This window comes from Streptomyces sp. NPDC003327 (assembly GCF_053589515.1).
In genome coordinates, this window is sequence record NZ_JBSFSA010000002.1 from 226,500 (window position 1) to 284,170 (window position 57,671).

General features: G+C 72.5%; 48 protein-coding genes (2 of these 48 cut by a window edge). 16 read left to right on the top strand and 32 right to left on the bottom strand.

Annotation, left to right across the window (positions count from 1 at the left end; all coding sequences use genetic code 11):
* On the bottom strand, positions 1–17 hold the 5' end (the start) of the coding sequence (locus ACWDVG_RS02635; RefSeq protein WP_451695643.1) for an ABC transporter ATP-binding protein. 955 nt of this gene lie to the left of the window's left edge; 17 of the gene's 972 nt are visible here — the first part of the coding sequence; its start codon is at positions 15–17; its stop codon lies off the left edge, out of view.
* Positions 18–37: 20 nt separating this feature from the next.
* Positions 38–1,420, bottom strand: a complete 1,383-nt coding sequence (locus tag ACWDVG_RS02640) for an NYN domain-containing protein (protein WP_451695440.1) — start codon at positions 1,418–1,420, stop codon at positions 38–40.
* A 231-nt stretch (positions 1,421–1,651) separates the two neighbouring features.
* Here ACWDVG_RS02640 and ACWDVG_RS02645 point away from each other — a divergent pair, with 231 nt between their 5' ends.
* The gene (locus tag ACWDVG_RS02645) at positions 1,652–1,822 is read left to right on the top strand and encodes a hypothetical protein (protein ID WP_451695442.1); all 171 of its coding nucleotides are present in this window, start codon (positions 1,652–1,654) and stop codon (positions 1,820–1,822) included.
* 77 nt (positions 1,823–1,899) lie between these two features.
* On the opposite strand, the gene dnaE is transcribed toward ACWDVG_RS02645, so the two are convergent.
* Entirely contained in the window at positions 1,900–5,439 is a 3,540-nt protein-coding gene (gene dnaE / locus ACWDVG_RS02650) for a DNA polymerase III subunit alpha (RefSeq protein WP_451695444.1), read from the bottom strand.
* Between the two features lie 157 nt (positions 5,440–5,596).
* On the opposite strand from dnaE, the gene ACWDVG_RS02655 reads away from it, so the two are divergent.
* The 3 genes from ACWDVG_RS02655 (at position 5,597) to ACWDVG_RS02665 (ending at position 8,561) form a co-directional block, all read left to right on the top strand.
* Positions 5,597–6,922 carry a DUF2252 domain-containing protein gene (locus ACWDVG_RS02655; RefSeq protein ID WP_451695446.1) on the top strand — a complete coding sequence of 442 codons (1,326 nt, stop codon included), beginning with the start codon at positions 5,597–5,599 and terminating at the stop codon, positions 6,920–6,922.
* Positions 6,923–7,003: 81 nt separating this feature from the next.
* The gene (locus tag ACWDVG_RS02660; protein WP_451695448.1) at positions 7,004–7,693 is read left to right on the top strand and encodes a hypothetical protein; all 690 of its coding nucleotides are present in this window, start codon (positions 7,004–7,006) and stop codon (positions 7,691–7,693) included.
* A 52-nt stretch (positions 7,694–7,745) separates the two neighbouring features.
* Positions 7,746–8,561: a thioredoxin domain-containing protein gene (locus ACWDVG_RS02665; protein WP_451695450.1), complete on the top strand. Its 816-nt coding sequence runs from the start codon at positions 7,746–7,748 to the stop codon at positions 8,559–8,561.
* A gap of 60 nt (positions 8,562–8,621) precedes the next feature.
* Here the strand turns inward: ACWDVG_RS02665 and ACWDVG_RS02670 are convergent, their stop codons facing one another.
* A complete protein-coding gene (locus ACWDVG_RS02670) occupies positions 8,622–10,130 on the bottom strand; it encodes an outer membrane protein assembly factor BamB family protein (RefSeq protein WP_451695452.1) in 1,509 nt (502 codons plus the stop codon).
* Between the two features lie 234 nt (positions 10,131–10,364).
* Here ACWDVG_RS02670 and ACWDVG_RS02675 point away from each other — a divergent pair, with 234 nt between their 5' ends.
* On the top strand, positions 10,365–12,014 hold the full coding sequence (locus ACWDVG_RS02675; protein ID WP_451695454.1) for an alkaline phosphatase D family protein: 1,650 nt from the start codon (positions 10,365–10,367) through the stop codon (positions 12,012–12,014).
* A 328-nt stretch (positions 12,015–12,342) separates the two neighbouring features.
* The gene (locus ACWDVG_RS02680) at positions 12,343–13,305 is read left to right on the top strand and encodes a zinc metalloprotease (protein WP_451695455.1); all 963 of its coding nucleotides are present in this window, start codon (positions 12,343–12,345) and stop codon (positions 13,303–13,305) included.
* An 89-nt stretch (positions 13,306–13,394) separates the two neighbouring features.
* On the opposite strand, the gene ACWDVG_RS02685 is transcribed toward ACWDVG_RS02680, so the two are convergent.
* From ACWDVG_RS02685 to ACWDVG_RS02710, 6 genes are all read right to left on the bottom strand, one after another.
* Complete coding sequence (locus ACWDVG_RS02685) at positions 13,395–13,979, bottom strand: dienelactone hydrolase family protein (protein ID WP_451695457.1); 585 nt, start codon at positions 13,977–13,979, stop codon at positions 13,395–13,397.
* Positions 13,980–14,023: 44 nt separating this feature from the next.
* Positions 14,024–15,610, bottom strand: a complete 1,587-nt coding sequence (locus tag ACWDVG_RS02690) for a Na+/H+ antiporter (RefSeq protein ID WP_451695459.1) — start codon at positions 15,608–15,610, stop codon at positions 14,024–14,026.
* A gap of 148 nt (positions 15,611–15,758) precedes the next feature.
* On the bottom strand, positions 15,759–16,226 hold the full coding sequence (locus ACWDVG_RS02695) for a GNAT family N-acetyltransferase (protein WP_451695460.1): 468 nt from the start codon (positions 16,224–16,226) through the stop codon (positions 15,759–15,761).
* On the bottom strand, positions 16,223–17,164 hold the full coding sequence (locus ACWDVG_RS02700) for an RluA family pseudouridine synthase (protein ID WP_451695461.1): 942 nt from the start codon (positions 17,162–17,164) through the stop codon (positions 16,223–16,225). Before ACWDVG_RS02700 ends, ACWDVG_RS02695 begins: the two co-directional genes overlap by 4 nt.
* A gap of 52 nt (positions 17,165–17,216) precedes the next feature.
* On the bottom strand, positions 17,217–17,846 hold the full coding sequence (gene lspA / locus ACWDVG_RS02705) for a signal peptidase II (RefSeq protein WP_451695463.1): 630 nt from the start codon (positions 17,844–17,846) through the stop codon (positions 17,217–17,219).
* Between the two features lie 67 nt (positions 17,847–17,913).
* The gene (locus ACWDVG_RS02710; RefSeq protein WP_451695465.1) at positions 17,914–18,693 is read right to left on the bottom strand and encodes a TraR/DksA family transcriptional regulator; all 780 of its coding nucleotides are present in this window, start codon (positions 18,691–18,693) and stop codon (positions 17,914–17,916) included.
* Positions 18,694–19,247: 554 nt separating this feature from the next.
* On the opposite strand from ACWDVG_RS02710, the gene ileS reads away from it, so the two are divergent.
* Positions 19,248–22,379: an isoleucine--tRNA ligase gene (gene ileS / locus ACWDVG_RS02715; RefSeq protein ID WP_451695467.1), complete on the top strand. Its 3,132-nt coding sequence runs from the start codon at positions 19,248–19,250 to the stop codon at positions 22,377–22,379.
* A 187-nt stretch (positions 22,380–22,566) separates the two neighbouring features.
* Here the strand turns inward: ileS and ACWDVG_RS02720 are convergent, their stop codons facing one another.
* The 16 genes from ACWDVG_RS02720 to rsmH form a co-directional block, all read right to left on the bottom strand.
* Positions 22,567–23,637, bottom strand: a complete 1,071-nt coding sequence (locus ACWDVG_RS02720) for a DivIVA domain-containing protein (protein ID WP_451695469.1) — start codon at positions 23,635–23,637, stop codon at positions 22,567–22,569.
* A 67-nt stretch (positions 23,638–23,704) separates the two neighbouring features.
* Positions 23,705–23,995 carry a YggT family protein gene (locus ACWDVG_RS02725; protein WP_451695471.1) on the bottom strand — a complete coding sequence of 97 codons (291 nt, stop codon included), beginning with the start codon at positions 23,993–23,995 and terminating at the stop codon, positions 23,705–23,707.
* 79 nt (positions 23,996–24,074) lie between these two features.
* Positions 24,075–24,695 (bottom strand): cell division protein SepF, encoded by a 621-nt coding sequence (locus tag ACWDVG_RS02730; protein ID WP_451695472.1) that lies wholly within the window; start codon positions 24,693–24,695, stop codon positions 24,075–24,077.
* Between the two features lie 123 nt (positions 24,696–24,818).
* Positions 24,819–25,538, bottom strand: coding sequence for a YggS family pyridoxal phosphate-dependent enzyme (locus ACWDVG_RS02735; RefSeq protein ID WP_451695473.1), 720 nt, complete (start codon positions 25,536–25,538; stop codon positions 24,819–24,821).
* Positions 25,535–26,275: a peptidoglycan editing factor PgeF gene (gene pgeF / locus ACWDVG_RS02740; RefSeq protein WP_451695475.1), complete on the bottom strand. Its 741-nt coding sequence runs from the start codon at positions 26,273–26,275 to the stop codon at positions 25,535–25,537. The genes ACWDVG_RS02735 and pgeF overlap by 4 nt, the downstream gene beginning before the upstream one ends.
* Positions 26,272–27,486: a cell division protein FtsZ gene (gene ftsZ, locus ACWDVG_RS02745; RefSeq protein WP_451695477.1), complete on the bottom strand. Its 1,215-nt coding sequence runs from the start codon at positions 27,484–27,486 to the stop codon at positions 26,272–26,274. The genes pgeF and ftsZ overlap by 4 nt, the downstream gene beginning before the upstream one ends.
* Positions 27,487–27,763: 277 nt before the next feature.
* A complete protein-coding gene (locus ACWDVG_RS02750) occupies positions 27,764–28,570 on the bottom strand; it encodes a cell division protein FtsQ/DivIB (protein ID WP_451695479.1) in 807 nt (268 codons plus the stop codon).
* Between the two features lie 36 nt (positions 28,571–28,606).
* Positions 28,607–29,701 carry an undecaprenyldiphospho-muramoylpentapeptide beta-N-acetylglucosaminyltransferase gene (gene murG, locus ACWDVG_RS02755; protein ID WP_451695480.1) on the bottom strand — a complete coding sequence of 365 codons (1,095 nt, stop codon included), beginning with the start codon at positions 29,699–29,701 and terminating at the stop codon, positions 28,607–28,609.
* A gap of 6 nt (positions 29,702–29,707) precedes the next feature.
* Entirely contained in the window at positions 29,708–31,048 is a 1,341-nt protein-coding gene (gene ftsW / locus ACWDVG_RS02760) for a putative lipid II flippase FtsW (RefSeq protein ID WP_451695481.1), read from the bottom strand.
* A gap of 55 nt (positions 31,049–31,103) precedes the next feature.
* Entirely contained in the window at positions 31,104–32,543 is a 1,440-nt protein-coding gene (gene murD, locus ACWDVG_RS02765; protein ID WP_451695483.1) for a UDP-N-acetylmuramoyl-L-alanine--D-glutamate ligase, read from the bottom strand.
* Positions 32,525–33,595 (bottom strand): phospho-N-acetylmuramoyl-pentapeptide-transferase, encoded by a 1,071-nt coding sequence (gene mraY / locus ACWDVG_RS02770; protein WP_451695485.1) that lies wholly within the window; start codon positions 33,593–33,595, stop codon positions 32,525–32,527. Before mraY ends, murD begins: the two co-directional genes overlap by 19 nt.
* Positions 33,592–35,016 carry a UDP-N-acetylmuramoyl-tripeptide--D-alanyl-D-alanine ligase gene (locus ACWDVG_RS02775; protein WP_451695487.1) on the bottom strand — a complete coding sequence of 475 codons (1,425 nt, stop codon included), beginning with the start codon at positions 35,014–35,016 and terminating at the stop codon, positions 33,592–33,594. The genes mraY and ACWDVG_RS02775 overlap by 4 nt, the downstream gene beginning before the upstream one ends.
* Positions 35,017–35,020: 4 nt before the next feature.
* The gene (locus ACWDVG_RS02780; protein WP_451695488.1) at positions 35,021–36,712 is read right to left on the bottom strand and encodes a UDP-N-acetylmuramoyl-L-alanyl-D-glutamate--2,6-diaminopimelate ligase; all 1,692 of its coding nucleotides are present in this window, start codon (positions 36,710–36,712) and stop codon (positions 35,021–35,023) included.
* 16 nt (positions 36,713–36,728) lie between these two features.
* Positions 36,729–38,723 carry a peptidoglycan D,D-transpeptidase FtsI family protein gene (locus ACWDVG_RS02785; RefSeq protein WP_451695490.1) on the bottom strand — a complete coding sequence of 665 codons (1,995 nt, stop codon included), beginning with the start codon at positions 38,721–38,723 and terminating at the stop codon, positions 36,729–36,731.
* Positions 38,724–38,730: 7 nt separating this feature from the next.
* Positions 38,731–39,363, bottom strand: a complete 633-nt coding sequence (locus ACWDVG_RS02790; RefSeq protein WP_451695492.1) for an FtsB family cell division protein — start codon at positions 39,361–39,363, stop codon at positions 38,731–38,733.
* Positions 39,360–40,316, bottom strand: coding sequence for a 16S rRNA (cytosine(1402)-N(4))-methyltransferase RsmH (gene rsmH / locus ACWDVG_RS02795; RefSeq protein ID WP_451695493.1), 957 nt, complete (start codon positions 40,314–40,316; stop codon positions 39,360–39,362). The genes ACWDVG_RS02790 and rsmH overlap by 4 nt, the downstream gene beginning before the upstream one ends.
* A 326-nt stretch (positions 40,317–40,642) precedes the next feature.
* Here rsmH and ACWDVG_RS02800 point away from each other — a divergent pair, with 326 nt between their 5' ends.
* From ACWDVG_RS02800 to ACWDVG_RS02815, 4 genes are all read left to right on the top strand, one after another.
* A complete protein-coding gene (locus tag ACWDVG_RS02800) occupies positions 40,643–41,185 on the top strand; it encodes a beta-class carbonic anhydrase (protein ID WP_451695495.1) in 543 nt (180 codons plus the stop codon).
* A gap of 212 nt (positions 41,186–41,397) precedes the next feature.
* On the top strand, positions 41,398–42,429 hold the full coding sequence (locus ACWDVG_RS02805) for an AAA family ATPase (RefSeq protein ID WP_451695497.1): 1,032 nt from the start codon (positions 41,398–41,400) through the stop codon (positions 42,427–42,429).
* Positions 42,429–43,772 carry a DUF58 domain-containing protein gene (locus ACWDVG_RS02810; RefSeq protein ID WP_451695498.1) on the top strand — a complete coding sequence of 448 codons (1,344 nt, stop codon included), beginning with the start codon at positions 42,429–42,431 and terminating at the stop codon, positions 43,770–43,772. The genes ACWDVG_RS02805 and ACWDVG_RS02810 overlap by 1 nt, the downstream gene beginning before the upstream one ends.
* Before the next feature lie 61 nt (positions 43,773–43,833).
* A complete protein-coding gene (locus tag ACWDVG_RS02815; protein WP_451695500.1) occupies positions 43,834–46,194 on the top strand; it encodes a transglutaminase family protein in 2,361 nt (786 codons plus the stop codon).
* Between the two features lie 581 nt (positions 46,195–46,775).
* On the opposite strand, the gene ACWDVG_RS02820 is transcribed toward ACWDVG_RS02815, so the two are convergent.
* The 3 genes from ACWDVG_RS02820 to ACWDVG_RS02830 form a co-directional block, all read right to left on the bottom strand.
* On the bottom strand, positions 46,776–47,183 hold the full coding sequence (locus ACWDVG_RS02820; RefSeq protein ID WP_451695501.1) for a DUF3040 domain-containing protein: 408 nt from the start codon (positions 47,181–47,183) through the stop codon (positions 46,776–46,778).
* Positions 47,184–47,456: 273 nt separating this feature from the next.
* Positions 47,457–48,224, bottom strand: a complete 768-nt coding sequence (locus ACWDVG_RS02825; protein WP_451695503.1) for a class I SAM-dependent methyltransferase — start codon at positions 48,222–48,224, stop codon at positions 47,457–47,459.
* Between the two features lie 88 nt (positions 48,225–48,312).
* Positions 48,313–48,873, bottom strand: a complete 561-nt coding sequence (locus ACWDVG_RS02830; RefSeq protein WP_451695505.1) for an SAV_6107 family HEPN domain-containing protein — start codon at positions 48,871–48,873, stop codon at positions 48,313–48,315.
* Positions 48,874–49,073: 200 nt separating this feature from the next.
* Here ACWDVG_RS02830 and ACWDVG_RS02835 point away from each other — a divergent pair, with 200 nt between their 5' ends.
* From ACWDVG_RS02835 to ACWDVG_RS02855, 5 genes are all read left to right on the top strand, one after another.
* The gene (locus tag ACWDVG_RS02835; protein WP_451695507.1) at positions 49,074–49,973 is read left to right on the top strand and encodes an ATP-binding cassette domain-containing protein; all 900 of its coding nucleotides are present in this window, start codon (positions 49,074–49,076) and stop codon (positions 49,971–49,973) included.
* Complete coding sequence (locus ACWDVG_RS02840) at positions 49,945–52,104, top strand: YhgE/Pip family protein (protein WP_451695509.1); 2,160 nt, start codon at positions 49,945–49,947, stop codon at positions 52,102–52,104. Before ACWDVG_RS02835 ends, ACWDVG_RS02840 begins: the two co-directional genes overlap by 29 nt.
* Before the next feature lie 19 nt (positions 52,105–52,123).
* Positions 52,124–52,732: a TetR/AcrR family transcriptional regulator gene (locus tag ACWDVG_RS02845; RefSeq protein WP_451695511.1), complete on the top strand. Its 609-nt coding sequence runs from the start codon at positions 52,124–52,126 to the stop codon at positions 52,730–52,732.
* Between the two features lie 397 nt (positions 52,733–53,129).
* A complete protein-coding gene (locus ACWDVG_RS02850) occupies positions 53,130–53,840 on the top strand; it encodes a DUF4126 domain-containing protein (protein ID WP_451695512.1) in 711 nt (236 codons plus the stop codon).
* Positions 53,841–53,883: 43 nt separating this feature from the next.
* Complete coding sequence (locus ACWDVG_RS02855) at positions 53,884–55,323, top strand: phytoene desaturase family protein (RefSeq protein ID WP_451695514.1); 1,440 nt, start codon at positions 53,884–53,886, stop codon at positions 55,321–55,323.
* 53 nt (positions 55,324–55,376) lie between these two features.
* Here the strand turns inward: ACWDVG_RS02855 and ACWDVG_RS02860 are convergent, their stop codons facing one another.
* The 3 genes from ACWDVG_RS02860 to thiE all read right to left on the bottom strand — a co-directional run.
* A complete protein-coding gene (locus tag ACWDVG_RS02860) occupies positions 55,377–56,255 on the bottom strand; it encodes a hypothetical protein (RefSeq protein ID WP_451695515.1) in 879 nt (292 codons plus the stop codon).
* 54 nt (positions 56,256–56,309) lie between these two features.
* Positions 56,310–57,227, bottom strand: a complete 918-nt coding sequence (metF, locus tag ACWDVG_RS02865) for a methylenetetrahydrofolate reductase [NAD(P)H] (protein WP_451695517.1) — start codon at positions 57,225–57,227, stop codon at positions 56,310–56,312.
* A gap of 170 nt (positions 57,228–57,397) precedes the next feature.
* On the bottom strand, positions 57,398–57,671 hold the 3' portion of the coding sequence (gene thiE, locus ACWDVG_RS02870; protein ID WP_451695519.1) for a thiamine phosphate synthase. Its footprint extends 380 nt past the window's final position; 274 of the gene's 654 nt are visible here — the last part of the coding sequence; its start codon lies off the right edge, out of view — the gene reads right to left on this strand; it ends in the stop codon at positions 57,398–57,400.

Consider the following 57,671-nt stretch of genomic DNA (forward strand, 5'->3'; position numbering starts at 1 on the left):
TCCCGCACCACGCACACCGTACTCACGGGGCAAGAGCCTACGGGGTCGCCGGGCCCGCTCCGGGCGCGGGGGCGTGTTCGGCGGCGGCCCGGACGTCGATCTCGCGCCAGAAACCGGCACGGATGGCGTACCGGTCGTGCTCGTCGATCTGGTCGTCCTTGTGCGCGAGCAGGCCGAAGCGGGCGGCGTAGCGGAGGAGTTCGCCGTCGATGCGGTGCGGGATGCGCGGGTAGAGCGTGGAGAGCTTCTGGACGTGGCTCTGTTCGGGGAGCCGCTCCATCCAGCGCCTGGCGAAGACCTGGCCGACCTCGAAGGGGTCGCCGCCGACGGTGGTGATGTCCTCTTCGCGGTCGGCCCAGCGCTGCTCGGCGCTGGTGAGCTGGGCGAGGGTGGGCAGCGAGGCCGTCTCGGGCGGTTCGCCGAGCGAGGGCGCGGAACGTTCCACCCAGCCGCGGTCGGAGGACCAGCGGAGCGCGCTGGTGCCCTGCGGCAGGGGGGCGGGGGCGGCGGGTCCGGCGGGGCCGCGCAGCCCGGCGAGGTCCTTCGGCGTGGGGACGCCCTTGCCCGCGGCGGGGGCGGCGCCGTGACCGTTGTGGCCGCCGTGGCTGTCGTGACCGCTGTGACCTCCGTGACCGTTGTGGCCGCCGTGGCCGCCGTGGCCGTTGTGCGAGGGGGCGCGGTTCTCCGCGGGGGCCGGTGCCCCGTCCCGTACGGCCTCCCGCGCACCCGGAGCGGACGCGGCGGCGGACGCCTCGGCGGCCCGCTCGGCGGAGGCGGCGAGCGCGGCCTCGGGCAGCGGCGCCGAGAGGATGGCGGCGATCTCGGGGCGCGGGGCGGGCGGCGGGGCACAGAGACCGGTGAGGTCCTTGGCGCGGACGGCGCGGGTGATCCACGCCCGGTCGAGGACGCGGCGTTCGTCGGCCTCGGCGACGAGGTCCTCGGACTGGTTGTAGTCGCCGTCGGCGGCCTGGACGGCCCACAGGTGGACGGCGACGCCGTGCTCCTTGGCGGACATGAGGCCGGGCAGCAGGTCGCCGTCCCCGGTGACGAGCACGATGTCGGAGCAGGCCCCGTTCCTGGCGAGCTCCGTGAGCTCGGTGTGCATGGCGGCGTCGACGCCCTTCTGGGCCCACCGTCCGTCGCTGCGGGTCAGGGCGCCCAGCCGGACGGTGACCCGGGGCATGACGCGCAGGCGGCGGTGCTCGGGCTGGGGCACCCGGTCGGGCGCGCCGTCGAACCAGTAGATCCGCAGGAGGGGCAGCGCCGTCTCGGCCTCGGCCCGTTCGCGCAGCTGCCGGATGAGCCCGGCGTGGTCGACGCTGATCCGTGAGCGGGCCGGTTCCCCGGCGAGGAGACTGGCGGCGGCGCCCAGCAGGTATCCGGCGTCCACCAGGACGACGCAGCGGTCCACGTGTTCCACCCACTTTCGGCCCAGGGGGGTCGGCTCGGGATCGGACGTTGCTTCGGGTATTCCTTCGAGTCTGCCCGACGGCCGGGGGCTTGACCGCAGGAACTGGATCATCGGCGTGGCGGAGCTCACGTCCGGGCGGGCCCTCACGCTCCGCAATGATCCAAAATGCGGCGTTTTCTCCCGTATGTGAGTCTGACAGCGGCCCTGGCCCCTAGGTCCCTTCGAGGAGGCATCATCCCCATGGCCAAGAACCGCAACCAGAACCGCAGTCAGAAGCAGTCGCCGGCCGAGCGCGGTGCCCAGCAGGCGCAGCAGTCCTCGCTGGAGTCCCAGGCCGAGCAGCGCGCCAGCCAGGTCACCCCCGGTGACATGGCGCGCAAGGGCCGTCAGAAGCGCTTCGGCCACAACTGACGCCGCTGCACGGCAAAGGGGCGCGCCCGTGACGACGGGCGCGCCCCTTGCGCGTGCGGGCGGGGTACGGGGCCGGGTCAGCCGGCCAGGCAGGACGGGCCGAGCAGCACCTTCAGGTCGCCGAAGAGCGCCGGGTCGGGCTGGACCCGGTGCCGGTCGAGCCGGAGCACGGTCGTGGAGCGCGGGCCCTGGAGCTTGATCCGCACCTCGGTGTTGCCCTTGTGGTGCTGGAGGATCTCGCCCAGCCTGCTCACCATCGGGGGGGTGACCTTGACGGTGGGGATGGTGAGGACGACGGGCGCGTTGGTCCCGGAGTTCGACAGGTCGGGGACCATCAGCTCCATGGCGACCAGGCGGGGCACGTCCTCGCGCTTGTCGAGGCGGCCCTTCACGAAGACGACGGTGTCCTCGACGAGCTGGGTGGAGACCAGCTGGTAGGTGGCCGGGAAGAACATGCACTCGATGGAGCCGGCGAGGTCCTCGACGGTGGCGATGGCCCAGGCGTTGCCCTGCTTGGTCATCTTGCGCTGGAGGCCGGAGATGATGCCGCCGATGGTGACGACGGCGCCGTCGCTGTGCTCGCCGCCCGTGAGCTGGGAGATGCCGGCGTCCGTCTTGTCGGAGAGGACGTGCTCCAGGCCGAAGAGCGGGTGGTCGGAGACGTACAGGCCGAGCATCTCGCGCTCCTGGGCGAGCAGGTAGGACTTCTCCCACTCCACGTCGGAGAACTCGACGTCGAGGCCGAAGCCGGGCTCGTCGGTGGTCTCGTCGCCCATGCCGCCGAAGAGGTCGAACTGGCCCTCGGCCTCCTTGCGCTTGACCGCGACCACGTTGTCGATCATCGGCTCGTGGTGGGCGACGAGGCCCTTGCGGGTGTGGCCCATCTCGTCGAAGGCGCCGGCCTTGATCAGCGACTCGACGGTCCGCTTGTTGCAGACGACGGCCTCGACCTTGTCGAGGAAGTCGGGGAAGGAGCTGTACTTCCCCTTGGCCTTGCGGGTCCTGATGATCGACTCGACGACGTTGGTGCCGACGTTCCGGACGGCGGAGAGGCCGAAGAGGATGACGTCGTCGCCCTGGGCCGCGAAGTTCGCCTCGGACTCGTTGACGTTCGGCGGCAGGACCTTGATGCCCATGCGCCGGCACTCGTTGAGGTAGACCGCGGACTTGTCCTTGTCGTCCTTGACCGAGGTGAGCAGTCCGGCCATGTACTCGGCCGGGTGGTTGGCCTTGAGGTAGGCGGTCCAGTAGGAGACCAGGCCGTACGCGGCCGAGTGCGCCTTGTTGAAGGCGTAGCCGGCGAAGGGGACCAGGACGTCCCAGAGGGCCTTGATGGCCTCGTCGCTGTAGCCGTTCTTCTGGGCGCCGGCCTGGAAGATGGTGAAGTTCTTCGCCAGCTCCTCGGGCTTCTTCTTGCCCATGACGCGGCGGAGGATGTCGGCCTCGCCGAGCGAGTAGCCGGCGATGATCTGGGCGGCCTTCTGCACCTGCTCCTGGTAGACGATGAGGCCGTAGGTGACCGCGAGCACCTCTTCGAGCGGCTTCTCCAGCTCGGGGTGGATCGGGGTGATCTCCTGCTGGCCGTTCTTGCGCAGGGCGTAGTTGGTGTGCGAGTTCATGCCCATCGGGCCCGGCCGGTACAGGGCGGACACGGCGGAGATGTCTTCGAAGTTGTCGGGCTTCATCAGCCGCAGCAGCGAGCGCATGGGGCCGCCGTCGAACTGGAAGACGCCGAGGGTGTCGCCGCGCTGGAGCAGTTCGAAGGTCTTGGGGTCGTCCAGCGGCAGGGCGAGGAGATCGATGTCGATCCCCTTGTTGGACTTCACCATCTTGACGGCGTCGTCCATGATCGTGAGGTTGCGCAGGCCGAGGAAGTCCATCTTGAGCAGGCCGAGCGACTCGCAGCTCGGGTAGTCCCACTGGGTGATGGTGACGCCGTCGGTGTGCCGCACCCAGATGGGGGCGTGGTCGACGATGGGCTCGCTGGACATGATCACGCCGGCGGCGTGCACGCCCATCTGGCGGACGAGGCCCTCGACGCCGCGGGCGGTGTCGATGACCTTCTTGACGTCCGGCTCGTTCTCGTACATCGACCGGATCTCGCCCGCCTCGCTGTAGCGGGGGTGGGAGGGGTCGGTGATGCCGTTGAGGTCGATGCCCTTGCCGAGGACGTCGGCGGGCATGGCCTTGGTGAGCCGGTCGCCCATCGCGTACGGGTAGCCGAGGACGCGCGCGGAGTCCTTGATGGCGTTCTTGGCCTTGATCTTGCCGTACGTGCCGATCATGGCGACCTTGTCGGCGCCGTACTTCTCGGTCACGTACCGGATCACCTCGACGCGCCGGCGCTCGTCGAAGTCGATGTCGACGTCGGGCATCGAGATGCGCTCGGGGTTGAGGAAGCGCTCGAAGATCAGGCCGTGCGGGATGGGGTCGAGGTCGGTGATGCCCATGGCGTACGCGACGATCGAGCCGGCCGCGGAGCCTCGGCCGGGGCCGACGGCGATGCCCTGCTTCTTCGCCCACATGATGAAGTCGGCGACGACGAGGAAGTAGCCGGGGAAGCCCATCGAGATGATGGTGTCCATCTCGTACTCGACCTGCTTCATGCGGTCCTCGGGGATCCCGTCCGGGAACCGCCGGTGCATGCCCCGCATGGTCTCCTCGCGGAACCAGGTGACCTCGGTGTAGCCCTCGGGGATGTCGAACTTCGGCATGAGGTTCTTCGCCTCGAACATGCCGGTGGTGTCGACCTGCTCGGCGACGAGGAGGGTGTTGCGGCAGCCCTCCTGCCAGGCGTCGGAGGAGTCGATGGCGTACATCTCGTCCGTCGACTTCAGGTAGTAGCCGGTGCCGTCGAACTTGAAGCGGTCCGGGTCGGAGAGGTTCTTGCCCGTCTGGATGCAGAGCAGGGCGTCGTGAGCGCCCGCCTCGTGCGCGTACGTGTAGTGGGAGTCGTTCGTGACGAGCGGCGGGATGCCGAGCTTCTTGCCGATCTCCAGGAGCCCGTCGCGGACCCGGCGCTCGATCTCGATGCCGTGGTCCATCAGCTCCAGGAAGTAGCGGTCCTTGCCGAAGATGTCCTGGTACTCGGAGGCGGACTTCAGGGCCTCGTCGAACTGGCCGAGCCGGAGCCGGGTCTGGAGCTCGCCGGAGGGGCAGCCGGTGGAGGCGATGAGCCCCTCCGACCACTGGGAGATGGTCTCCTTGTCCATCCGGGGCCACTTCTGCAGCCAGCCCTCGGCGTACGCGTCGGAGGAGAGCCGGAAGAGGTTGTGCAGGCCCGTCGAGTTCGCCGCCCAGATCGTCTTGTGGGTGTAACCGCCGGAGCCGGAGACGTCGTCCCGCTTCTGGTGCGGCTGGCCCCACAGGATCTTGCGCTTGTTGCGGCGCGACTCAGGCGCGACGTACGCCTCGATGCCGATGATCGGGGTGACCCCGGCCTTCTTCGCGGAGTGGAAGAAGTCGTACGCCCCGTGGAGGTTGCCGTGGTCGGACATCGCGATGTGGGTCATGCCCATCTCGTTGCACGCGTCGAACATGTCCTTCAGCCGCGCGGCCCCGTCCAGCAGCGAGTACTGGGTGTGGACGTGGAGGTGCGTGAAGGGCGGCTTGGTCACGGGGGAGGCCTCCGAACGAATTCCTGGGGGGTCAGCGTGGAAGTCTACGTCGCTCGACCGACAGCGACCGGGCACTCGGGGGTACCGTCGCGCGTTGAGGGAGCGGGAACACCTGTCCCATTTGTCATGAGCAGTCTTGCACGCAGGAGGCACCTCGATGTCGGTTCCGCAGCCCACCGCCGCCGAGCGCGGTGAGCAGATCCTCACCGTCTTCGACGGCGCCTTCGGCGAGCTGCTCGCCGCGGACCCGGCGGCCTTCCGCGTCAAGTTCCGGAAGATGGCCGGATCGGCCTTCGCGTTCTACCGGGGCACGGCCTGCCTCTTCTACGCCGACCAGGAGGCGGAGGCGCAGGGCGGTCCGTACCTGGACGAGCGGACCGGCCGGGTCTGGATACACGGCGACCTCCACGCCGAGAACTTCGGCACGTACATGGACGCCAACGGCCGGCTGGTCTTCAACGTGAACGACTTCGACGAGGCGTACGTCGGCCCCTTCACCTGGGACCTCAAGCGGCTCGCCGCCTCCCTCGCCCTCCTCGGTTACACCAAGGCCCTCGGCGACGGCCAGATCAGCCTCCTGGTCCGCGTCTACGCGGCCTCCTACCGGGAGCGGATCCACGCCCTCGCCACCGGCGCCAAGGGCGACGACGTGCCCTCCTTCACCCTGGAGACCGCCGAGGGCGCGCTCCTGGGCGTGCTGCGCGAGGCCCGCTCGCTGACCCGCTTCGGGCTGCTCGACTCGATGACCGAGATCCGCGACTTCGAGCGCCGCTTCTCGGCGGGCGGCGGTGCGATCGAGCTGGACGCAGCGACCCGCTACAAGGTCCTGGCGGCCTTCGACGGCTATCTGGAGACGCTGCCCGAGTCCTCGCTCGTCCGGCCCGACTCGTACCGGGTGAAGGACGTGGTCGGGCGGCGCGGGATCGGCATCGGCTCGGCCGGCCTCCCCTCGTACAACATCCTCCTGGAGGGCCACAGCGACGCCCTGGAGAACGACGTCGTGATCTACCTCAAGCAGGCGCAGACCCCGGCGGTCTCGCGCCACGTGAAGGACGCGGCGGTACGGGAGTACTTCCGGCACGAGGGCCACCGCACCGTGATCTCGCAGCGGGCGCTCCAGGCGCACGCGGACCCGTGGCTGGGCTGGACGGAGCTGGACGGCTCGGGCCAGCTGGTCGCCGAGGTCTCGCCGTACGCGGTGGACCTGGACTGGTCGGACATCGACGATCCGCAGGACATCGCGGCGACCGTCGCCGACCTGGGCCGGGCGACGGCGACGATGCACGCGGCGGCGGACGACTCCAGCGGCCACTCGCTGGTGCCGTTCTCGACGGAGCGGGCCATCGACGCGGCGATCGCCGCCGACGAGGACGGGTTCGGGGAGCTGCTCGTGGACTTCGCGCACACCTACGGCGCGCGGGCGCGGGCCGACCACCAGATCTTCGTCGACCTGTTCCGCAACGGCCGGATCCCGGGCCTGTAGGAGGCGCACGTGGTTCCGGGCGGTCGCGCACAGCTCTTTCTGACGGACTCCTTACGGCCGTCCGTGGCACACTCCACGACGATGGACATGGCAGGGACGCAGCTGAGGGCGCTGCGGGCGGCGTTCTTCACGGCAGTGGTCGTGACGCTGTCCGTGGCGTCCCACGTGCTGCTCTCCCGCGTGCCGCTGCCGCTGGGCACGGTGGTCCCGGTCGCCGCCGGCGTCTTCGCCGCGGCGTACGCGCTGGCGGGCCGCGAGCGCGGCTTCGGCCCGATCGCCGGGCTGCTCGTGCCCCTGGAGCTGGCCGCCGACACGCTCTTCACCAGCGGTCAGGCGGTCTGTTACGGCGCGGCCGGGGGCCCGGTCGCCGGCTCCCTGCGCGCGGTGGGCGTGGACGTCTTCTGCGGCGGCGCGGTGGGAGCCCCGCTGCCCGGCGTGGTCGCCCCGGAGAGCGGGACCGCGGCCGCCCTGCTCGACTCCCCCGACCCGGCGCTGCCGTGGCTGCTGCTCGCGGCCCACGTGGGCGTCGGACTCCTCGCCGCCTCCTGGCTGCGCGGCGGGGAGCGGGCGCTCGCCCGGCTGCTCGGGGCGGTGGCGGCCTTCGCGTTCCGCCCGCTGCTGCTGGTGGCGGCCTTCTTCCGCACGGGCGGCCCGGCGCCCGCGCAGGCCGGACGGCGGCCCGCGGCCCGGGTCCGGTCGTCCCGTACGCGTCTTCTCGTGCACTCCGTGGGGCGGCGGGGGCCGCCGCGTGCGGTGCCCGCTCTGGTCTGAGCGGCTCCCCGCTTCCCTTGCCTTCCTCTTTTCTTTCACGGAGATCACGATCATGAGTGCACGCAACAGCAAGGCCAACAAGGCTGCCGCCCGCGAGCGGCTGCGCGAGGAGCGCGAGCGTCAGGCGAAGAAGGACCGGGCGCGCCGGCAGCTGGTCGTCGGCGTCTCGGCGGTCGCGGTCCTCGCCGTGGCCGGCGGCATCGGCTACGCGGTCGTCCAGTCCAACAAGCCCTCGCACTGGGAGGCGGCGGCGGACGCGACGACCGTGACCGCCCCCAAGAACACCACCGGCACGAACGGCACGACCGTCGTCATAGGCAAGGACTCCGCGAAGAAGACCCTGGAGCTGTACGAGGACTCGCGCTGCCCGGTCTGCGCGACGTTCGAGCAGTCCGTGGGCGCCACCGTGGACAAGGACGTCGAGGCCGGCAAGTACAAGATCAAGTACGTCGGCGCCACCTTCATCGACAACATGGACCAGGGCGAGGGCTCGAAGAACGCCCTCTCGGCCCTCGGCGCTGCGCTGAACGTGAGCCCGGAGGCGTTCCTCTCCTACAAGGCGGCCCTGTACTCGGCCGACTTCCACCCGGAGGAGAGCAAGGACGAGTTCGCCAAGGACTCCTACCTCCTGAAGGTGGCGGACACGGTTCCGGCGCTCAAGGGCAACGCCGCGTTCAAGAAGCACGTGGAGGACGGCACGTTCGACGCCTGGGCGATGAAGATGTCGAAGGCGTTCGACGACAGCGGCGTGAAGGGCACCCCGACGCTGAAGATGGACGGCAAGCTGGTGACGGTGGCGGGGACGGAGAACCCGCCGATGACGCCGGCGGAGTTCACCACGGCGATCGACGCGGCCCTCAAGGGCTGACCCGCCCCCGCTGCCTCCCGTCGCTTCCCCTTCGCTCCCTGACCGCTCTCCCCCGGCGGGTCAGGGAGCGAAGGAGAGCAGGCGCGGCTCGCGCCGGGCGTCGTCGCCGCTGAGGTTCGCGGGCGCGAGCACGAGCCGGTCGCCCACGTACGCCCTCTCGCCGACGACGCCCGCCCCGAACTCGGCGCCCGCGGTGGCGGCGGGGAGTTTCAGCACGTCCTTGACGGTGTCCACGCCGCCCGGACCGACCCGGAAGACGCGGCCGGGGTTGCGGAGCGTCCCCAGCTGGTGGACGAGCCCGGTCCTGCCCGGTCCGACGGCCAGCGGGAAGTAGCCGTACGAGGTCCCCTCGGACTTCAGGCCCCAGACCAGTGTGCCGGTCGCGAGGTCGTAGGCGCCGACGCGGTCGGTGCCGCCGAGGAGCACCAGGCCGCCGCCGACGAAGGCCTCCCGGCAGGCCTGGGCGTTGCCACTGGTGTCCACGGAGTCGCCGCAGTGCTTGAGCCCCTTGGCCCGGGGGTCGATGGTGGTGCGGACCCGGCCGTCGGGCCCGAGGGCGACGACCCGCCAGTCCTCGGCGAACTTCTCCTTCAGCACGGTGGTGTAGACGACCGGGTCGACGGAGAGGATCCGGCCGATCACCCGGCCCGGCTCGGTGCGCAGCCGCATGCGGACCCTGCCGGTGGCCGGATCGATCTCGCGGAGCTGGCTGTACGCCTTCTCCATCGAGGAGATCGCGCAGTCGGCGATCACGAGGAGCCTGCTGCCGCCCGCCACGCGGCCGGGGTGGCACGTCCCGGGGTCCTCCGTCGGGATGTCGTACAGCTTCCGTCCGTCGGCGACGCTGTACGCGGCGGCCTTCAGGCTCTGGGCGATCGCGACGGTGCCGCCGCTGACCGCGCTGTCGACCATGATCGCCCTGTCGTCGTCGCCGGTCTCGGCCAGCCGCGCGTGCCAGCCGAGCCGGCCGGTGCGCAGGTCGATCATCTGGAGCCGGTTGCAGCGCGTGCCCGTCCAGGCCTCGACGTTCTGGAGGACGACGACCACCTTGCCGTCGGGGGTCGGGTTGACCGGTGTCTCGCAGACGGGCGTCGGGAGGGTGACGCTCCACGCCTCGGAGCCGTCGCCGAGCCGGTGGGCCACGACCCTCTTGTAGACGGCCTGGACGACGGTGTCCCCGACGATCCAGAGGTCCTCGGTCGGGATCGTGCGGCGCGGCAGGTCGGTGCGGTCGTCGACGATCCAGGCGCTCGCCTCGCCCGGCCTGCGCTGGCGCGCGATCTCCTCGGTGGTGGGGGCGCGGGAGGGTGTCGGGGCGGGGCTCCCGCTCGCCGTCGGCGGCGCGGTGGTGGTCGGGGTGGGCGCGCCGCCCTCCCTGTCGGTGCGCTCCCTCGCCGCGTGCTGCTTGGCCGCGGTGTGCCGGCCGGAGCGCTCGCCGAGGGCGTACGCGCCGGTGCCGACGAGGAGGAGCAGGGCGAGGACGCCGGCGATCAGGGGGGCGCGGCGGCGCCAGGTGGGGCCGGGGGGCGGGGGGCCGTATCCGTCCGGCGCGTACGGGTTCCCCGTCACGGTCTGTTGCGGTGGCCGGTGTGCGTACCAGGGCTGCGACATCGGGCTCCCCCTCGTGGTCCTGCGCGGACCGGTGTCCAGAAGTCAGTTCTAGAATTCTATTCTGATATCTGGTCGGGGCGAACGGCGGGGCGGTGGAGCGGCGCGCACCGGCCACGACCCGGAGGCGAAGGATCGGCGAACTTCCGGATTTCGCCTGACCAGAGGGCATACCGGTCAGTAATCTGACTGCCCGTGACCAGTCGTTTCATATCTTCCGCCCCCAGCCGCCGCATGGTCGTCAAGGCCGCCGCGGCCACCGCCGTCGCCGCACCCGCCCTGCTCGGCACGGCCTCGCCGGCGCTCGCCGGCACCGGGGCTCCCGCCTTCCACCACGGCGTCGCCTCCGGCGACCCGCTGCCCGACGGCGTCCTGCTCTGGACGCGCGTCACCCCCACCCCCGAGGCCGTCCCCGGCTCCGGGACCGGCCCGGACGTCCAGGTCGGCTGGGAGCTGGCCGAGGACCGCTCCTTCTCGCGCGTGGTCGCCTCGGGGGCGACCACCGCCACCGCCGCCACCGACCACACCGTGAAGGTCGACGTCCGCGGTCTGCGCCCGGCCACCGCCTACTGGTACCGCTTCACCGCGGGCACCGCCGTCACCCCGTCGGCCCGCACGCGCACCGCACCGGCCCCCGACGCCACCGCCGCCAACGTCCGCTTCGGCGTGGTCTCCTGCGCCAACTGGGAGGCCGGCCACTTCTCCGCGTACCGCCACCTCGCCGGCCGCGCCGACCTGGACGCGATCCTCCACCTCGGCGACTACGTCTACGAGTACGGCACCGGCGTCTACCCCGAGGCGAAGTACGGCGTGCGGCAGCACCAGCCCGGCCACGAGATCGTCTCGCTCGCCGACTACCGGCTGCGCCACGCGACGTACAAGACGGACCCCGACCTCCAGGCGCTGCACGCCGCGCACCCCTTCGTGGCCATCTGGGACGACCACGAGACGGCCAACGACGCCTGGGCGGGCGGCGCGGAGAACCACACGCCGGGCGCCGAGGGCGACTGGGCGGCCCGGATCGCCGCCGCCAAGCAGGCGTACTTCGAGTGGATGCCGGTCCGCACCTCGACCGAGGGCACGGTCTTCCGGCGGCTGCGCTTCGGCAAGCTGGCCGATCTGCACCTGCTGGACCTGCGCTCCTTCCGCTCCGCACCGGCGAAGGTGGGCAGCGGGACGGTGGACGACCCGGAGCGCTCGATCACCGGCCGCGCCCAACTGGACTGGCTGAAGGCCGGGCTGGCGGGCTCGGACGCGGCCTGGCAGCTGGTCGGCACCTCGGTGATGATCTCGCCGGTCGCCTTCGGCTCGCTGCCCGCCCACCTCCTCGCGCCGCTCGCCGAGCTGATGGGCCTGCCCGCCGAGGGGCTCGCGATCAACGTCGACCAGTGGGACGGCTACACGGACGACCGCAAGGAGCTGCTCGCCCACCTGACCTCGCGGGCGATCAGGAACACGGTCTTCCTCACCGGCGACATCCACATGGCCTGGGCCAACGACGTGCCCGTGAAGGCGGCGACGTACCCCTTCTCCGCCTCCGCCGCCACGGAGTTCGTGGTCACCTCGGTGACCTCGGACAACCTCGACGACATGCTCCACGTGGCGCCCGGCACGCTCTCGGTGGTCGCCGCCGGCGCGATCAAGGCGGCCAACCGGCACGTGAAGTGGGTGGACATGGACCACCACGGGTACGGCGTGCTCGACGTGACGGCCGAGCGCTCGCAGATGGACTACTACACCGTCTCCGACAAGCGGGACCCGGCCGCGACGACGGCGTGGGCGCGCTCCTATCGGACGCTCAGTGGAACGCAGCGCGTCGAGCGGGTGTACCAGCCGGTCATCTGACCGTCGATTTTCAGCCACTCCTGCGCATGTTAACGGGAGATCACATCATCACGGCGGGTGGTGGGTTCCGGAGATCGAATCCGGACACACCACCCGCCTCTGTCGTCTGTTTCGTTACGCCCACGTCTCAAACCTCGGAACCGGCGCAAGTTTTTCTTTCCGATGTCCTGAAATGCCCCAGGAATGATTGGGCTTGATCACTGCTCTTGGTGACCTGACATGAACCCGTAATCTCCCGCCGTGGCGAGGAAGTACCTCTCCACGCACCCCCCGCGAGGAGTCACCTGTGCGTGCTCTTGTCCGTATATCGCCGCGCAATTCACGTCGTATGCTCGGCACTGCCGTCATGGCCGGAACCCTGGCCCTGGCACCCCTTTCCGCCCCCGTCGCGGCCGAGGCCACCACCACGCTGGCCGGCGCGTCCGCCGAGGAGTGCGTCGACTCCCACGAGACCGAGGCCCTGTCCGGCGCCCGCAAGGAGCGCGGCGCGGACGTCCACGCCCACGAGCCCAACGAGGTCACGGCCACGCAGGCCAAGGCCATGGACGCGGACCTCAAGAAGAAGCTGGAGGCCGCGCGCCTCACCAACCGCGCCACCGCCACCGTCGGCGCCACCGCGGTCAGCATCCCCGTCTACTTCCACGTCATCCACAGCGGTACGACGGGCAAGCTCAGCGCCACCGACATCAGCAACCAGATGTCCGTGCTCAACTCCGCCTTCGGCGGCCAGGGCACCGGCAACGTGAACACCAACTTCCAGTTCACGCTGGCCGGCACCACCTACACGGACAACGCCTCCTGGTACAACCTGGCCTCCGGCTCCACCGCCGAGAAGGCCATGAAGCAGACCCTCCGCCAGGGCGGCGCCAACGCGCTGAACATCTACACCGCCAACCTCAGCGGCGGCCTGCTCGGCTGGGCGACCTTCCCGTCCTCCTACGCCTCCAACCCGTCCATGGACGGCGTCGTCCTCCTCGACGCCTCCCTGCCGGGCGGCTCGGCGGCCAACTACAACCAGGGCGACACCGCCACCCACGAGGTCGGCCACTGGATGGGCCTCTACCACACCTTCCAGGGCGGCTGCAACGGCAACGGTGACTACGTCGCCGACACCCCGGCCGAGAAGAGCCCGGCCTACGAGTGCCCGACCGGCCGTGACTCCTGCGCCTCGAAGACCGGCGTGGACCCGATCCACAACTTCATGGACTACACGTACGACGCGTGCATGTACCAGTTCACCACCGGTCAGGTGACCCGGATGAACGACCACTGGACCGCGTACCGCGCCTGAGGCCCGAGTCCTCTGACGTACTGACACGTCCGAAAAGCGACGGCCCCCGGGAATCCCCGGGGGCCGTCGCCCGTGTGGCCGGCAAACGCTCAGTCGGCGTCGGCGGCGAGGTCGTCCAGGAAGGAGAGCGCCACGGACCAGGTCCGCTCGGCCGCCTCCGCGTCCCAGTCGGGCAGCTTCGGGTCGGTGTAGAGGTGCCCGGCGCCGCGGTAGCGGTAGATCTCCACGTCCGCCCCGGCCCTGCGCATCTGGAGGTACCAGGCGGACAGCCAGTCGTCCGTCTCGAACGGGTCCGGCTCCGCCACGTGCAGCTGTACGGGCAGGGCGTCCACCGACACGTTCGGCGCGAGGTCCGAGGTGCCGTGGAGCAGCAGCAGCCCGCGCGCCTTCTCGTCCCCGAGCGCCAGGGTCTGGGCGACCGAGGCGCCGAAGGAGAAGCCCGCGTAGACGAGCCCGCGCTCCGAGTAGGGGGCCGCGGCGAGCACGGCCCGCTTCAGCAGTTCGTCCGAGCCGATCTCGTCCTTCTTCGCCATGCCCTCCTCGACCGAAGCGGTCGTCCAGCCGTCGAAGAGGTCCGGCACCCACACCCGGTGGCCGGCGGCCCGGAGCCGCTCGGCCGCGTCCTCGACGGCCGGGCGCAGCCCGTGGACCGAGTGGAAAAGCATGATGTCCATGCGCGCCATCCTGCCACCCGCCGCGCACGGGCGCCGCGCCCGGCTCAGTGCATGCTGCGGACGTCGAGGTGCCGCAGCACCCGGTCCACCACCTCGGGGTCGACCCCCGGTTCGCTGCGGGCCGCGAGGACCTCGTGCCGGGCCGCCGACATCAGCTCCCGCTGGATCCGCTGCACCGCCTTGAAGCGGGCCGCCCGCTCCGCGAAGGCCGTCCGCCGCTCCTCGTCCACCATGTCGGGGCTGATCCGCGCCCCGATGTCGTACGCACCGCGCATCAGCCGCTCCTGCACCTCCTCCGGCAGCTCCTCGACCTCCTGGATCTGCTTCAGCCGCAGTTTGGCGGCCTTCGCCGCCCGGATCGCGAGGTCCCGCTCCAGCGCCCGCTCGGCGTCCGAGTCGGCCTGCACGCCCAGCCTCCTGACCAGCCAGGGCAGGGTGAGCCCCTGGAAGACCAGGGTGGCGACGATCACGCAGAAGGCGATGAAGACGATCTCGTCGCGGCCGGGGAAGGGCGAGCCGTCCTCGGTGCGGAGCGGAATGGCGAGCGCCAGCGCGACCGAGGCCACCCCGCGCATCCCGGACCACCACATGACCACGGTCTCCCGCCAGCTCATGGGGATCTCCTCGTCCACGTCCCGGCCGGAGTGGAGCTTCTTCGCCAGCCAGGTGGCGGGCAGCAGCCACAGCAACCGGATCCCGACGACCACCGCGACCACGGCGGCGCCCCAGCCGAGCATCTCCCACCCGCGGCCCTCGGCCACCCCGAAGACGTGGGTCAGCTCCAGGCCGATGAGGCCGAAGGCGATGCCCGTGACGAGGGTGTCGACGACCTGCCAGAACGTCTGCCCGGCGAGCCGGCCCATGACGTCGTCGGCGTCGGCCGCGTGCTCGGCCAGGAAGAGGGCGGTCAGCAGGACCGAGAGCACGCCGGAGCCGTGCAGCTCCTCGGCGAGCACATAGCTCACGAAGGGGACGAGCAGGGTGAGTCCGGTCTGCAGGGTGGCGTCGCCGAGCAGCCCGACGAGCTTGCCGGAGAGCCAGCCGAGGCCGACGCCGACCGCGATCGCGACGACGGCGGAGAGCACGAACTCGCCCGCCGCCTCCGGCCACGAGAAGTGGCCGGTGACCACGGCGGTGATGGCGACGTGGTAGAGCACGATCGCGGTGACGTCGTTGAAGAGGCCCTCGCCCTCCAGGATCGACACCAGCCGGCGCGGCAGCCCCAGCGAACCGGCGACGGCGGTGGCGGCGACCGGGTCGGGCGGGGCGACCAGCGCGCCGAGCGCGAGGGCGGCGGCGATCGGGATGCCGGGCACGAGCGCGTTCGCGACGGCCCCGACGGCGGCCGTGGTGACGAAGACCAGGGCGACCGCGAGCAGGAAGATGGGCCGCAGATTGGCCGTGAACTGCCGCCAGGAGGTGCGCTGCACGGTGGCGTACAGGAGCGGCGGCAGCACCAGCGGAAGGATGTACTGGGGTGGGATCTCGACGTTCGGTACGAAGGGCAGCACCGCGAGCACCGTCCCGACGAGCGTCATCAGGACGGGCGCGGGCAGTCCGAGCCGCTCACCGAGGGGCACGGTGAGCACGGCGCCGAGCAGCAGCAGGAAGAGCAGGGCCAGTTGATCCACAACCCCACCCTGCCACGAACGTCCGTTTTCGGGCCTCTTGCCCCCGGACGCGCGAGCTGCGCCGCGCGCGACGGAACCTGTGCGGGCGGGTTCCTTCACGGACGACGGGACCGGCGCGGGCCGGTTCCGCCACGCCCGACGGAAGCGCCTACAGGGCTCGGCGCATGGCCCGGTGCGGAATGCCCGCGTCCGGGAACTCGGGGCCGTACACCTCGTATCCGAGCCGCTCGTAGAAGCCGAGCGCGTGCGTCTGCGCGTGCAGGTCGACGGCGGCGAGACCGCGCTCGCGCGCCGCGTCCTCGACGGCCCGGACGAGCGCGGCGCCGACCCCGAGGCCGCGCGCCGCCTTCGCGACGGCGAGCCGCCCGAGCGAGCCCACCGAGGCGTCGCCGCCGGTCTTGCCGGCCGCGTCGGGACCGAACAGGAGCCGCCCGGTGCCCAGCGGCAGCCCGTCCTCGGCCCGGACCGCCAGGACGTGCACGGCGGTCTCGTCGTACGTGTCGTACTCGATCTCCCGCGGAACGCCCTGCTCCTCGACGAAGACCTCGCGGCGCACGGCGAAGCAGGCGTCCCGGTCGGCACGCCCCTCCGCCACGCGGACGGTGTACGCCGTCACCGGCTCTCCGCCTCGATGCGCTCCAGGGCCGTCTGCAGGTCGGCCGGGTAGGTGCTCGCGAACTCGACCCACGAGCCGTCGCCCGGGTGCTCGAAGCCGAGCCGGACGGCGTGCAGCCACTGCCGGGTGAGGCCGAGGCGCTTGGCCATCGTCGGGTCGGCGCCGTACGTCAGGTCGCCGACGCAGGGGTGGCGGTGGGCGGACATGTGCACGCGGATCTGGTGGGTGCGGCCCGTCTCCAGCTTGATGTCGAGCAGCGAGGCCGCCCGGTACGCCTCGATGAGGTCGTAGTGCGTGACGGACGCCTTGCCGTCGGCGGTGACGGCCCACTTGTAGTCGTGGTTCGGGTGCCGGCCGATGGGCGCGTCGATGGTGCCGCTCATCGGGTCCGGGTGGCCCTGGACGAGCGCGTGGTAGCGCTTGTCGACCGTGCGCTCCTTGAACTGGCGCTTGAGCGAGGTGTACGCGTACTCGGACTTGGCGACCACCATCAGACCGGAGGTGCCGACGTCGAGGCGGTGCACGATGCCCTGGCGCTCGGCGGCGCCGGAGGTGGAGATGCGGTACCCGGCGGCGGCGAGGCCGCCGATGACCGTGGTGCCCGTCCAGCCGGGGCTCGGGTGCGCGGCCACCCCGATCGGCTTCATGATCACGACGATGTCGTCGTCGTCGTGGACGATCTCCATGCCCTCGACGGGCTCGGCGACGATCTGGACGGGAGCGGGCGCCCCCGGCATCTCGACCTCGAGCCACGCGCCGCCGCTGACCCGCTCGGACTTGCCGACGACGGAGCCGTCGACCTGGACCTTCCCTGCGGCGGCCAGCTCGGCCGCCTTCGTACGGGAGAACCCGAACATGCGGGCGATGGCGGCGTCGACGCGCTCGCCCTCCAGGCCATCGGGAACGGGCAGCGTGCGGATCTCGGGACTCGTACTCACCCGTCGAGTATGCCTTGTGCGGAAGACGGCGTGTCGTCCGCACGGGTCTGGCTCAGTCCTTGTGGACCGTGCCGTCGGGGTCGAGGCCCCGGAACGACAGGATCACGATCAGGATGCCGCCGCAGACGATCGCCGAGTCGGCGAGGTTGAAGACGGCGAAGTGCGCGGGGGCGATGAAGTCGACGACCGCGCCCTCGAAGACGCCGGGCGAGCGGAAGATCCGGTCGGTGAGGTTGCCGAGGGCGCCGCCGAGCAGCAGGCCGAGGGCGATCGCCCAGGGCAGGCTGTAGAGCTTCCGCGCCAGCCGGATGATCACCACGATCACGGCGGCGGCGATGCAGGTGAAGATGATCGTGAAGGCCTCGCCCATGCCGAAGGCGGCGCCCGGGTTCCGGATCGCCTCGAACCGCAGCAGGTCGCCGATCACCTTGATCGGCTCGCGGCCCTCCAGCTTCTCGACCACGACGATCTTGCTGCCCAGGTCGAGGAGGTAGGCCAGCAGGGCCACGACGAACAGGGCGAGGATCCTGCGCCGGCCGCGCGGCCGCTCCTCGGAAGCGGCCGCCCCGTCGGCGGGCACCCCGTCCGCGGGCGCGCCGCCGAGGGCCGCCCCGTCGGACGCGGCCGGCTCCTCGGCCCCTGCTGAATCCGGCGTACCGATGATGCGCTCCGCCTCTGCCACGTGAGTGAGTCCCTCGACCTCGATGCCTGACCGTGCACCGAGGGTACGGCACAGGCGTGCGAGGCCGTCAGCCGCGCCGCTCCTGCCGCTGCTTGTCCTCGACGCACAGCGTGGCCCGCGGGAACGCCTGCATCCGCGCCTTGCCGATCGGCTTGCCGCAGACCTCGCACAGGCCGTACGTGCCCGCGTCGAGCCGCTCCAGGGCGTGCTCGGTCTGCTCCAGCATCTCGCGCGCGTTGGCCGCGAGGGCCAGCTCGTGCTCGCGCGTGATGTTCTTGGTGCCCGTGTCGGCCTGGTCGTCGCCCGCGCCGTCGCCCGAGTCCCGCATCAGACCGGTGAGCTCCTCCTGGGAGTGCGCCAGCTCGCTGCGGAGCCGCAGCACCTCCGACTGGAGGCCGCTGCGGGCCTCCGCGACCTCCTCCGGCGTCCAGGGGTCCTCGCCGGGACGCACCGCGAGGTCACCGGCGCGGGCCTGGGGCACCGCCGCCTCGTCCTCGACGGTCGTGACGCCACCCGCGGTCTTCTTCGCTGCCACCGTCCTGGCTCCTGTCTGCTTCTTCGCGTCCGCCGCCTTCTTGGCGGGCGTCTTCTTCGCCACGGCCTTCCTGGCCGGGGTGGTCTTCTTCGCCGGGGCCTTCTTCGCGGGCGCCTTCCCGGCCGCCGCCTTCCCGGCGACCGTCGACTTCTTCCCGGCCACGCCCTTGACGTCCGCGACGCCCGCGGCGTCCTCGGCGTCCGTGCCGTCCACGGCGTCCAGGCCCGCGCCCGGGGAACCGGCGGACCGGGGCGCCGCCCCGGCCTTCGGGACCTTCGAGGACTTCTTCGCGGCGGTCTTCTTCGCCACCATGTCGCGGCCCCTTCACATTTTGTGATCTTGCTCGCGAATCGTGCTGGGACGATAAATCGGCCCGGGGCCCGCGGCAACGGGGCACGCCGCCGTTCCCGCCCGCCCCCGCACCCCACGGGACGGGCCTGCCTCCGTTGTGCCCAGCTCCCCGCCCGGTTATCCGTGCCACCCCTCCCCCACATGGCCGCATCCGAAGTCCGCGCCCCCCCGTATGACCATTCGGGTCACCCGGAAACCGGTCTGCCGCCCCTCCCCGGGCCCCGTACACTGGGCGCAGCGAGAGGCTTGGATGGGGACGAGTAGCGTCGTACGCAGCCGTGAGCGACCCGGGGATGGTGAGAGCCCGGGGGCGAGCCCGATGTGAAGCATCACCCCGGAGCTGTCGGAAGAAAGCCGCTGACCGAACCCCGGTCGGCCGGTGACTAGACCCGATGTCGCGACCCCAATGAGGGGGCTCAGGGCGTCCGCGCCCGGGGCCAAGGAGGGTGGTACCGCGGGAGCAGCGCTCTCGTCCCTCCGGACGGAACGAGAATCAGTCCGCCGGAGGAAGATCGATGTCGCAGTACCGCCAGGTGCCCGCCCAGGTCGACCTGCCCGCGCTGGAGCACGCCGTGCTCGATTTCTGGCGCGAGAGCAAGGTCTTCGCGAAGACCCTGGAGCAGTCCGAGGGCCGCCCCGAGTGGGTGTTCTACGAGGGCCCGCCCACCGCCAACGGCATGCCCGGCGCCCACCACATCGAGGCCCGCGTCTTCAAGGACGTCTTCCCCCGCTTCCGGACCATGCGCGGCTACCACGTGGCCCGCAAGGCCGGCTGGGACTGCCACGGCCTGCCCGTCGAGCTCGCCGTCGAGAAGGAGCTCGGCTTCTCCGGCAAGAAGGACATCGAGGCGTACGGCATCGCCGAGTTCAACGAGAAGTGCCGCGAGTCCGTGACCCGGCACACCGACGCCTTCGCCGAGCTGACGACCCGCATGGGCTACTGGGTCGACCTCGACGACGCGTACCGCACCATGGACCCCTCGTACATCGAGTCGGTCTGGTGGTCGCTGAAGCAGATCTTCGAAAAGGACCTGCTCGTCCAGGACCACCGCGTCGCCCCCTGGTGCCCCCGCTGCGGCACCGGCCTGTCGGACCACGAGCTGGCGCAGGGGTACGAGACGGTCGTCGACCCGTCCGTCTTCGTCCGCTTCCCGCTGACCTCCGGCCCGCTCGCCGGCCGGGCGGCGCTCCTCGTGTGGACGACGACCCCCTGGACCCTGGTGTCCAACACGGCCGTCGCCGCCCACCCCGAGGTGACCTACGTCGTCGCCACGGACGGCGACGAGAGCCTCGTCGTCGCGCAGCCGCTCCTGGAGAAGGCGCTCGGCGAGGGCTGGGTCACCACCGGCGAGACCTTCACCGGCAAGGACATGGAGCGCTGGACCTACCGGCGCCCCTTCGAGCTGGTCCCCTTCGACGCCCCCGCCCACTACGTGGTCAACGCCGAGTACGTGACCACCGAGGACGGCACGGGTCTGGTCCACCAGTCCCCCGCGTTCGGTGAGGACGACCTCAAGGTCTGCAAGGCGTACGGCCTCCCGGTGGTGAACCCGGTCCGCCCCGACGGCACCTTCGAGGAGGACCTCCCGCTGGTCGGCGGCGTCTTCTTCAAGAAGGCCGACGAGGCCCTCACCGCCGACCTCGACGCGCGCGGCCTGCTCTTCAGGCACGTCCCGTACGAGCACAGCTACCCGCACTGCTGGCGCTGCCACACGGCCCTGCTCTACTACGCGCAGCCGTCCTGGTACATCCGTACGACCGCGGTCAAGGACCGGCTCCTCCAGGAGAACGAGAAGACCAACTGGTTCCCGGACTCGGTCAAGCACGGCCGCTTCGGCGACTGGCTCAACAACAACATCGACTGGGCGCTCTCCAGGAACCGCTACTGGGGCACCCCGCTGCCGATCTGGCGCTGCGAGGACGACCACCTGACGTGCGTGGGCTCGCGCGCGGAGCTGACCGAGCTGACGGGCACCGACCAGTCGGAGCTGGACCCGCACCGGCCGTTCATCGACGACGTGACGTTCCCGTGCCCGAGCTGCTCGAAGACGGCGACGCGCGTGCCCGAGGTCATCGACGCCTGGTACGACTCGGGCTCGATGCCGTTCGCGCAGTACGGCTACCCGTACCAGAACAAGGAGCTGTTCGAGAGCCGCTACCCGGCGCAGTTCATCTCCGAGGCGATCGACCAGACCCGCGGCTGGTTCTACACGCTGATGGCCGTCGGCACGCTGGTCTTCGACAAGTCCTCGTACGAGAACGTGGTCTGCCTCGGCCACATCCTCGCCGAGGACGGCCGCAAGATGTCCAAGCACCTGGGCAACATCCTCCAGCCGATCCCGCTGATGGACCAGCACGGCGCCGACGCCGTGCGCTGGTTCATGGCGGCCGGCGGCTCCCCGTGGGCGGCGCGCCGCGTCGGCCACGGCACGATCCAGGAGGTCGTCCGCAAGACCCTCCTGACGTACTGGAACACGGTCGCCTTCCAGGCGCTGTACGCCCGTACGTCCGGCTGGGCCCCGTCGGCGGCCGACCCGGCCCCGGCCGACCGCACGGTCCTCGACCGCTGGCTGCTCTCCGAGCTGAACACGCTGGTCGCCGAGGTCACCGAGGCGATGGAGTCGTACGACACCCAGCGGGCCGGCAAGCTGCTCTCGGCCTTCGTCGACGACCTGTCCAACTGGTACGTGCGCCGGTCCCGGCGCCGGTTCTGGCAGGGCGACAAGGCGGCCCTGCGGACCCTCCACGACGTCGTCGAGACCGTCACCCGCCTGATGGCCCCGCTCACCCCGTTCATCACCGAGCGGGTCTGGCAGGACCTCATCGTCCCCGTGACGCCGGAGGCCCCCGAGTCCGTCCACCTGTCGACGTGGCCGGAGGCGGACACCACGCTGATCGACAGGACGCTCTCCGAGCAGATGGTCCTGGTCCGCCGCCTGGTGGAGCTGGGCCGCGCGACGCGCGCCGAGTCGGGCGTGAAGACCCGTCAGCCGCTGTCGCGCGCGCTGGTGGCCGCGGCGGGCTTCCCCGCCCTGTCGCCCGAGCTGCAGGCCCAGATCACCGAGGAGCTGAACGTCTCCTCGCTCGCCTCCCTGTCCGAGGTCGGCGGCTCGCTCGTCGACACGACGGCCAAGGCGAACTTCCGGGCCCTCGGCAAGCGCTTCGGCAAGGGCGTCCAGGACGTGGCGAAGGCGGTGGCCGCGGCCGACGCGGCGGTGCTGTCCCTGGCCCTGCGCGGCGGCGAGGCGACCCTGGAGGTGAACGGCGAGACGATCACCCTCACCCCCGAGGAGGTCATCATCACGGAGACCCCGCGGGAGGGCTGGTCGGTCGCCTCGGACTCCGGCGCCACGGTCGCCCTGGACCTGGAGATCACCCCGGAGCTGCGGAAGGCGGGTCTGGCCCGGGACGCGATCCGGCTGATCCAGGAGGCCCGCAAGAACAGCGGTCTGGACGTGGCGGACCGCATCGCGCTGCGGTGGGCGTCGAAGGACCCGGAGGTCACGGAGGCGCTCACGGCCCACGCGGAGCTGATCGCGGACGAGGTGCTGTCGACGGACTACGCGGCGGGTGACCCGGACGCCACGTTCGGCCCGGCGTTCGAGGACGAGTCCCTCGCCCTCACCTTCCACCTGCGCAAGGCCTGACCTCCCCCGCGCCCCGAAGGGCCCGGCACCCCCGCGGTGCCGGGCCCTTCGCGCAGCCGTACGTCGTGCTCCCGCGCGTGCCCGGCGCGTGTCCGGGAACGACGGAGGGCCGGGCCCTGGGGGAAACCAGGACCCGGCCCTTCCGACTGCCGACGGCTACGTGCTCAGCGCACGCGCGTCCGCCGCCTCAGTTGTCGTCCTCGTCGATGAGGAACCCGCGCATCGGCGCCGGCGCCTGCTGCATCGGCTGCGGAGCCTGCGGCCGCACCGGAGCCATCGGCTGCGTCATCGCCGGGGACATCTGCTGCTGGCCGCCGTAGGACGGCGCACCGCCCATGGACGGTCCACCACCCATCCCGCCGCCGCCACCGTAGGACGGGGCACCGGCACCGGCCGAGGCCATGGACGGGGCCGGCGGCAGGGAAGCCGTCGCCGGGGTCCGCGGCGGAGCCAGCGAGTCGTCCGCCTGGGTCTCCAGCTGACGCAGCTGCGACTCCAGGTAGGACTTCAGACGGGTCCGGTACTCCCGCTCGAAGCCGCGCAGGTCCTCGACCTTGCGCTCCAGCGTGGCGCGGGCGGACTCGAGCGAGCCCATCGCGACGCGGTGCTTCTCCTGCGCGTCCCGCTCCAGGGCGTCGGCCTTGGCGCGGGCGTCCCGCTCCAGGCCCTCGGCGCGCGAGCGCGCCTCGCCGACGATCTTGTTGGCCTCGGAACGGGCCTCCGCGATCGCCTGGTCGGCGGTCTGCTGGGCCAGCGAGAGGACACGCGCGGCGCTGTCGCCACCGGGGGCCTGCGGGGCCTGCGGCTGCATCTGCTGCTGCGGGTGCCCCATGGGGCCGCCCTGCATCGGGCCGGGGCCCATCGGTCCGCCCTGCATCGGGCCGGGGCCCATGGGCCCGCCCTGCATGGGGCCGGCGGGAAGCTGGGGGGCGCCGGAGGGCAGCTGCGGCGGGCCCATCTGCGGCGGCTGCTGCTGGACCGGCGGTCCGGATATGGCGGCGGGCACGGGGGCGCCGGGTCCGACCGGGCGGTCCTGCTGCTCCGGCGGCTTGCGCATGCCCTGCTGCTGCTGGTTCTGCGCGGCGGCACGCGTCGCGGCGGCCAGCTTGGCGCGCAGGTCCTCGTTCTCGCGGAGCAGGCGGGTCAGCTCGGCCTCGACCTCGTCGAGGAAGGCATCGACCTCGTCCTCGTCATAGCCTTCTCGAAGGCGGACGGTCGTGAACTGCTTGTTCCGCACGTCCTCGGGGGTCAGCGGCATCTCTTCTTCACCTCTACGTAGTCGTCGGCAGTCGGCAAGACCGTATCGTCCACTTTCTCCTCCACCATCACCTCGCGAAACTGCTCACGATGGAGATCAGGATGTAGACGATGATCATCAGAACGAAGAAGGACAGGTCGAGTGCCACGCCTCCGAGACGCAGCGGCGGGATGAACCGCCGCAGAAGCTTGAGCGGTGGATCGGTGACAGTGTAGGTGGCCTCGAGAACGACCACCATCGCCTTGCCGGGTTCCCATGAACGGGCGAACTGGAAGACGTAGTCCATGACCAGCCGGAAGATCAGGAAGACCAGGAAGCACATCAGCACGATGTAGACCACTTGTAGTGCGACGCCCATCCCGCGTTTCCCTCTCCCCTGGCTCTCGCGCTCTCACTTGTTCCGGCCGCCTCGCGGCCGGTCCGTCCGGTTTCGTTTCTCAGCTCTGGTTGAAGAATCCGCCCTCTGCGATCCGGGCCTTGTCCTCCGCCGTGACATCGACGTTAGCAGGCGACAACAGGAACACCTTCTGCGTCACGCGCTCAATGCTGCCATGGAGCCCGAAGACGAGTCCGGCGGCAAAGTCGACAAGTCGCTTCGCGTCCGTGTCGTCCATCTCCGTGAGGTTCATGATCACGGGGGTGCCCTCGCGGAAGTGTTCCCCGATGGTACGGGCCTCGTTGTAGGTCCGGGGGTGCAGCGTGGTGATGCGGTAGGGCTCCCGCTCGGACACGACCTTGGGCATGATCACCGGTGCGTTCTTCTCCAGGCTCGGGCGTTCGGGTGTGATGGATGCCACGGGGGCAATTCGGGCCGGACGTCCACTTTCGGCGAGTACCGGGACGGACTGGGCGACCGGCTCGCGCGGGGCGGGCGGCTGCACCACTCGTACCGGCTCCTCGCGCTCCACCTGGCGCGGGGGGGTGTGGCGCCGCTCCCTCTCGGGCTCCGGCTCCAGCTCGGGTTCGAAGTCGTCATCGGGGTCGAAGCCCCGGCCGTCGTACCCATCGTCCTCCACGAGGCCGAGGTAGACCGCCATCTTGCGCATCGCGCCGGCCATTCTCCGATTCCTCCGCTCTGTGGTGGATCGGCCTCGTCACCAAGTGCCAGCGATCCACGGGTCACCCCCACCGTTCTGGGGAATGACCATATTTTCTGCTGTGGTCCGACCTGCTTCGCGACGTTACCCGAGCTTCGGGCGGACTCCGAGTACCGCCGTACCGACGCGTACGTGTGTCGCCCCGGCCGCGACGGCCTCCTCGAGGTCCGCACTCATGCCCGCGGACACCATGTTCGCAGCCGGACGGGTCGCGCGCAGGGCAGTCGACAAATCCATGAGGCGGTCGAACGCGGCGCGTTGCCTGCCCGCGTACGGGCCGCTGAGCGGCGCGACCGTCATGAGGCCGTCCAGCCGCACCCCCGGAGCCGCGTCCACGGCCGCCGCCAACTCCTCGATCCCGTCGGGCGACACGCCGCCGCGGTCGCCGCGCGCCCCCGACTCGGCGTCGAGGGCGACCTGGATCAGGCAGCCGAGTTCCCGCTCCGCCCTCCCAGCCGCCGCGGAGAGCGCGGAGACGAGCTTCAGGCGGTCGACGGACTGCACCAGATCGGCATAACCCACCACGGATCTGACCTTGTTGGTCTGCAACTGGCCCACGAAGTGCCAGGTGAGGTCGAGGTCGGAACAGGCGGCCGCCTTGGGTGCGGCGTCCTGGTCCCGGTTCTCGGCGACATGGCGCACCCCGAGTCCGTGGAGGATCCGCACGTCGCTCGCGGGGTAGGTCTTGGTGACCACGATGAGGGTCACCTCCTCCCGCGCGCGTCCGGCGGCGGCGCAGGCGGCGGCGATGCGCTCCTCCACCCGGGCCAGGTTCTCGGCGAGTTCCGACGTGCGGTCCGTCATGTCTCTTCTCGGTTCAACCAGACATATCCCGCGAGTCGCCCCGTGGTGCGGTCGCGGCGGTACGAGTAGTGGTCGCGCGACTCCAGGGTGCAGACCCCGGCGTCCTCGACGTCCCGGACCCCGAGCCGTTCGAGCTGGGCGCGCACTCCGGCGGCGACGTCGACGGCGGGGGTGCCCCAGGAGGTCTCGGCGGCGGCGGCCGGTTCGGCGGCGGCCACCTTGGCGCGCATCGCCTCCGGCACCTCGTAGCAGCGGCCGCAGACGGAGGGCCCGGTGCGGGCGACGATCCGGGCGGGGTCGGCGCCGCGTTCGACCATGGCCTTCACGGCGGCGGGGACGACCCCGGCCACCATCCCCGGCCGCCCGGCGTGGGCGGCGGAGACGACCCCGGCGACGGGGTCGGCGAGCAGAACGGGGACGCAGTCCGCGGTGAGGACGGCGAGGGCGAGTCCCCGCTCCGAGGTGACGAGCCCGTCGACCTCGGGGACGGGCCCGGTGCTCCAGGGGCCGTCGACCCCGGCGACGTCGGCGCCGTGGACCTGGTTCATCCAGACCACCCGCGCCGGGTCGAGCCCGAGCTCCTCGGCCGCCCGGGTGCGGTTGGCGCGTACGGCCACCGGGTCGTCCCCCACCGCGCCGCCGAGGTTGAGCTCCTCGTACGGAACGGCGCTCACCCCGCCCCACCGGTCGGTGAAGGCGAAGTGCGCGCCGTTCGCGTGGAAGCGGTGCCCTATCACTTCAGGAAGTCCGGGACATCCAGCTCTTCGGCCGGGCTGTCCGCGTACGGACGGGCCGGGGGGACCACCGGCGGGACCGGCGGCAGCGGGGTGTCGTTGACGACCGGGGCGGGCTCGGCCGGGGCGGCCGGGGGCTCCTCGCGCGGGGCGACCGTGCCGAGGCCGCCGAGCGGGCGGGAGGGCTCGGTGGCGCGGGGTGCCGGGGCCGGCTCCTCGCGCTTGGCCGAGACCGAGCCGATGATGTTGTCGCGGCGGGCCGGCGGCTGCCCGCCGTCGAAGCCGGCGGCGATGACGGTGACCCGGACCTCGTCGCCGAGGGCGTCGTCGATGACGGCGCCGAAGATGATGTTGGCCTCGGGGTGGGCGGCCTCGCTGACCAGCTGCGCGGCCTCGTTGATCTCGAAGAGGCCGAGGTCGCTGCCGCCGGAGATGGAGAGCAGGACGCCGCGGGCGCCGTCGATGGAGGCCTCGAGGAGCGGCGAGGAGATCGCCATCTCGGCCGCCGCGACCGCGCGGTCGTCGCCGCGGGCGGAGCCGATGCCCATGAGGGCCGAGCCGGCCTCGGACATGACCGACTTGACGTCGGCGAAGTCGAGGTTGATCAGGCCGGGGGTGGTGATGAGGTCGGTGATGCCCTGGACACCGCTCAGGAGCACCTGGTCGGCCGACTTGAAGGCGTCGAGCACGGAGACCTGGCGGTCCGAGATCGAGAGCAGCCGGTCGTTCGGGATGACGATGAGGGTGTCGACCTCTTCGCGGAGCTCCGCGATGCCGTCCTCCGCCTGGTTGGCGCGACGGCGGCCCTCGAAGGTGAACGGGCGGGTGACCACACCGATCGTCAGGGCGCCGAGGGAGCGCGCGATGTTGGCGACGACGGGCGCGCCGCCGGTGCCGGTGCCGCCGCCCTCGCCTGCGGTGACGAAGACCATGTCGGCCCCCTTGAGGACCTCCTCGATCTCCTCACGGTGGTCCTCTGCCGCCTTGCGACCGACGGCCGGGTTCGCCCCGGCCCCGAGGCCGCGGGTGAGTTCGCGGCCGACGTCGAGCTTGACGTCGGCGTCGCTCATCAACAGCGCTTGCGCGTCCGTGTTGATGGCGATGAACTCGACGCCCTTGAGACCGACCTCGATCATTCGGTTGATGGCATTGACACCACCGCCGCCGACACCGATGACCTTGATGACTGCGAGGTAGTTCTGCGGTGCTGCCACGTCGAAGGCCTCTCGCCTCGAGTTACGTGTCGCCGCTTCGCGCTGGTGGCGCCGCGACGACGGATGCCGATTGGGGCGGTCCGGAACGCCGACCCAAACCCTAACCTTGAAGTTTAGGGTTACCAGTGTCTCTGTTCGCTGGACTCTTCCGAACAGGACACTAAGTCGACAAGTGGCGCGCGTTCAACGAACACGCCGAACCTCCCGTTTTTCTTTTCACCCTATGTGATCACCCGTAGCGCTGGCCAACCAGGGTGCTGGCCAGCGGCGATGGGCGTCAACTCCCCGACGAGGCGGGCGCCGTGGGAGCACTTACATCGAAGTGCCCCGCTTTGGGTGCCGCCTTCATCAGAGCGGTCAGAACCCGGGCCTTCGCGGGCCCGAATTCGGAGCTGCCCCAGAAGACGGTGCGGCCGTCGGTGAGTTCCAGGGTGACGGAGTCGTACGACGCGACGCGCACGACACGAGTGTCGCGGGCGATCGGGTCGGGGAGTTCACTCCTGACGCGGACCGCCTCCTGGAGCAGTCGGTCGGCGCCGAACCGGCGCAGGCTGGGTGAGCCGGCGGCGGACAGGACGAGCCGGGGCACACCGGGGGTGGGCTTCCCGACGGTCGCGAACGGCAGTCCCGATCTGTCCACTTCGGTGAACTTTCCCCCCTTCTCCCAGAGGAGAACGGGCTTCCGTTCCGTCACTTTCAGACCGATTCCGTGCGGCCAGGACCGCACCACGTCGACCGACTCGATCCGCGGGAAGGCCGCGGCGAGCCGGCCCTCGATCGCTTCGGTGTCCACCGAGACGAGCGGGGCGCCGAGGGGGACGGCGGCGGTCGCCTCGATCTGACGCGCACTCAGGACCCGGACGCCCGAAGTCTTCACACGTTCCACACGGAACCAGCTCGACCCGTAGAGCGCCCAGAAGCCGCCGACGACCAGCGCCACCGCGGCGAGCGCGATCAGCAGGACGCGGACGCCGGGCGCGCGGAACCCCTTGGTCCGCGCGCCCGGCCGTCCCGACGGTCGCTCCGGAGACCCCTTGGGCTTGCCCGTACCGCTCTTCTCGGCCGTCGTCGGTCCGGCTGCCACCTGGGGTCTCCTGCCTTCTGCCCTCGCCGCCGCCCGCTACGCCTGCCGGCGGGCCGCGATCGCCTCGTACACCATGCCGACGAGCAGGTCGTCGGCGTCCCGGCGGCCGAACTCGGCGGCGGCGCGGGACATCTCGTACAGCCGGTGCGGATCGGCCAGTACGGGCAGGACGTTGGCCTGCACCCACTGCGGCGACAGCTCCGCGTCGTCGACGAGGAGTCCACCGCCGGCCTTCACCACCGGCTGGGCGTTGAGCCGCTGTTCGCCGTTGCCGATGGGCAGCGGGACGTACGCGGCGGGGAGCCCGACGGCGGAGAGTTCGGCGACGGTCATCGCGCCCGCGCGGCAGAGCATCATGTCGGCCGCGGCGTACGCGAGATCCATCCGGTCCACGTACGGTACCGGCACGTACGGCGGCATTCCGGGCATGTTGTCGACACGCGGCACCTCGTTCTTCGGGCCGACCGCGTGCAGGATCTGGATGCCGGAGCGCTGGAGCACCGGCGCGATCTGCTGGATGACCTCGTTGAGCCGCCGGGCGCCCTGCGAGCCGCCGGAGACCAGCAGCGTCGGCAGGTTGGGGTCGAGGCCGAAGGCGGCGCGCGCCTCGGGCCGCACCCGGGCCCGGTCGAGGGTCGCGATGGTGTGGCGCAGCGGGATGCCGATGTACCGGGCGTTGCGCAGCTTGCTGTCCGGGGTGGCGACGGCGACCCCGGCGGCGTACCGCGAACCGATCTTGTTGGCCAGGCCGGGCCGGGCGTTGGCCTCGTGGACCACGATCGGCACGCCGAGCCGCTTGGCCGCCAGGTAGCCCGGCAGCGCCACGTACCCGCCGAAGCCCACCACGCAGTCGGCCTTGGTGCGCTCGAGGATCTGCTCGGCGGCCTTGATGGTGCCGCGCAGCCGTCCGGGGACGGTGATCAGCTCGGGCGTGGGCTTGCGGGGCAGCGGTACGGCGGGGATGAGCGCCAGCTCGTAGCCCCGCTCGGGGACGAGCCGGGTCTCCAGACCCTTCTCCGTGCCCAGCGCCGTGATGCCCACGGTGAGGTCCTGCCTGCGCAGGGCGTCCGCGAGGGCGAGCGCGGGCTCGATGTGGCCGGCGGTCCCCCCACCGGCGAGTACGACATGCACCGAAATTCACCGCTCTCCGGACGGGCGCTTCTTGACGCGCCGTCGCATCGACTTCCATCTCACCCCGGCCCGCTTGCCCCAGCCGGGGCGGCGCATGGCCAGGGCCGCTTTCGCGGCGGGTTCCTGTCGCGCGAAGGCGATCAGGAGCCCGACGGCGAACATGGTCGGCAGCAGGGCCGACCCCCCGTACGAGAACAGCGGGAGCGGGACTCCGGCGATCGGCAGCAGACCGAGCACCGCACCGATGTTGATCACGGCCTGCGCCGTGATCCAGGTGGTCACGCCTCCCGCGGCGTACCTCACGAAGGGGTCCTCCGTGCGTCCGGCCACGCGGATACCCGCATAGCCTAGGGCCGCGAACAGGGCCAGTACCGACAGCGTCCCCGCCAGACCCAGTTCCTCACCGGTGACGGCGAAGATGAAGTCGGTGTGGGCTTCGGGGAGTTGTCCCCATTTTTCCACACTCGCGCCCAGGCCGGAACCGAACCATCCGCCCGACGCCAGAGCATAGATGCCGTGCGCGGCCTGGAGACAGGGGGCACCCTCTCCCCCGGGGTCGGTGGCGCCGAGGCACTCGAAGCGCTTCAACCGGTGGGGGCTCGTCTTGATGAGCAGCATCCCGAGGGCGCCGGACACCGCGAGGACCCCGACGAAGAGCCGGGTGGGGGCGCCCGCCGTCCACAGCAGTCCGAAGAGGATCGCGGTGAGGATGATGGCGGTGCCCATGTCGCCGCCGAGCATGATCAGCCCGAGCAGCATGAACGTCCCCGGGACCAGCGGCACCAGCATGTGCTTCCACTGGGTGAGGAGCTTCATGTCCTGTTTGCGGGCGAGGAGGTCGGCGCCCCACAGGATCAGCCCCAGCTTGCCGAACTCGCTGGGCTGGAGCATGAACGGGCCGCCCAGCGAGATCCAGTTCTGGTTGCCGCCGACGGAGTGCCCTATCCCCGGGATCTGGACGAGCACCATCAGGAAGACCGCGCCGACCAGGATCGGGTAGGCGAGCGCCCGGTGCAGCTTCACCGGCATCCGGGAGGCGAGGAGCAGCAGCCCGGTGCCGAGGAGCGCGGCGACGAACTGCTTGCGGAAGAAGTAGGACGGCACGAGCTCGTAGCGGAGCGCCGTGATCATCGAGGCCGAGTAGACCATCACCAGGCCGAGCGTGGTGATGAGCATCCCCGCGCCGATGATCACGTAGTACGCCGTGAGCGGCCGGTCCCAGGCCCGCTGCGCCTGCACGTACCACCGCCGCGGGCCGCCGCCGCGCGGGCCCCGCGGGGTCGCGGGCGTCCGGCCCCCGCCGCGGACGGCGGACGGCCGGCGCGTTCCGGCGATCTTGCTCGGCATGGTCGCTGCCCCCTCCAGTCGTGCCCGGTCGTGCCGGACCCTCTCGCTGGTCAGGTCAGGCGTCTCCGGTGGCGGCGAGGGCGCGGACCGCGTCCGCGAAGGCCTCGCCCCGCTTGTTGTAGTTGGTGAACATGTCCATCGAGGCGCAGGCCGGGGCGAGGAGCACGGTGTCCCCCGGGCGGGCGAGCCGGGCCGCCTCGCGGACCGCCTCGGACATCGCCCCAGTGTCGGTCCGGTCGAGGTCCACCACCGGGACCTCCGGGGCGTGTCGCGCGAGGGCTTCGCGGATCAGGGCGCGGTCGGCGCCGATCAGCACGGCACCGCGCAAGCGCTTCGCCGACTTCTGCACCAGCTCGTCGAAGGTCGCGCCCTTGGCGAGGCCGCCGGCGATCCAGACGATCGGGTCGTAGGCGGCCAACGAGGCTTCCGCGGCATGGGTGTTGGTGGCCTTGGAGTCGTCGACGTACGTCACTCCCCCGACCTCCTCGACCAGTTCGATGCGGTGCGGGTCGGGCCGGAAGGCCCGCAGCCCGTCCCGTACGGCCTTGGCGTCGACGCCGTAGGCGCGGGCGAGGGCCGCCGCGGCGAGCGCGTTGGCGATGTTGTGCGGGGCGGGCGGCTGGACGTCGGCGACCTCTGCCAGCTCCTGGGCGTTCTTCTGTCGGTTGGGGACGAACGCCCGGTCGACGAGGATGCCCTCAACGACGCCGAGCTGGGAGAGGCCGGGGGTGCCGAGGGTGAAGCCGATGGCCCGGCAGCCCTCCTCGACGTCCGCCTCGCGGACCAGGTCCTCGGTGACCGCGTCGGCGACGTTGTAGACGCAGGCGACCTGGTTGCCCTCGTAGACGCGGCCCTTGTCGGCGGCGTACGCCTCCATCGAGCCGTGCCAGTCCAGGTGGTCGGGAGCCAGGTTGAGCACGGCGGCCGAGTGGGCGCGGACGGACGGCGCCCAGTGGAGCTGGTAGCTGGAGAGCTCGACGGCGAGCACGTCGTACGTCTCCTCGCCGAGGACGGCGTCGAGGAGCGAGACGCCGATGTTCCCGACGGCGGCGGTCCGCAGGCCCGCCGCCTCCAGGATCGAGGCGAGCATCCGCACGGTCGTGGTCTTGCCGTTGGTGCCCGTGACGGCGAGCCAGGGGGCCGCGTCGGGCCCCCGCAGCCGCCAGGCGAGCTCGACGTCGCCCCAGACCTCCACGCCCGCCTCCGCGGCGGCCGTGAAGAGCGGCTTGTCGGGCCGCCAGCCGGGGGTGGTGACGACGAGCTCGGTGCCGGACGGCAGGGTCGCCCCGTCGCCGAGGCGGACGGCGATGCCCTCCGCCTCCAGCTCCGCGGCCTGCGCCCGGGAGCGCTCGTCGTCGCCGTCGTTGACGACGGTCACCTCGGCGCCCAGGCCGTGCAGCACACGGGCGGCCGGGATGCCGGAGACGCCGAGCCCCGCGACGGTGACCTTCTTGCCCTGCCAGTCCAGCTGTTCGCTCACTTGTCGGCTGCCCATCCGGCGTAGAAGAGGCCCAGGCCCACGATGACGCACATGCCCTGGATGATCCAGAACCGGACGACGACCAGGACCTCGGACCACCCCTTGAGCTCGAAGTGGTGCTGGAGGGGGGCCATCCGGAAGACCCGCTTGCCCGTCATGCGGAAGGAACCGACCTGGATGACCACGGACATGGTGATCAGGACGAAGAGACCGCCGAGCAGGGCGAGGAGGAGCTCCGTACGGGAGCAGATGGCGAGACCGGCGAGCGCGCCGCCGAGGGCCAGAGAGCCGGTGTCGCCCATGAAGATCTTGGCGGGCGAGGTGTTCCACCAGAGGAAGCCGAAGCAGGCGCCCATCAGGGCGGAGGCCACCACCGCGAGGTCCAGCGGGTCGCGGACCTCGAAACAGGCGTTGGGATTCGTCAGGTCCATCGCGTTGGCGCAGGACTCCTGGAACTGCCAGAGCCCGATGAAGGTGTACGCGCCGAAGACCATCACGGAGGCGCCGGTCGCCAGACCGTCCAGACCGTCCGTCAGGTTCACGCCGTTGGACATGGCGAGGATCATGAAGAGCGCCCACACCACGAAGAGCACCGGGCCGATGGACCAGCCGAAGTCGGTGATGAAGGAGAGCTTCTCGGAGGCGGGGGTCAGTCCGCGCATGTCGGCGAACTGCAGCGAGAGCACGGCGAAGGCGATGCCGACGATCAGCTGGCCGGCCATCTTCGCCTTGGCGCGCAGGCCGAGCGACCGCTGCTTGACGATCTTGATGTAGTCGTCGAGGAAGCCGACGAGGCCCATGCCCGCCATGAGGAACAGCACCAGGACACCCGAGTACGTCGGGTCCTCGCCGGTGATGACCTTCGCCAGGGCGTACGCGATGAGCGTGGCCAGGATGAAGGAGATGCCGCCCATGGTGGGCGTGCCCTTCTTCCCGAGGTGGCCGCGCGGGCCGTCGTCGCGGATGAACTGCCCGTATCCCTTGCGGGCGAGCAGCTTGATGAGCAGCGGGGTGCCGATCAGGGTGAGGAAGAGGCCGATGGCCCCCGCGAAGAGGATCTGCCTCATCGGCCGACGACCTCGCTCCCGGTGTCGAGCAGCGCGATCGCCACCTGCTCGAGACCGACCGACCTGGATGCCTTCACAAGGACGACGTCCCCCGGGCGCAGCTCACTGCGCAACAGGTCGACAGCCGCCTGCGCGTCGGACACGTGCACCGACTCCTCACCCCACGAACCCTCGTTATATGCGCCCAGTTGCAGCCAGGACGCTTCCCTGTCCCCGACCGCGACGAGCTTGCTGACGTTGAGCCGGACGGCGAGCCGTCCGACCGCGTCGTGCTCGGCGAGCGATGCGTCACCGAGCTCGGCCATCTTGCCGAGCACCGCCCACGTGCGAGCCCCCCGGCCCTGTCGGGCCCGTCCCATGGCCGCGAGCGCGCGCAGGGCGGCTCGCATGGACTCGGGGTTCGCGTTGTAGGCGTCGTTGACGATCGTCACACCGTCCGGACGCTCGGTGACCTCCATGCGCCAGCGCGACAGGGTGCCGGCCTCGGAGAGCGCGGTGGCGATCTCCTCGACAGGCATGCCCAGCTCGTGCGCGACGGCGGCCGCTGCGAGCGCGTTCGACACGTGGTGCTCACCGTACAGGCGCAAGGTCACGTCACTGCACCCGGTGGGTGTGTGAAGCCGGAAAGAAGGCTGTCCGGACTCGGTGAGGTGGACGTTCTCGGCCCGTACGGCCGCTTCGTCCGCTTCGCCGAAGAGGGTCACGCGGGCCTTGGTGCGGCTCGCCATCGCGCGCACGAGGGGGTCGTCGGCGTTGAGGACGGCGATTCCGCCGTCCTCGGCGGCCGGCAGGGACTCGACGAGTTCGCCCTTGGCGACGGCGATCTGCTCGCGGCCGCCGAACTCCCCGATGTGGGCGGAGCCCACGTTGAGGACGAGGCCGATCCGGGGCGGGGTGAGCCCGGTGAGGTAGCGGATGTGGCCGATGCCCCTGGCGCCCATCTCCAGGACCAGGTGGCGGGTCTCGTCGGTGGCCGTGAGCGCCGTGAGCGGCAGCCCGATCTCGTTGTTGAGCGAGCCGGGCGTCCACACGGTGGGCGCGTGGCGGCTGAGGACCTGGGCGATCAGGTCCTTGGTCGAGGTCTTGCCGGCCGAGCCGGTGAGGGCGACGACGTCGGTGCCGAGCCGCTCCACGACCGCGCGGGCGAGGGCACCCAGCGCGGCCTGGACGTCGGGCACGACGATCGCGGGTACGCCGACGGGGCGGGCGGCCAGCACGGCCGCAGCGCCCGCCGCGACGGCGCGCTCCGCGTAGTCGTGGCCGTCGACGCGCTCGCCGGCGAAGGCGGCGAAGAGGCTGCCGGGCTTCACCTCACGGGAGTCGATGACGACGGGCCCGGTGATCCGGGTGGCCGGATCCGGTATGTCGTGCGCCTGCCCGCCGACGATTTCGGCGATCTCGGCGAGGGAGAGGGCGATCACTGCTTCATCCCTGACTGTTCTGGTGGCTGGCTGTGACGCCGTCGTCCACGGGGGTGGCCTGGGCGTTCTGTTCGAGGATCGCGGCGCGCAGGACCTGGCGGTCGTCGAAGGGCCGGACCGTCCCGGCGATCTCCTGGCCCTGCTCGTGGCCCTTGCCCGCGACCAGGACGGTGTCGCCCGCCTCGGCGCGGGCCACGGCGGCGGCGATGGCGGCGGCCCGGTCGGCGAGGACCAGGACGTCGCCGCGGTCCTCCGCGGGCACCTCGGCGGCGCCCGCGAGCATGGCGGTGAGGATCGCGAGGGGGTCCTCGGAGCGGGGGTTGTCGGAGGTCAGGACGGCCGTGTCGGCGAGCCGCGCGGCGGCGGCGCCCATCGGGCCGCGCTTGGTGGTGTCCCGGTCGCCGCCGCAGCCGATGACGACGTGCAGCCGGCCCTCGGTGACCTCGCGCAGCGAGCGCAGGACCGACTCGACGGCGTCGGTCTTGTGCGCGTAGTCGACGACGGCGAGGTACGGCTGGCCCGCGTCGACGCGCTCCAGGCGGCCCGGTACGCCGGGGACGGCGGCGACGCCGTCGGCCGCGGCCTTCGGGTCGAGGCCGGCGGTGGCGAGGGTGGCGATCGCGGCGAGGGCGTTGGCGACGTTGAACGGGCCGGGCAGCGGGGCGGTGGCGGCGATCCGCTCGCCCGCCGGGCCGACGGCCGTGAAGGTGGAGTCGTGGGAGCCGAGGACGACGTCCTCGGCGCGCCAGTCGGCGTCGGTGGCGCCCTCGGCGGAGAAGGTGACGACCGGGACGGTCGCCTCCTTGGCGAGCCGGCGGCCGTACTCGTCGTCCGTGTTCACCACGGCCCGGCGGCTGCGCTCGGGGGTGAACAGCATGGCCTTGGCCCGGTAGTAGTCCTCCATGTCGGAGTGGAACTCCATGTGCTCCGGGCTGAGGTTGTTGAAGACGGCGACGTCGAAGACGCAGCCGTCGACCCGGCCGAGCACGAGGGCGTGGCTGGAGACCTCCATGGCGACCGCCTCGACACCGCGTTCGCGCATGACGGCGAAGAGCGCCTGGAGGTCGGTGGCCTCGGGGGTGGTGCGTTCCGACTTGATGCGCTCGTCGCCGATCCGCATCTCCACGGTGCCGACCAGACCGGTGCGGCGGCCGGAGCCGCGCAGTCCGCCCTCGACGAGGTAGGCGGTGGTGGTCTTGCCGGAGGTGCCCGTGATGCCGATCTGGAGGAGGTCCTCGCCGGGACGTCCGTAGATGTCGGCGGCGAGCTCGCCCATCCGGCCGCGCGGGTCCGCCACGACCAGGACCGGCAGGCCGGTCGCCGCGGCGCGCTCGGCGCCGGTCGGGTCGGTGAGGATCGCGGCGGCGCCCCGCTCGGCCGCCTGGGCGACGAAGTCGGCGCCGTGCAGGCGGGCTCCGGGCAGCGCCGCGTAGACGTCGCCGGGGCGCACCGCCCGCGAGTCGTGGGTGATCCCCGACACCTCGGCGGTCCCGGGCGTCTCGACGCCCAGCCGTGCGGCCAGGTCGCCCAGGGGTGTCGGGCGGGCCTGCTGCGGCCGGGGCGGGGTGGTTCGGTACTGATCAGCGTGTGGCACGGCGGTGAGCGTACCGGGCGCACCCTGCGGGGGGCCAAAAGAGCCCGGGGCGTCGCCGGAGTTCGATTTCCGGTTCCCGGAACGAGGGGTGATGGTTGTCACTGGTGCTCCCGGAGGGTCACGGGGTGTCACGGGTGGGGTCGAATTCCACGGGCAGCCGAGCGGGGGCGCTGCCGGTGGGTGCCGCGTGGAGGGTCTTGAGGGCGAACTCCATGACCTTCTTGTAGATGGGACCGCAGATCTGGCCGCCGAAGTAGCTGCCCTTGGTCGGGTTCTGGATGGCGCAGTAGACGGTGACGCGCGGCTTGTCGGCGGGGGCGAAGCCGGCGAAGGAGGACGTGTAGCCCTTGTAGCGGCCGAGTTCGGGGTCGACCCGGTTGGCGGTGCCGGTCTTTCCGGCGACGCGGTAGCCGGGGATGGCGGCCTTGGTGCCGGTGCCCTCCCGGTCCTCCACGACGGACTCCAGCATCCGGGCCAGGGTCGTGGCGGTCTTCTCGCTGACGACCCGTCGTTCCTCGGGCTCGGGCGCCGGGGTGAAGCGGCCGTCGGGGCCCTTGGAGCCGCGGACGAGCGTCGGCTCGATCCGTACGCCTCCGTTGGCGATCGTCGAGTAGACGGAGGCGGCCTGCATGGCGTTGATGGAGAGGCCCTGGCCGAAGGGGATCGTGTACTGCTGCGAGGTCGACCAGTCCTCGGGCTTGGCGAGGATGCCGGGGGTCTCGCCCGGGTAGTCGAGGCCGGTGGGGCTGCCGATGCCGAACTTCCGCAGGTACGAGTGGAGGACCTTGTTGGCCTCGGCCTGGGTGGGGCCGAGCTGGCCGGTGGCGAGGATCGTGCCGATGTTGCTGGACTTGGCGAGGACCCCGTTGAGGGTGAGGTACCAGGTCTCGTGGTCGACGTCGTCGCGGAAGAGCCGGTCGCCGCGGTGGAGCCGGTTGGGGACGGTGACGTGGGTGTCCTGGGTCGCCGCGCCCTCCTCCAGGACGGCGGCCATGGACATGAGCTTGCTGGTGGAGCCGGGCTCGTAGGCGTCCTGGAGGGCGGCGTTGCCCATGGCGGCGGCGTTGGCGGCCGACAGGTCGTTGGGGTCGAAGCCGGGGGCGTTGGCCATGGCGAGGACCTCGCCGGTCCGGGTGTCCTGGACGATGACGTATCCGCGGTCGGCCTTGGACTTCTTCACCTGCTCGGTGATGGCCTGCTGGGCGGCCCACTGGATGTCCCGGTCGATGGTCAGCTCGATGTCGGAGCCGGGGACGGCGGGCGTGCCCCGGGAGCCCGCGGTGGGCACCTGGCGGCCGATGGCCTGGGTGAAGCGGATCTTGCCGTCCTTGCCGGCGAGTTCCGGGTCGAGCATGGACTCCACGCCGCCGGCGCCGCGGCCCTCGGCGTTGACGTATCCCAGTATCCCGGCGGCGAGTTCGCCGTTCGGGTAGACCCGCTTGGTGCTGGGCTCGCTGAGGACGCCGCCGAGGAGGTTGACGCCGTTGCCGCCGGCGGAGGCCTGCGCCTTCTCGCCGTAGACCTTCTTGAGGTCCTTGATCTGGTTCCAGACCTGCGGGGTCTGCTTGCGGGCGAGGAGGGTGTAGCGGGACTTGGGGGTGCGGAGCTTCTTGGCGAGTTCGGCGGGTTCCTTGCCGAGGATCGGGGCGAGGAGGGCGGCGGCCTGCTCGGGGGCGTCGGGGACCTTCGCCTCCTCGGGGGTGAAGAGCTTGGGGTCGGCGGTGATGTCGTACGCGTCGACGCTGGTGGCGAGCGCGATGCCGTTGCGGTCGGTGATCTCGCCGCGCTCGGCGGAGAGCGTGTACTCCTGGTAGCGGTACTTGTCGGCCTTGGCGGCGTACGCGTCGGCGTCGACGGCCTGGACCTGGAGCAGCCGTACGACGAAGGCGACCATGACCAGGGTCAGGCCGAGGGAGATCAGGCGCAGCCGGGGCCGGGGGCTGCCGAGCCGGATGGTGCGGGGCCGCCGGGCCGGGGGCCGGGGCGGTGCGGGGCGCCGCGACGCCGGGCGCGCGGCGGGGCGTGAGGTGCCGGTCCCCGCGGAGGCGGACCGGGGGCGGGCGGGCCTGGCGGGCCCGGGGACGCGACGGCGCGGGGGCTCCTGGGAGGGCACTGCTCGGTCACCTGCCGGGTGTCGTCGGGCTTGCGGGGGGCGGCGCGGTCACGGGCTCTGTCCGTGCGGGACCGGTGCCGGTGCCGGTGGGGCCGGTGCCGGTGCCGGTGGGGGTTCCGTCGGCGGGAGGGACGCCGGCTGCCGCGTCCGTACCGGCGCTCGTCGGCGGCTTCGGGGAGCCGCCGGAGGCGGTCGGCGGCTTCGCGGGCGACGGGGGCGGGGAGCCGGGGCCCGGGGTGGCGCTCGGGGTCGGGGTGGGGCTCGGCTTGGGCGCGACCGCGACCGACGGCCTGCCGAGCACCCTGCCGTCCGGCCCGAGGAAGGCGGGGCTGCCGCCGGGGACCATGCCGAGCTCCCGGGCCCGCCGCTCCAGGGCGTCGGGCGCGGCGTAGTCGTCGACGTCCCGCTGGAGCGCCTGCTCCTCGTCGGTGAGTTCGGTGGTCTTCCGCTTGAGCTCGCTGAGTTCGAAGGAGCCTTGGTTGAGGGCCGAGTTCAGGAGCAGCAGGGTGATGAGTCCGCCGCCGAGCAGCAGCACGACGAGCAGGACGAAGGGGGTGCGGGCGGCCGAGCTTGGCCCGGACGGCATCAGCCGTCCGAGCCGTGCGGCCCGCCCTTTGAGCGGCCCCTTCGCCGGGCTCACAGCACGTCCTCCCGGATGCGCTCGGCGCCCCGCAGCCGGGCGGGCGCGGCCCGCCGGTTCTCGGCGACCTCCTGCTCGGTGGGCAGTTCGGCGCCGCGCGTGAGGAGCTTCAGCCGGGGCTGGTACTGCTCCGGTACGACCGGCAGGCCGGGCGGCGCGGTGGTGGCCGCCCCGGCCGCGAAGACCTGCTTGACCAGCCGGTCCTCCAGGGAGTGGTACGAGAGGACGGCGATGCGGCCGCCGACGGCGAGGGCCTTCACGGCGGCCGGGATCGCCCGCTCCAGGACGGTCAGCTCGCCGTTGACCTCGATGCGCAGGGCCTGGAAGGTCCGCTTGGCCGGGTTGCCGCCGGTGCGCTTGGCGGCCTGCGGCAGGGCGTCGCGGATGAGCTCGACGAGCCGGGCGCTGTTGTCGAAGGGCTCCTTGTCGCGCTCGCGCACGATCGCCGAGACGATCCGCTTGGCCTGCTTCTCCTCGCCGTACGCGCGCAGGATGCGGACCAGCTCGCCGGCGGGGTAGGTGTTGAGGACCTCGGCGGCGCTGATGCCGGTCGTCTGGTCCATGCGCATGTCGAGCGGCGCGTCCTGGGCGTAGGCGAAGCCGCGGTCGGCCTCGTCCAGCTGCATGGAGGAGACGCCCAGGTCGAAGAGGACGCCGTCGACCTTGGGGATGCCGAGCCGGTCGAGGACCTCGGGCAGTTCGTCGTACACGGCGTGGACGAGCGTGGCCCGGTCCCCGTAAGGGGCGAGTCGCTCGCCGGAGAGCCGCAGCGCCTCCTTGTCCCGGTCGAGGGCGACGAGGCGGGCGTCGGGGAAGCCGCGCAGGAGGGCCTCGCTGTGTCCGCCGAGCCCCAGGGTGCAGTCGACGACGACCGCGCCGGGGCGCTGCAGGGCGGGGGCCAACATGTCCAGGCACCGCTGGAGCATCACCGGGACGTGTCGGTCGTTGCTCAATGCGCCCTCTCAGATCAGGCGCGGGGGTTCCGGCGAGCGGGAGGAGGCCGAGCCGTGGGTACCGCCGCGCACACGGGGGAGAAACCGCGGAAATCGCTCGATGTCTCCGTGAACTTCGCGTCACTTTAGTCCACTGGACGCGCCGGTCAATCAACCGGCTGGCGCGTCGCACGACCCGGTGAGCGGCTCGGACGTTCCCCGCGGCTCACCCGTTCGGGGGTGGTCGGCCGCGGGCGTGTGGCGTGGCCCACAGCACGGGATCATTGTCGTTCTTTGTCCCCTCTCACAGCGGGCCGCGCGGAGGTGTGCCCCTTACCGTCGGGATCATGTCGACCTCCGCACACTCCCCCGTCGGCGCCACGGCGGCCGACCCCTCCGTCACCGACCGGCTCGTCGACGCGAACGCGCGGTACGCCGCCGCCTTCACCGACCCGGGCACGGACGCGCGCCCGGTGCTGCGGGTGGCCGTGGTGGCCTGCATGGACGCCCGCATCGACCTGCACGCCGCCCTCGGCCTCGAACTCGGCGACTGCCACACGATCCGCAACGCGGGCGGTGTCGTCACCGAGGACGTGATCCGGTCGCTGACCATCAGCCAGCGCGCGCTGGGCACGCGCAGCGTGGTGCTGATCCACCACACCGGCTGCGGTCTCGAGTCGCTCACCGAGGAGTTCCGGCACGAGCTGGAGATGGAGGTCGGCCAGCGTCCGGCCTGGGCCGTCGAGGCCTTCCGTGACGTGGACCAGGACGTCAGGCAGTCGATGCGGCGGGTGCGGACCTCCCCCTTCCTGGTGCACACCGACGACGTCCGCGGCTTCGTCTTCGACGTCACGACGGGTCTGCTGCGCGAGATCGACCCGGCGGCCTGACCCGGCGGCCCGGCCGGTCCCGAACGGTCGCTTCCGAACGGTCGGCGCACCCTCCTCGGCCTGGCGAAACCGCTGAAACCCCGGCATATCTCCCGCACTTGTCCACAGGCGAGTGACACAACCGGCAACGCCCACAAGAATGCACGGGTGACACCCCCCGAAGATCCCGCCGGGGGCAGGTGTCGGTGTTCCGGAAGGCCGAGGAGGGCCGGGTGACGACCTATGACGATCGAGCGAGCCTCACTGATCTGACCACCACCGTCGAGCGTGTGCGCAGGTCGGTGGAGAGTGTGATCGAGGGCAAGCCCGAGGTCGTACGGCTTTCTCTGACCGTGCTCCTGGCCGAGGGGCACCTCCTCATCGAGGACGTACCCGGCGTCGGCAAGACCATGCTCGCCAAGACGCTCGCCCGGTCCATCGACTGCTCCGTGCGGCGCATCCAGTTCACGCCGGACCTGCTGCCCTCGGACGTCACGGGCGTGTCGATCTTCGACCAGCAGCGGCGGGACTTCGAGTTCAAGCCGGGCGCGATCTTCGCGCAGATCGTGATCGGCGACGAGATCAACCGCGCCTCGCCGAAGACCCAGTCCGCGCTCCTGGAGTCCATGGAGGAGCGCCAGGTCACCATCGACGGCCAGACGTACGAGCTGCCCAGCACGTTCATGGTCGTCGCCACGCAGAACCCCGTCGAGATGGAGGGCACCTACCCGCTGCCCGAGGCCCAGCGCGACCGCTTCATGGCCCGGGTCTCCATCGGCTACCCGAACGCCGAGGCCGAGCTGAAGATGCTCGACGTGCACGGTGCGGTCTCCCCGCTGGACGACCTCCAGCCCGTGGCCCACGCCCACGACGTCCTGAAGCTGATCGAGGCGGTCCGCGGCGTCCACGTCGCCGACGCCGTGCGGCGCTACGCGGTGGACATCGTCGCCGCCACCCGCACCCACGCCGACCTGCGGCTCGGCGCCTCCCCGCGGGCCACCCTGCACCTGCTGCGGGCCGCGAAGGCCTCCGCCGCGCTCAGCGGCCGCGAGTACGTGCTGCCCGACGACCTCCAGGCCCTGGCCGTCCCGGTGCTCGCCCACCGGCTGCTGCCGTCGGCGCAGGCCCAGCTGAACCGGCGCACCGCCGAGCAGGTCGTCCTGGACATCCTGCAGCGCACCCCGGTGCCCGCCTCGGCACCGGCTCCGGTCCCGCCGGCCGGGCCCCTGTACGGCCAGCAGCAGCCCGGCGCCCGGCGGCTGTGATGACGACCGCCGCCGCGCCCGACGGGCAGCCGGGGCAGGACGACCGGGGCGGTCCGCGGGCCGCCTTCGGCGGTCTCACCACGCGCGGCCGGTCCTTCCTGGCCGCCGGCGTGGCCGCGGCCGTCTGCGCGTACGTCCTCGGCCAGGCCGACCTGCTCCGCGTCGGGCTCCTGCTCGCCGCCCTGCCGCTGATCTGCGTGCTCGTGCTGCACCGCACCCGCTACCGGGTCGCGGCGTCCCGCCGACTCACCCCGCAGCGGGTGACGGCCGGTTCCGAGGCCCGGGTCCAGCTGCGGATGGAGAACGTCTCCAAGCTCCCCACCGGGCTGCTGATGCTCCAGGACCACGTGCCGTACATGCTGGGGCCCCGGCCCCGCTTCGTCCTCGACCGGGTCGAGGCGGGCGGGCGGCGCGAGGTGTCCTACCGGGTCCGCTCCGACCTGCGCGGCCGGTTCCCGCTCGGCCCGCTCCAGCTGCGGCTCAGCGACCCGTTCGGCATGTGCGAGCTGACCCGTTCCTTCAGCGCGTACGACACGCTGACCGTCGTCCCGCGCACCGAGGCGCTGCCCGCCGTGCCCCTGACGGGCGAGGCGGTCGGTCACGGCGAGGGCCGGCAGCGGTCCCTCGCGCTCGCCGGCGACGACGACGTCATTCCGCGCGCCTACCGGCACGGTGACGACCTGCGCCGGGTGCACTGGCGCTCCACCGCCCGCTACGGCGAGCTGATGGTCCGCCGCGAGGAGCAGCCGCAGCGGGCCCGCTGCACGGTCCTGCTGGACACCCGGGGCCTCGCCTATCAGGGCTCCGGCCCGGACTCCGCCTTCGAGTGGGCGGTCTCCGGAGCGGCGTCGGCGCTCACCCACATGCTGGAGCGCGGGTACGCCGTCCGGCTCGTCACCGACACCGGCGCCACCGTCCCCGGCGACGGCTCCGGGGGCTTCGGCGGCTCGCTCCAGGACTCGGCCGACACGGCCGGGCTGATGATGGACACCCTCGCGGTCGTCGGCCCCTCCGAGGGCGCCGGGCTGTCCCGCGCCTCCGGCGCGCTCCGCAGCGGCGAAGGACTGCTCGTCGCGTTCCTCGGCGACCTCGACGAGGAGCAGGCGACGCTGGTCGCCCGGATGCGCACGCGCGCCGACGCGGCCGTCGCGTTCGTTCTGGACTCCGGCACCTGGCTGACCGGCGGCGCGGTGAGCGGGGCCGTGGACGACCGGGTGCGGCAGCTGCGCGAGGCGGGCTGGACGGCGGTCCCCGTGCCGCCCGGCGCGCGCGTCGCCGACCTGTGGCAGAGCGCCGCCGGTGTCCGCACCGACACCGCGGGCCCCCGCGGAGCCCGCTCATGACCGGCCTCGCCCGCCCCGCGCGGGCCGCCGCAGTCCGTACCGAGAGCCATGGAGGTCGGCCATGAGCGGCCGCGCTCGTCTCACGCTGGCCGCCTGGGGCGCCACCCTGATGGCGGCCGGGGCGCTGCTGCCGCTGGTCAAGCCCGCGACCTGGATCTTCACGGCGGCCTTCGTGCTGGGGCTGCTCAGCGGGGTCGGCACGCTGACCCGCCGGGTGCCGCTGGCCCGGCCGCTGACGCTGCTCGCGCAGGTCGGCGTCGCCGTGCTCGCCCTGACGCCGGTTTTCGCCCGGGAGCAGGCGGTCCTGTGGCTGATCCCGGGGCCCGAGGCCCTCGCGCACGCCGCCGAACTGTTCCGGGCGGGCGCCGACGACGTCTCGCGGTACGCGATCCCGGCGCCGGACACCGAGGGCATCCGGCTGATGCTCGTCGGCGGCGTGGTGACGATCGGCCTCCTGGTGGACGCCCTCGCCGTCACGTTCCGCCGGGCCGCGCCCGCCGGGCTGCCGCTGCTCGCCCTGTACTCGGTCGCCGCGGGCCTGTCGGGCGGCGGCGCGGGCTGGCTCTGGTTCCTGCTCGCCGCCTCGGGCTATCTGCTCCTGCTCCTGGCCGAGGGCCGCGACCGGCTCTCGCAGTGGGGCCGGGTCTTCGGCGGCGCCCAGCGCTCCGGGCGGCCCGGTTCGGCCGCCGGCAGCGGCGGCCCCGCGTTCGCGCCCGTCCGCACCGGCCGCCGGATCGGCGCCGTGGCGATGGGCATCGCGCTCGTCGTCCCGCTCGCGCTGCCCGGTCTCACCGGCGGTCTGTTCGGCGGCGCCGGGGAGAACGGGCCCGGCAGCGGCAAGGGCGGCACCATCTCGGCCGTGAACCCGCTGGTCTCCCTCCAGGAGAACCTCCGCCAGCAGGAGGACCGCGAGGTCCTGCGCTACCGGACCAACGCCGAGGACACCAGCGGCATGTACCTGCGGCTCGTCGCCCTCGACCAGTTCGACGGCACCTCGTGGAAGTCCTCGGTCCGGCCCATCGAGGACGTCCCCGACCTGCTGCCCTTCCCCGAGGGCCTGGCGCAGGGCGTCCGCGCGCCCGAGGTGACCTCCAACTTCGTCGCCTCCGAGGCGTACGAGCAGAAGTGGCTGCCCATGCCGTACCCGGCCGCCCGGGTCGACATCCAGGGGCGCTGGCGGTACGAGCCGGCCGGACGGATGCTCGTCGGCGACGACAAGCAGACCACCAGCGGCGCCCGCTACCAGGTCGTCAGCCTGGACGTGCGGCCCACCGCCGGGCAGCTCGCCGCGGCCGGGCCCGCCCCGGAGCGGCTGCGGCGCGAGTACACCAAGGTCCCGGAGTCGCTGCCGGAGGACGTGAGGGCGCAGGCCCTGCGGATCACCCGGGGCGCGGAGAACGACTACGAGCAGGCGGTGAAGCTCCAGGACTGGTTCGCCCGGGAGGGCGGCTTCCGCTACGACGTCGAGGTCGAGTCCGGCACCGGGGTCAAGGCGATCTCCCGGTTCCTGAAGGACAAGGAGGGCTTCTGCGTCCACTTCTCCTTCACCATGGCGGCCATGGCCCGCACGCTCGGCATCCCCGCCCGGGTCGCCGTCGGCTTCATGCCGGGCACCACGCAGACCGACGGCTCGCTCTCGGTCGGCATCCGCGACGCGCACGCCTGGCCCGAGCTGTACTTCGAGGGCGTGGGCTGGACCCGGTTCGAGCCGACGCCCTCGCGGGGCGCCGCCCCCGAGTACACCCGGTCCACGACGCCGTCCGGCTCGGCCACCGGGCCCGCCCAGCCGCAGCCGAGCGTCTCGGCCCAGCCGTCGGTGGCGCCGAGCGCCTCCGAGAGCTGCCCGCCGCAGCTGCGCCGGCTCGGCGAGTGCGGTCCCGACGCGGCGGCCGGTGCCGCCTCCTCGGACGGCGGCGGTACGAACCCGCTGCTGGTGCTCCTGATCGTGCTGGGCGCCGTGGTGGTGCTCGCGCTCCCGCTGCTGCCGATGCTGTGGCGCTCCCGGGTCCGGGCGCGGCGGCTGCGGTCCGGGGACGCGCTCGCCGTCTGGGCGGAGATCAACGACACCGCCTGGGACTACGGGGTGGAGCCGGACGAGTCGCGGACGCCGCGCACCACCGCGGCGCGGCTGGTCCGGCGCGGTGAGCTGCGGGGCGAGTCCGCGGAGGCGGTGCACCGGGTGGCGCGGGCCGTGGAGGAGACGCTGTACGCGCCGTCGCCGCGGGCGGTCGCCGGGCTCGCGGGCGAGGCCGAGCGGGTGCGGGGCGGGTTCCACGCGGCGGCGGGGCGGGGGGCGCGGGCGCGGGCGCGGTTCGCTCCGCGCTCGGCGGTGCGGGTGAGGTGGGCGGTGTCGGCGCGCTGGTCGACCACGACCACCACCTGGTCCACCCGCCTCCACGCCCTCCGCCCCCACCGCCCCTGACGGCCCGGCGCGGGGCACGCCGGGGGGGCGGGCCTCTCCCCCCGCGCGGGCGCCCACCTCTGAGGCGTTGCCTCCGTGCTCCCGCCGGGGCGGTGCCGCCGTCGCACCCCCCGTGCGGACGGCGCTTGCCGGAAGCGGCGCCAGGGGCCACCCCCGTTGTGGGCATTCGTCCCGCTGGGGCGGGACGGGTGGGCACAACGGACGGCGCCCTTGCCGGCGCAGGAGGCCCCTGCGCCTGAACCAGCACCACTGGTGCGGCTCCCTTGTGGTGCGGGCAGGTACAGGGAGCGGAGACGCCCGCCAGGGCGCCGTCCCGTGTGCCCACCCGTCCCGCCCAGCGGGACGATTGCCCACACGGAGGTGGGCACCGGCCCGACGGGCGCAGCCCGCAGCGGGGGCGGGCGCGGCCCGCGGCGGAGGTGGCCGCCGACACCGGCCCCCGCGGGCGCAACCCCACGGGGGCGTGCACCGCCCAGGGCGTGTGACGGGCACCGGCACTCGGGGGCCGGGGCAGGAAAAAACCCCGCGCCGGGTGGGCCGGGCGGGGTTGAGGGGGTGCGGGGCCTCCGCTCAGGGGGGCGTCAGTGGCCGCCGCCCTGCTGCTCGTCGCGGCGGCGCTGCCACCGCTCTTCGATCCGGTTCATCATGGAGCGTCGCTGCCGGGTCTGACGGCCACCGGCCGCCGCCCCACCCCTGGCCGGCTGCTGCTCACCCGGCTTGGGCGCCTTGCGCCACCCGGTGACCGCCAGGACCGCGCAGCCCAGCATGACGAGGAATCCCACCACGCTGATCCAGATCTGCTGTGCGACCATTCCGGCCATGAGGAGCGCGATACCCACCAGGAAGCCGGCGACTGCCTGGTAAACCCGTCGCCGGGTGTACGTACGCAGTCCGCTTCCCTCGAGCGCTGTCGCGAACTTGGGGTCTTCGGCGTACAGCGCTCGCTCCATCTGCTCGAGCATTCGCTGCTCGTGCTCCGAGAGCGGCACGGAGTCCTCCTAGTCGTCGGTCGCGGGGGCGACCGGTTTGCGGCCCTTTCAGGATAGGCAGGGAATCGCCCCCGTGAAACCCGCCCTCAATGCCGAACAGCCGATCCGGGCCGCCATGCGGATCGGTTGCTGAGGCGTTGATTCCCCAGCCCCTGGTCCGTCATGCCGGATGCTTTCCCCCGATCATACGGGGCGGAACCCCACATGGGGCGGGCTGTGGCGTACTCCTCCGAAGGGTGCCGCCCACACCGCCGTCCGGGTGACCGTCCGGGATCAGGCCTGCTTCTCGCCGAGCAGGTGCAGCTGGGTGGCGATGGCGTGGAAGGAGGGCAGCTCCGCGGCGGCGGCCTCCAGCTTCAGGAGGGCCTCGGCGGCGCCCGGCTCGGTGTCGACGAGGACGCCCGGGACGAGGTCGGCGAAGACCCGGACGCCGTGGACGGCGCCGACGGCGAGTCCGGCCCCGTCGGCCAGTTCGACGAGCTGCTCGGCGGTGAACCGCCGGGGCACGGGGTCGCCGGCGCCCCAGCGGCCCGCCGGGTCGGTGAGCGCGGTGCGGGCCTCGGTGAAGTGTCCGGCGAGGGCGCGGGCGAGGACGGCTCCGCCGAGGCCGGCGGCGAGCAGGCTGAGGCTGCCGCCGGGCCGGAGCGCGGCGACGGCGTTCCGTACGCCCTCGGCGGGGTCGTCGACGTACTCCAGGACGCCGTGGCAGAGCACCGTGTCGTACGAGGAGCGCTCGACGACGTCGAAGAGGCCGCGGACGTCGCCCTGGACGCCGGTGACCCGGTCGGCGACCCCGGCCTCGGCGGCCCGGCGCTCCAGCGCGAAGAGCGCGTTGGGGCTGGGGTCGACGACGGTGACGCGGTGCCCGAGGCGGGCGACCGGGACGGCGAAGTTGCCGGAGCCGCCGCCGGTGTCGAGGACATCCAGGCCGTCCTTGCCGGTGGCCTTGGCCCGACGGTCGAGCGCGTCCTTGAGGACGTCCCAGACGACTGCGGTACGCAGGGAGGCGCGCGAGGGGCGCGACGACGCCTCTCGACCCATGACAGGGGAAGGGTCCGGCACGGCTGTTGACTCCTCGGTGACGGGTACGGACGCTTCCCACCCTATGGCCTCGGAACCGGTGGGCGGATCATCCCGGGGGCTCGCCGGCTCCGGCCTGCCGCGGCAGCACCGGCCGGAGGGCGAGGAGCCGCTCGACGAGGCGCAGGAAGTGGGCGGCGTCCCTGAGCAGGTCGTCCGCCTCGCGTCTGCTCGCCGCGCTGGTGATCCCCGCCTCGGCCCGAGCCCGGCGCTGCGCGCCGGAGGCGAAGAGGGCGCTCCACTCGGCGAGCTCGGGTGCGAGCGCGGGCAGGAGCTCCCAGGCGCTCCTTATGGCCTGGCGTCTGCGGGAGGCGGGCTGGGGCCGGGCGCGGGCGGCGAGGACGGCGGCCGCGGCGCGCAGGGCGGCGAGGTGGGCGGTGGCGTACCGCTCGTGGGGGCGGTCGAGCGCGGCGGCCTCGGCGAGCCCTGCGTGGGCCTTGGCGAGGAGGTCGAGGGCGGCGGGCGGCGCGGACGCGCGCCGCGGGACGGGGTGGACGTCGGACGCGGGCCCGCGCTGGGCGGGAGCGGGGCGGCCTGCCCCGGGGACTTCGGCAGGGGAGGTGCCTCCGGGGCGGCGCCTGGGCGCGGCTGCTGCGGAAGAGCTGGCCATGACGAGCCTCCTGTCGTCGCGTGACGGCACTGTCGCCGTATGTGTCCATGGTGAGGGCACCCACTGACAATCGCGCTGACCTGTGGCTTTGCCTGATTCGACAGCCCGGGGTACTTTTTGAACTGACCAGTCAGTTCAAAAAGGGGGAAGTGGGGGTGGGGCCCGTGGGAGCCGGGGAAGCCGGGGAAGCCGGGGAAGCCGTGGAAACGGGATCGGAAGTCGGGGGTCGGCCGCACGGCGCCGCCGTCGTCGCGGACGGGCTCGGCCTGAAGGGACCGCGGGGCTGGGCCTTCCGCGGGGTCTCCTTCCGCGCCGAACCGGGGACGCTCGTCGCGATCGAGGGCCCGTCGGGCAGCGGCCGGACCTGTCTGCTGCTCGCGCTCACCGGCCGGATGAAGACCGGCGAGGGCCACGCGGAGGTCGGCGGTCTCCCGCTGCCGCGCAGGATGGCGGCCGTCCGCCGGATCAGCGGCCTCGGCCAGGTCCCGGGCGTCAGCGAACTCGACCCGGCCTTCACGGTCGCCGAGCACCTGCGCGAGCGGGCCCTGCTCCAGCGCCGCTTCGACGGCTCCGTGCGGGCCCTGCTGCGCCGGCCCTCCGAGCGCGCCGCCCGGACCCGGGCCCTGATCGACGAGGCCGTGGCGGCCGCGGGCCTCGACCTCACCGCCCTGCCGAAGGGCGAGCGGACCTCCGTACGGGACCTGGAGCGGCTGGAGGCCCTGCGCCTCTCCCTGGCCCTGGCCCTGATCGGCCGGCCCCGGCTGCTCGCCGTCGACGACACGGACCTCAAGCTCTCGGACGCCGACCGGGCCGAGGCGTGGGCGCTGCTGCGCTCCCTCGCCGCGTCCGGCACGACCGTCCTCGCGGTCTGCAGCGAGGCCCCCGACGACGCCCTGCGGATCACCACCGTCGCCGACAGCGCCCAGGCGCCCGCGGACCCGGGCGCCCAACCCGCCGCGCCGGACGACGCCCCGGACGACACCCCCGACGACGACACCAGCGACTCCACCGCCCACACCAACGACACCGCGGACGACGACACCGCCGACGACACCGAGGAGGGGGCGGCCGATGCGCTCGCCGAAACTGGCCGCGCTTGAGCTGAAGCGTTTCGGCAGGGGAAAGCTGCCGCGCGCCGCGCTCGTCGCGATCCTGCTGCTGCCGCTGCTCTACGGCGCCCTGTACCTGTACTCGTTCTGGGACCCGTACAGCAGGCTCGACCGGCTCCCCGTCGCCCTCGTCAACGAGGACCGCGGCGCCACCGCCGACGGCAAGCCGGTCAACGCCGGTGACGACATCACCGAGGGCCTCCTCGAGAGCAAGGTCTTCGAGTGGCACCGCGTCAGCGACGCCGAGGCCCGCGAGGGCGTCGAGGACGGCACGTACTACCTCTCCCTGACCATGCCCGCCGACTTCAGCGCGCGCATCGCCTCCAGCTCCGGCGACGCGCCCGAAACCGGCGCCCTGCGGGTCCGGACCAACGACGCCAACAACTACATCGTCGGCCAGATCTCCCGGACGGTCTTCTCCGAGGTGCGGACCGCGGCCTCCACCAAGTCCTCCCGCACCTTCCTCGACAAGATCTTCATCTCCTTCTCCGACATCCACGACGCCACGGCCAAGGCCGCCAAGGGCGCCGCCGACCTCAAGAAGGGCGTCGACAAGGCGAAGAAGGGCTCCGAGAACCTCAGCGACGGCCTCACGACGGCCAAGAAGGGCAGCGGTGACCTGGCGGGCGGCCTGAAGAAGCTCGACAAGGGCGCCACGGAGCTGGAGACCGGCTCCCGCAAGGTCGCCAACGGCACCCAGGCCCTCGCCGACAAGGTCAACGGCACCGCCGACAAGGTCCGCCCCTACCTGGCGAACAACGGCACGTCGATCCGCGACACCGCCCGGCTCGTCTCGGACTCCGCCACCGCCGCCCGGCACGACCTCGACGACCTCGTCCGGCGCGCCCCGCTGGTCCGCGCCGCCGCGCACCGGGCCGACGACGGCCTCGCCGGCCTCCACCGCGAGCAGTGCGAGGGGAAGGCCGCGGCAGCGGCGCCGACGCCGGCGGCCACCGCCGGGACCCTCCCCGTGCCCGACGTCACGGGGGTCCCCGCCCCCGACCGGACCAGGATGTGCGAGGTCCTCAAGGAGGCCTCGGTCACGGCCGACGACGTGGCCACCATCGCGGACGACGTGCACGCACTGACCAAGGACAGCAACGGCGACCTGAAGACGCTGGACGCGCGGCTGGCGACGCTCGTGCGGCAGGCCGACGAGCTGGCCCGGCGCGCCCCGCACCTCGACGAGGACGTCGAGGGCGCCATCCGCAAGATCAACGAACTCAACGCGGGCGCCAAGAAGGTCGCCGAGGGCGCCGACCGGCTGCACACCGGCATCACCGACGCCAAGACCGGCTCCACCAGCCTGGACAAGGGCGTGGGCCGCCTCAAGAAGGGCGCGGGCGACCTCGACGGCGGTCTGTTCAAACTGGCCGACGGCTCCGGCGACCTGGCGGTCGGACTCCACGACGGTGTGGAGCGGATCCCGGACTACGACAAGGCGGACCGCGACCGGCGCACGGAGGTCATGGCCGACCCGGTGCGGCTCGCCGCGCAGTCCCTGCACAAGGCGCCGAACTACGGCACGGGCTTCGCCCCGTACTTCATCCCGCTCTCCCTCTGGGTCGGCGCGATGGTCGCGTACATGATCATCCAGCCGATGAACCCGCGCGCCCTCGCCGCCGGCGCCTCGGCCTGGCGGATCGCGCTCGCGGGCTGGTTCCCGGTGGCGGCGATCGGCGTCCTCCAGGTCGCGGCCCTGATGTCGGTGCTCCACTGGGGCATCGGCCTCCAGATGGCCAGGGCGGCCGGCACGGTCGGCTTCCTCGCCCTCGTCACCTGCTGCTTCGCGGCCATCATCCAGTGGCTCAACGCCCGCTTCGGCGCGGCCGGCCGCATCCTGGTCCTGGCCGTGCTGATGCTCCAGCTGACCTCGGCGGGCGGCACCTACCCCGTACAGACGAGCCCCGGCTTCTTCAACGCCGTCCACCCCTTCCTGCCCATGAGCTACGTGGTCGAGGCGCTGCGCCGGCTGATCACGGGCGGCGGGACCGGACCCGTCTGGCAGGCCTGCGCGGTCCTGACCGCCTTCACCGTGGGCGCCCTGGCCCTGACCGCCGTCTCCGCGCGCCGGAAGCAGGTGTGGACGCTCGACCGGCTCCACCCCGAACTGTCGCTCTGAACCTGTGAGAATCGACCCCATGGACAGCAGCAGCACCCGGCGCCAGGCCACGCGCGCGAAGCTCTACGAGGCGGCCGTCACGCTCATCGCCGAGCAGGGCTTCTCCGCGACGACGGTCGACGAGATCGCCGAGCGGGCGGGCGTGGCCAAGGGCACGGTCTACTACAACTTCAAGAGCAAGACCGAGCTCTTCGAGGAGCTGCTGCGGCACGGGGTCTCGCTGCTCTCCGCCTCGCTGCGGGCGGCCGCCGAGGAGACCGCGGAGCGCGGCGGCAGCAGGGTCGACGCGCTGGACGCGATGATCCGGGCCGGCCTCGTCTTCATCGACCGCTATCCCGCCTTCACCCAGCTGTACGTGGCCGAGCTCTGGCGCACCAACCGGGCCTGGAACTCCACGCTCCTGGTGGTGCGCCAGGAGGCCGTCGCCGTGGTGGAGGGCGTCCTGCGGGAGGGGGTGGCGGCCGGTGAGCTGAGCGAGGACATCGACGTGCAGCTGACGGCGGCGGCCCTGGTCGGGATGGTGCTGGTGGCGGCCCTCGACTGGCAGGCGTTCCAGAGCGAGCGGTCTCTGGACGACGTGCACGCGGCGCTCTCGCGGCTGTTGCACGGCCGGGTCGGCGGCCGCTGACCCGGCCTCCGCGGTCCTCTCCCGGACGGACGGCACGGACGGCAGGGACGGCAGGGACGGCAGGGACGGCAGGGACGGCAGGGACGGCACAGCCGACGGAGACGGAGAAGGAAGAAGGCCGGTGGGCCGGGCTCGATCCCCCCCGAGCCCGGCCCACCGGCCTTCGCGCGCACCCCCGCGCGCGTCCCCCCGTACACCCCCGCGCGCGTCCCCCGTACGCGCGTCCCCCGGGTCACCGGCAGGCGCGCGACCCCGTTCCGCCGCCCCGTGTCGGCGGTGCGGAGCCGCGCCCCTTCCGTGTGCACCACTCTCCCCCGCGCGCCGCGCCGCGCCCATCCGCGCGCGTACTCATCTCGCCCCCTAGGTACGCGTACTCACTCCTGGCTACGATCGCGTGGTGTCCGTACTCCCCCTGGTGTTCACCAGCGGCTGGGCGAGCGGGATCAACGCGTACGCGGTGGTCCTCCTCCTCGGCCTCTTCGGCGCGACCGGGCTGACCGACGAGGTGCCCGCGTCGCTGCAGCGCACCGACGTCCTCGTCGTCGCCGGCGTGCTCTTCCTCTGCGAGGCGGTGGCGGACAAGATCCCGTACGTCGACTCCGCGTGGGACGCCGTCCACACGGTGATCCGGCCGGTCTCCGGGGCCGTCGTCGCCGCGCTGCTCGCCGGGCAGGACGGCTCGCTGCCCCAGCTGGCGGCGGGCGCGGTCGGCGGTTCGACCGCGCTGCTCAGCCACTTCGTCAAGGCCGGGACGAGGATGGCGGTCAACACCTCGCCCGAGCCGTTCTCCAACATCGCGCTGAGCATCGCGGAGGACCTCGGCGTGGCCGGGATCATCACCTTCGCGATCTTCAACCCGGTGGCGGCGGCCGTGATCGCGGCCGTCCTGCTCGCCCTCGGCCTGGCGATACTGGTCTTCCTCGCCCGCCGGATCCGGCGCTTCCTGCGCCGCCGGGCGCAACGCCGCGAGGAGAAGCGGCTCCAGGCCGGACGCCGGGCCGGACACCCGGACGGACACCCGCACGCACGACGGGCCGGACGACGGGACGGACGGTTCACGACCGCCGCCGCGGAGTCGCGGCGGCCACCGGAGGACGCGGAGTTCTGACCGGTCGCCGGGGCTGTCGGTGGCGCCGGATAGGGTCGCTGACATGGCACGGATTGTGGTGATCGGCGCGGGTCTCGGCGCCATGGCGACGGCGGCCCGACTGGCCGTGGCGGGCCACGCGGTGACGGTCTACGAGCGGGCGGGGACGTACGGCGGAGCGGTCGGCCGCTTCTCCCGGGACGGCTTCGCCTTCGACACCGGCCCCGGCCTGCTGCACCTTCCCGCGGTCTACCGGGACCTGTTCGTGAAGACCGGCAAGCGGCCCCTGGAGGAGTGCGTCGAGCTGACGCAGGTGGATCCGGCGGCCCGTCACGTCTTCGCCGACGGCACCACCGTGGACCTGCCGAACGCCTCCCGGGCCGGCACGATCGCCGCGCTCGACGCCGCGCTCGGGGCGGGCGCGGGCGAGCGCTGGGGCGACTTCCTGGTGCGGGCCCGCGAGGCCTGGGACCGCACGCGCCGCCCGCTCCTCGAAGAGCCGCAGCCGGCCGATCCGAAGCCGCTGGCCCGTGAGCCGTACCCGGCGCTGAAGGCGGGGCTGCTGCGCCGCCCGACGACGACGCTCGCCCAGGTGGGCGCGCGGGAGCTGCGCGACCCGCGCCTCGCGGCGCTGCTCGGCGCGTACGCGCGGGCGTACGGCTTCGACCCCGCCACCGCCCCGGCCTCGGCCGCCGTGCTGCCGTACATGGAGCAGACCTTCGGCAGCTGGTACGTCTCCGGGGGCATGCGGGCGCTCGCCGACGCGGTGTACGAGCGGTGCCGGGAGCGCCGGGTGGAGTTCGTCCTCGGCACGGCGGTCACCGAGGTGCTGGAGCGGGGCGGCCGGGCGGTGGGCGTGCGTCTCGCGACGGACGAGACGGTGGAGGCCGACCACGTCGTCTCCGGCGCTCCCGTTCCGTCGCTGTACGACGACCGGGTCGTCGGGCGGGACGGCGACGCCGACGGCCGGCCGGGCTTCCAGGTCCTCGGGACGGGACGGGTGACGGTCTGTCTGGCGCTGCGCGGGGCCCGGGAGACGGGAGCCGTGCACCGCACGGTGGTGCACGGCGCCGACGGGCGGCCCGAGGTGACGGTGCTCCGGCCGGACGACCCGGCGCTGCGCCCGGACGCGGAGCACGAGTCGGTCACCGTCACCGCGACGGTGGCGACGGCGGCGGGGCCGCGGGAGTGGGAGGCCTGCGCGGACCGGATGGTGGAGGCGGCCGGGCAGGCGGTGCCGGGGGTGCGCGAGCGGCTCCTCTGGCGGCACGTCCGGACCCCGGAGGACGTCCGGCGGGAGACCGGCTCGGCCGAGGTGCCGGGCCCCGCGCTCGCGGGCGACGGGGGGCGGCTGCTCCCCGCGGCCAACCGCTCGCCACTGCCGGGGCTGTACTTCGCGGGCGGCTGGGCGCACCCGGGCGGCGGGCTCGCCCACGCGGGCATGTCGGGGGCGCTGGTGGCGGGCCTGATCGTGGAGGGCGCGGACTTCCGCGGCTCCCGGTGACCGGCCCCGCGGCCACCGTCCCCCGGTGACCGCGCCCCCGCCCCGACCACCCGTCAGTAGCGGTACTGCGACTGGTCGTCGGGGTACTGCTCGTAGCCGTACGGGCCCGGGGCCTGCGGCTGGGGGGCCTGCGGCGGCTGGTCCGTGTCGCGCTGCTGCGGCACCCAGACGCCGCCGGGCGGGGTGTCGTAGGTGTACGAGGGGGCGTACGGGTCGCCGTAGTACGAGGTGTACTGCTGGCCGTCGGGCCCGCGCCCGATGTACGGGTCGGAGTACGCGGCGTACTGCTGCTGCCCGGCGTCGGTGCCGTAGTCGTAGGACGGCTGCGGCTGCTCGTAGGAGGGCCGGCCGCCGTAGTCCGGCGCGTAGGGGTCGTAGCCGGGGGCCGCCGTGCCGTAGCCGTCGGGAGCGTCGTAGCCGTCGGGGGCCGGCGGCTCGTACCCGGGGGAGGCCGCGGCGGGCTCGTAGACGCCGTACTGGCCCGTGTCCTCGGGCATCGGCTGGGGCTCGTAGACGGTGGTGGTCTCGGCGGCGGACTCCGGCCGGTGGCCGTACTCCTGGTACTCCCGCTCCCCGCCCCCGTGGGCGCCCTGCTCGTCGTACGAGAGCCCGGTGACCTCCAGGGTCGGCCCGGCCTCGGCGGGCGGGCCGGCCTTGCGGCGGCGGCTGGCTCCGGGGCTGCCGCCGATCGCCCAGCCGGTGGAGAAGCCGCGGCGGAAGGAGAGGGTCACATAGGTCTGGCCGACGGCGAAGCCGATCGCGCCGATGACGATGACCGCGACCGAGGGCAGCAGCACGCCCAGGACCACGCCGAGGAAGCCGCAGAAGGCGAGAAGTCGCCAGCGCAGCCGTGCCTTGTACTGGAGGAGCACCTCGCCCAGCAGCCACAGCGCGACCACGCCGAACGCGATGTAGAGGACCGTCCACCCCATGCCCCGCCGCCCCTCTCCACGGTCACCGCCGCGGGTCGGGGCGGGTACGACCGGTCACGACTGCTGGTGCAGTCCGAGATTCTCGTAGATCTCGAGCGTCGCTGTGGAACTGTTCAGCGTGATGAAGTGCAGTCCGGGGACACCCTCGGAGAGCAACCGCGCGCAGAACTCCGTCGCGAACTCGATACCGATGGAGCGTACAGCGGCGGGATCGTCCTTGACGGCGAGGATCCGGTCTTTCACGTCCCGGGGGAAGGCCGCGTTGCTCAGCTGGGGCAGCCGGTCGAGGGTCTTCACGTTCACAACGGGCATGACCTCGGGGATGATCGGGGTCTCGCAGCCCGCCTTGGCGACGCTGTCGCGCAGCCGGAGGTAGTTCTCCGGATCGAAGAACATCTGGGTGATCGCGTAGTCGGCGCCCGCGCGGCACTTGTCCACGAAGTGCCGGATGTCCGTGTCCCAGTCGGTGGACCGGGGGTGCATCTCCGGGAAGGCGGCGACGCCCACGCAGAAGTCGCCCGACTCCTTGATGAGCCGGACGAGGTCGGCGGCGTACCGCACGCCCTCGGGGTGCTCGACCCACTCCCCCAGCGGGTCGCCGGCCGGGTCGCCCCGCAGGGCGAGCATGTTGCGGATGCCGGCGTCGGCGTACTGGCCGAGGACGTTCCGCAGCTCGGCCACGGAGTGGTCGACGGCCGTCAGGTGGGCGACGGGCGTGAGGGTGGTGTCGGAGGCGATCTTCTGGGTGGCCTTGACCGTGCCGCCGCGGGTGGTGCCGCCCGCGCCGTACGTCACGGAGACGAAGCTCGGCCCGACCGCCTCGACGCGGCGCATCGCGTTCCAGAGGACCTGCTCGCCCTTGGCGGTCCGGGGCGCGTAGAACTCGAAGGAGTACGACGTGCTGCCGGAGGCGAGGATCTCGCGGACGGTGCGCGCGCGGTCCGACCGGACGGAGGCGGTTCCAAGGGCCATATGGGCAGGTTAGACGGGTGCCGGTGGCCCGTGGAAACGGCGTCCGAGTACTGGACACGTTCGTGGACACCCCGTCGGGCGGCGCGGCGGCCGCCCGGCGGTGGCCCCGCCGGGGGGCCACCACCCGCCCCGCGGCCCCCGTGGCGGGCGCCCGGTCAGGCGGGGCCCGGTCAGGCGTCGGCGCGCTCCCGGACCCGCTTGGCGAGGGCGGCGGCCGCCGCCGCCGGGTCGTCGGCCTCCGTGAGGGCCCGCACGACGACGATCCGGCGCGCCCCGGCGTCCAGGACCTCGTCGAGGTTGGTCTCGTCGATGCCGCCGATCGCGAACCAGGGGCGGTCCTGGGCGAGGTCCGCCGCGTACCGCACGAGGCCGAGGCCCGGCGCGTACCGCCCCGGCTTGGTGGGCGTGGGCCAGCACGGTCCGGTGCAGAAGTAGTCGACGCCC

What these genes read in the sequence shown, in the direction of transcription:
- ACWDVG_RS02645 (WP_451695442.1), top strand. Translation starts at nt 1,652, where the DNA reads ATGGCCAAGAACCGCAACCAGAACCGCAGTCAGAAGCAGTCGCCGGCC.
- ACWDVG_RS02655 (WP_451695446.1), top strand. Translation starts at nt 5,597, where the DNA reads ATGTCGGTTCCGCAGCCCACCGCCGCCGAGCGCGGTGAGCAGATCCTC.
- ACWDVG_RS02660 (WP_451695448.1), top strand. Translation starts at nt 7,004, where the DNA reads ATGGACATGGCAGGGACGCAGCTGAGGGCGCTGCGGGCGGCGTTCTTC.
- ACWDVG_RS02665 (WP_451695450.1), top strand. Translation starts at nt 7,746, where the DNA reads ATGAGTGCACGCAACAGCAAGGCCAACAAGGCTGCCGCCCGCGAGCGG.
- ACWDVG_RS02680 (WP_451695455.1), top strand. Translation starts at nt 12,343, where the DNA reads ATGCTCGGCACTGCCGTCATGGCCGGAACCCTGGCCCTGGCACCCCTT.
- ACWDVG_RS02685 (WP_451695457.1), bottom strand. Translation starts at nt 13,979, where the DNA reads ATGGACATCATGCTTTTCCACTCGGTCCACGGGCTGCGCCCGGCCGTC.
- ACWDVG_RS02710 (WP_451695465.1), bottom strand. Translation starts at nt 18,693, where the DNA reads ATGGTGGCGAAGAAGACCGCCGCGAAGAAGTCCTCGAAGGTCCCGAAG.
- ileS (WP_451695467.1), top strand. Translation starts at nt 19,248, where the DNA reads ATGTCGCAGTACCGCCAGGTGCCCGCCCAGGTCGACCTGCCCGCGCTG.
- ACWDVG_RS02720 (WP_451695469.1), bottom strand. Translation starts at nt 23,637, where the DNA reads ATGCCGCTGACCCCCGAGGACGTGCGGAACAAGCAGTTCACGACCGTC.
- ACWDVG_RS02725 (WP_451695471.1), bottom strand. Translation starts at nt 23,995, where the DNA reads ATGGGCGTCGCACTACAAGTGGTCTACATCGTGCTGATGTGCTTCCTG.
- ACWDVG_RS02730 (WP_451695472.1), bottom strand. Translation starts at nt 24,695, where the DNA reads ATGGCCGGCGCGATGCGCAAGATGGCGGTCTACCTCGGCCTCGTGGAG.
- ACWDVG_RS02735 (WP_451695473.1), bottom strand. Translation starts at nt 25,538, where the DNA reads ATGACGGACCGCACGTCGGAACTCGCCGAGAACCTGGCCCGGGTGGAG.
- ftsW (WP_451695481.1), bottom strand. Translation starts at nt 31,048, where the DNA reads ATGCCGAGCAAGATCGCCGGAACGCGCCGGCCGTCCGCCGTCCGCGGC.
- murD (WP_451695483.1), bottom strand. Translation starts at nt 32,543, where the DNA reads ATGGGCAGCCGACAAGTGAGCGAACAGCTGGACTGGCAGGGCAAGAAG.
- mraY (WP_451695485.1), bottom strand. Translation starts at nt 33,595, where the DNA reads ATGAGGCAGATCCTCTTCGCGGGGGCCATCGGCCTCTTCCTCACCCTG.
- ACWDVG_RS02800 (WP_451695495.1), top strand. Translation starts at nt 40,643, where the DNA reads ATGTCGACCTCCGCACACTCCCCCGTCGGCGCCACGGCGGCCGACCCC.
- ACWDVG_RS02810 (WP_451695498.1), top strand. Translation starts at nt 42,429, where the DNA reads ATGACGACCGCCGCCGCGCCCGACGGGCAGCCGGGGCAGGACGACCGG.
- ACWDVG_RS02815 (WP_451695500.1), top strand. Translation starts at nt 43,834, where the DNA reads ATGAGCGGCCGCGCTCGTCTCACGCTGGCCGCCTGGGGCGCCACCCTG.
- ACWDVG_RS02825 (WP_451695503.1), bottom strand. Translation starts at nt 48,224, where the DNA reads ATGGGTCGAGAGGCGTCGTCGCGCCCCTCGCGCGCCTCCCTGCGTACC.
- ACWDVG_RS02830 (WP_451695505.1), bottom strand. Translation starts at nt 48,873, where the DNA reads ATGGCCAGCTCTTCCGCAGCAGCCGCGCCCAGGCGCCGCCCCGGAGGC.
- ACWDVG_RS02840 (WP_451695509.1), top strand. Translation starts at nt 49,945, where the DNA reads ATGCGCTCGCCGAAACTGGCCGCGCTTGAGCTGAAGCGTTTCGGCAGG.
- ACWDVG_RS02845 (WP_451695511.1), top strand. Translation starts at nt 52,124, where the DNA reads ATGGACAGCAGCAGCACCCGGCGCCAGGCCACGCGCGCGAAGCTCTAC.
- ACWDVG_RS02855 (WP_451695514.1), top strand. Translation starts at nt 53,884, where the DNA reads ATGGCACGGATTGTGGTGATCGGCGCGGGTCTCGGCGCCATGGCGACG.
- ACWDVG_RS02860 (WP_451695515.1), bottom strand. Translation starts at nt 56,255, where the DNA reads ATGGGGTGGACGGTCCTCTACATCGCGTTCGGCGTGGTCGCGCTGTGG.
- metF (WP_451695517.1), bottom strand. Translation starts at nt 57,227, where the DNA reads ATGGCCCTTGGAACCGCCTCCGTCCGGTCGGACCGCGCGCGCACCGTC.